Annotated in this window: 48 protein-coding genes (1 of these 48 running past the window's edge); 42 read left to right on the top strand and 6 right to left on the bottom strand. The window is 50.0% G+C overall.

Annotated elements, in window-relative coordinates:
• Positions 1 to 932 carry the 3' portion of an isocitrate/isopropylmalate dehydrogenase family protein gene (locus ABCW45_RS07260; RefSeq protein WP_015554165.1) on the top strand. It extends 67 nt beyond the left edge of the window, so the window shows 932 of its 999 coding nt (coding positions 68–999); the start codon falls outside the window, past its left edge; it ends in the stop codon at positions 930 to 932.
• Between the two features lie 100 nt (positions 933 to 1,032).
• Here the strand turns inward: ABCW45_RS07260 and ABCW45_RS07255 are convergent, their stop codons facing one another.
• Together ABCW45_RS07255 and pyrB are read right to left on the bottom strand one after the other, a co-directional pair.
• Positions 1,033 to 1,455, bottom strand: coding sequence for an aspartate carbamoyltransferase regulatory subunit (locus tag ABCW45_RS07255; protein ID WP_015554166.1), 423 nt, complete (start codon positions 1,453 to 1,455; stop codon positions 1,033 to 1,035).
• On the bottom strand, positions 1,449 to 2,372 hold the full coding sequence (gene pyrB, locus ABCW45_RS07250) for an aspartate carbamoyltransferase (RefSeq protein WP_117469382.1): 924 nt from the start codon (positions 2,370 to 2,372) through the stop codon (positions 1,449 to 1,451). Before pyrB ends, ABCW45_RS07255 begins: the two co-directional genes overlap by 7 nt.
• 202 nt (positions 2,373 to 2,574) lie before the next feature.
• Here pyrB and ABCW45_RS07245 point away from each other — a divergent pair, with 202 nt between their 5' ends.
• The 4 genes from ABCW45_RS07245 to ABCW45_RS07230 all read left to right on the top strand — a co-directional run bounded on the left by ABCW45_RS07245 (position 2,575) and on the right by ABCW45_RS07230 (position 7,997).
• On the top strand, positions 2,575 to 3,615 hold the full coding sequence (locus tag ABCW45_RS07245; RefSeq protein ID WP_117504963.1) for a hypothetical protein: 1,041 nt from the start codon (positions 2,575 to 2,577) through the stop codon (positions 3,613 to 3,615).
• Between the two features lie 232 nt (positions 3,616 to 3,847).
• A complete protein-coding gene (locus ABCW45_RS07240) occupies positions 3,848 to 4,696 on the top strand; it encodes an ABC transporter ATP-binding protein (RefSeq protein WP_117504965.1) in 849 nt (282 codons plus the stop codon).
• 87 nt (positions 4,697 to 4,783) lie between these two features.
• Positions 4,784 to 6,700, top strand: coding sequence for a COG1361 S-layer family protein (locus tag ABCW45_RS07235; RefSeq protein WP_343220554.1), 1,917 nt, complete (start codon positions 4,784 to 4,786; stop codon positions 6,698 to 6,700).
• The gene (locus ABCW45_RS07230; protein WP_118296938.1) at positions 6,687 to 7,997 is read left to right on the top strand and encodes an ABC transporter permease; all 1,311 of its coding nucleotides are present in this window, start codon (positions 6,687 to 6,689) and stop codon (positions 7,995 to 7,997) included. Before ABCW45_RS07235 ends, ABCW45_RS07230 begins: the two co-directional genes overlap by 14 nt.
• A gap of 248 nt (positions 7,998 to 8,245) precedes the next feature.
• Here the strand turns inward: ABCW45_RS07230 and ABCW45_RS07225 are convergent, their stop codons facing one another.
• Both ABCW45_RS07225 and ABCW45_RS07220 read right to left on the bottom strand, forming a co-directional pair.
• Positions 8,246 to 9,973, bottom strand: coding sequence for a carbon starvation CstA family protein (locus ABCW45_RS07225; protein ID WP_343220553.1), 1,728 nt, complete (start codon positions 9,971 to 9,973; stop codon positions 8,246 to 8,248).
• Between the two features lie 210 nt (positions 9,974 to 10,183).
• A complete protein-coding gene (locus tag ABCW45_RS07220; protein ID WP_343220552.1) occupies positions 10,184 to 10,711 on the bottom strand; it encodes a DUF8052 family protein in 528 nt (175 codons plus the stop codon).
• Between the two features lie 289 nt (positions 10,712 to 11,000).
• On the opposite strand from ABCW45_RS07220, the gene sigK reads away from it, so the two are divergent.
• From sigK to ABCW45_RS07100, 24 genes are all read left to right on the top strand, one after another.
• The gene (gene sigK / locus ABCW45_RS07215) at positions 11,001 to 11,642 is read left to right on the top strand and encodes an RNA polymerase sporulation sigma factor SigK (protein WP_343220551.1); all 642 of its coding nucleotides are present in this window, start codon (positions 11,001 to 11,003) and stop codon (positions 11,640 to 11,642) included.
• Positions 11,643 to 11,918: 276 nt separating this feature from the next.
• On the top strand, positions 11,919 to 12,857 hold the full coding sequence (gene argC, locus ABCW45_RS07210) for an N-acetyl-gamma-glutamyl-phosphate reductase (protein WP_343220550.1): 939 nt from the start codon (positions 11,919 to 11,921) through the stop codon (positions 12,855 to 12,857).
• 71 nt (positions 12,858 to 12,928) lie between these two features.
• Entirely contained in the window at positions 12,929 to 13,798 is an 870-nt protein-coding gene (gene argB / locus ABCW45_RS07205) for an acetylglutamate kinase (RefSeq protein WP_117552251.1), read from the top strand.
• A 144-nt stretch (positions 13,799 to 13,942) separates the two neighbouring features.
• On the top strand, positions 13,943 to 15,127 hold the full coding sequence (locus ABCW45_RS07200; RefSeq protein ID WP_343220549.1) for an aspartate aminotransferase family protein: 1,185 nt from the start codon (positions 13,943 to 13,945) through the stop codon (positions 15,125 to 15,127).
• Positions 15,124 to 16,035, top strand: coding sequence for an ornithine carbamoyltransferase (gene argF / locus ABCW45_RS07195; protein WP_117483252.1), 912 nt, complete (start codon positions 15,124 to 15,126; stop codon positions 16,033 to 16,035). The genes ABCW45_RS07200 and argF overlap by 4 nt, the downstream gene beginning before the upstream one ends.
• Positions 16,036 to 16,376: 341 nt before the next feature.
• Positions 16,377 to 17,312 (top strand): alpha/beta fold hydrolase, encoded by a 936-nt coding sequence (locus tag ABCW45_RS07190; protein ID WP_343220548.1) that lies wholly within the window; start codon positions 16,377 to 16,379, stop codon positions 17,310 to 17,312.
• A 500-nt stretch (positions 17,313 to 17,812) separates the two neighbouring features.
• On the top strand, positions 17,813 to 19,348 hold the full coding sequence (locus tag ABCW45_RS07185) for a YifB family Mg chelatase-like AAA ATPase (RefSeq protein ID WP_343220547.1): 1,536 nt from the start codon (positions 17,813 to 17,815) through the stop codon (positions 19,346 to 19,348).
• Positions 19,349 to 19,365: 17 nt separating this feature from the next.
• Complete coding sequence (gene dprA / locus ABCW45_RS07180) at positions 19,366 to 20,472, top strand: DNA-processing protein DprA (RefSeq protein ID WP_117504508.1); 1,107 nt, start codon at positions 19,366 to 19,368, stop codon at positions 20,470 to 20,472.
• 21 nt (positions 20,473 to 20,493) lie between these two features.
• On the top strand, positions 20,494 to 22,590 hold the full coding sequence (gene topA, locus ABCW45_RS07175; protein ID WP_021904113.1) for a type I DNA topoisomerase: 2,097 nt from the start codon (positions 20,494 to 20,496) through the stop codon (positions 22,588 to 22,590).
• A 236-nt stretch (positions 22,591 to 22,826) separates the two neighbouring features.
• The gene (codY, locus tag ABCW45_RS07170) at positions 22,827 to 23,609 is read left to right on the top strand and encodes a GTP-sensing pleiotropic transcriptional regulator CodY (RefSeq protein WP_343220546.1); all 783 of its coding nucleotides are present in this window, start codon (positions 22,827 to 22,829) and stop codon (positions 23,607 to 23,609) included.
• Positions 23,610 to 23,998: 389 nt separating this feature from the next.
• The gene (gene rpsB, locus ABCW45_RS07165) at positions 23,999 to 24,724 is read left to right on the top strand and encodes a 30S ribosomal protein S2 (protein ID WP_147570577.1); all 726 of its coding nucleotides are present in this window, start codon (positions 23,999 to 24,001) and stop codon (positions 24,722 to 24,724) included.
• Between the two features lie 97 nt (positions 24,725 to 24,821).
• On the top strand, positions 24,822 to 25,763 hold the full coding sequence (tsf, locus tag ABCW45_RS07160) for a translation elongation factor Ts (protein WP_117469399.1): 942 nt from the start codon (positions 24,822 to 24,824) through the stop codon (positions 25,761 to 25,763).
• 202 nt (positions 25,764 to 25,965) lie between these two features.
• A complete protein-coding gene (gene nhaC, locus ABCW45_RS07155) occupies positions 25,966 to 27,366 on the top strand; it encodes a Na+/H+ antiporter NhaC (RefSeq protein ID WP_343220544.1) in 1,401 nt (466 codons plus the stop codon).
• Between the two features lie 28 nt (positions 27,367 to 27,394).
• On the top strand, positions 27,395 to 28,273 hold the full coding sequence (locus ABCW45_RS07150) for an MBL fold metallo-hydrolase (protein ID WP_117469620.1): 879 nt from the start codon (positions 27,395 to 27,397) through the stop codon (positions 28,271 to 28,273).
• Positions 28,274 to 28,630: 357 nt separating this feature from the next.
• Positions 28,631 to 28,825: a hypothetical protein gene (locus ABCW45_RS07145; RefSeq protein ID WP_117483249.1), complete on the top strand. Its 195-nt coding sequence runs from the start codon at positions 28,631 to 28,633 to the stop codon at positions 28,823 to 28,825.
• Positions 28,826 to 28,847: 22 nt separating this feature from the next.
• Positions 28,848 to 29,276 carry a GGDEF domain-containing protein gene (locus tag ABCW45_RS07140; RefSeq protein ID WP_343220543.1) on the top strand — a complete coding sequence of 143 codons (429 nt, stop codon included), beginning with the start codon at positions 28,848 to 28,850 and terminating at the stop codon, positions 29,274 to 29,276.
• A gap of 270 nt (positions 29,277 to 29,546) precedes the next feature.
• The gene (locus tag ABCW45_RS07135; RefSeq protein ID WP_117471736.1) at positions 29,547 to 31,187 is read left to right on the top strand and encodes a response regulator transcription factor; all 1,641 of its coding nucleotides are present in this window, start codon (positions 29,547 to 29,549) and stop codon (positions 31,185 to 31,187) included.
• A gap of 20 nt (positions 31,188 to 31,207) precedes the next feature.
• The gene (locus ABCW45_RS07130; protein ID WP_343220542.1) at positions 31,208 to 33,007 is read left to right on the top strand and encodes a cache domain-containing sensor histidine kinase; all 1,800 of its coding nucleotides are present in this window, start codon (positions 31,208 to 31,210) and stop codon (positions 33,005 to 33,007) included.
• Positions 32,997 to 33,968 carry a substrate-binding domain-containing protein gene (locus ABCW45_RS07125; protein WP_117471738.1) on the top strand — a complete coding sequence of 324 codons (972 nt, stop codon included), beginning with the start codon at positions 32,997 to 32,999 and terminating at the stop codon, positions 33,966 to 33,968. Before ABCW45_RS07130 ends, ABCW45_RS07125 begins: the two co-directional genes overlap by 11 nt.
• A gap of 12 nt (positions 33,969 to 33,980) precedes the next feature.
• On the top strand, positions 33,981 to 34,988 hold the full coding sequence (locus ABCW45_RS07120) for a galactose ABC transporter substrate-binding protein (protein WP_117566385.1): 1,008 nt from the start codon (positions 33,981 to 33,983) through the stop codon (positions 34,986 to 34,988).
• Positions 34,989 to 35,223: 235 nt separating this feature from the next.
• Entirely contained in the window at positions 35,224 to 36,351 is a 1,128-nt protein-coding gene (locus tag ABCW45_RS07115; protein WP_117469407.1) for a galactose ABC transporter substrate-binding protein, read from the top strand.
• 109 nt (positions 36,352 to 36,460) lie between these two features.
• Entirely contained in the window at positions 36,461 to 37,993 is a 1,533-nt protein-coding gene (locus ABCW45_RS07110; protein ID WP_117469408.1) for a sugar ABC transporter ATP-binding protein, read from the top strand.
• Positions 37,994 to 38,012: 19 nt separating this feature from the next.
• Positions 38,013 to 39,020 carry a galactose/methyl galactoside ABC transporter permease MglC gene (locus tag ABCW45_RS07105; protein ID WP_117469409.1) on the top strand — a complete coding sequence of 336 codons (1,008 nt, stop codon included), beginning with the start codon at positions 38,013 to 38,015 and terminating at the stop codon, positions 39,018 to 39,020.
• Positions 39,021 to 39,270: 250 nt separating this feature from the next.
• Positions 39,271 to 39,537, top strand: a complete 267-nt coding sequence (locus ABCW45_RS07100) for a hypothetical protein (RefSeq protein ID WP_242992091.1) — start codon at positions 39,271 to 39,273, stop codon at positions 39,535 to 39,537.
• Between the two features lie 196 nt (positions 39,538 to 39,733).
• Here the strand turns inward: ABCW45_RS07100 and ABCW45_RS07095 are convergent, their stop codons facing one another.
• Together ABCW45_RS07095 and ABCW45_RS07090 are read right to left on the bottom strand one after the other, a co-directional pair.
• Entirely contained in the window at positions 39,734 to 42,442 is a 2,709-nt protein-coding gene (locus ABCW45_RS07095) for a heavy metal translocating P-type ATPase (protein ID WP_343220541.1), read from the bottom strand.
• Positions 42,443 to 42,647: 205 nt separating this feature from the next.
• A complete protein-coding gene (locus tag ABCW45_RS07090) occupies positions 42,648 to 43,583 on the bottom strand; it encodes a ketopantoate reductase family protein (RefSeq protein WP_015554201.1) in 936 nt (311 codons plus the stop codon).
• 165 nt (positions 43,584 to 43,748) lie between these two features.
• Between ABCW45_RS07090 and ABCW45_RS07085 the strand changes: the two genes are divergently transcribed.
• The 13 genes from ABCW45_RS07085 to ABCW45_RS07025 all read left to right on the top strand — a co-directional run bounded on the left by ABCW45_RS07085 (position 43,749) and on the right by ABCW45_RS07025 (position 57,383).
• Positions 43,749 to 44,960 (top strand): MFS transporter, encoded by a 1,212-nt coding sequence (locus ABCW45_RS07085; protein WP_117483244.1) that lies wholly within the window; start codon positions 43,749 to 43,751, stop codon positions 44,958 to 44,960.
• A 208-nt stretch (positions 44,961 to 45,168) separates the two neighbouring features.
• On the top strand, positions 45,169 to 46,011 hold the full coding sequence (gene kduI, locus ABCW45_RS07080) for a 5-dehydro-4-deoxy-D-glucuronate isomerase (protein ID WP_117483243.1): 843 nt from the start codon (positions 45,169 to 45,171) through the stop codon (positions 46,009 to 46,011).
• A gap of 55 nt (positions 46,012 to 46,066) precedes the next feature.
• Complete coding sequence (locus ABCW45_RS07075) at positions 46,067 to 46,867, top strand: gluconate 5-dehydrogenase (protein WP_015554204.1); 801 nt, start codon at positions 46,067 to 46,069, stop codon at positions 46,865 to 46,867.
• A 293-nt stretch (positions 46,868 to 47,160) separates the two neighbouring features.
• Positions 47,161 to 47,442: an OadG family protein gene (locus tag ABCW45_RS07070; protein ID WP_015554205.1), complete on the top strand. Its 282-nt coding sequence runs from the start codon at positions 47,161 to 47,163 to the stop codon at positions 47,440 to 47,442.
• A 49-nt stretch (positions 47,443 to 47,491) separates the two neighbouring features.
• Positions 47,492 to 47,938, top strand: coding sequence for an acyl-CoA carboxylase biotin carboxyl carrier protein subunit (locus tag ABCW45_RS07065; protein WP_343220540.1), 447 nt, complete (start codon positions 47,492 to 47,494; stop codon positions 47,936 to 47,938).
• 16 nt (positions 47,939 to 47,954) lie between these two features.
• Positions 47,955 to 49,097: a sodium ion-translocating decarboxylase subunit beta gene (locus ABCW45_RS07060; RefSeq protein WP_117469414.1), complete on the top strand. Its 1,143-nt coding sequence runs from the start codon at positions 47,955 to 47,957 to the stop codon at positions 49,095 to 49,097.
• A 143-nt stretch (positions 49,098 to 49,240) separates the two neighbouring features.
• Positions 49,241 to 50,341 carry a CoA transferase subunit A gene (locus tag ABCW45_RS07055; RefSeq protein WP_343220539.1) on the top strand — a complete coding sequence of 367 codons (1,101 nt, stop codon included), beginning with the start codon at positions 49,241 to 49,243 and terminating at the stop codon, positions 50,339 to 50,341.
• Between the two features lie 21 nt (positions 50,342 to 50,362).
• Positions 50,363 to 51,172 (top strand): glutaconate CoA-transferase subunit B, encoded by an 810-nt coding sequence (gene gctB / locus ABCW45_RS07050; RefSeq protein ID WP_118322396.1) that lies wholly within the window; start codon positions 50,363 to 50,365, stop codon positions 51,170 to 51,172.
• Positions 51,173 to 51,265: 93 nt separating this feature from the next.
• Complete coding sequence (locus tag ABCW45_RS07045) at positions 51,266 to 53,035, top strand: acyl-CoA carboxylase subunit beta (RefSeq protein WP_118529655.1); 1,770 nt, start codon at positions 51,266 to 51,268, stop codon at positions 53,033 to 53,035.
• Positions 53,036 to 53,159: 124 nt separating this feature from the next.
• Positions 53,160 to 53,951, top strand: a complete 792-nt coding sequence (gene hgdC, locus ABCW45_RS07040; RefSeq protein ID WP_021904090.1) for a (R)-2-hydroxyglutaryl-CoA dehydratase activase HgdC — start codon at positions 53,160 to 53,162, stop codon at positions 53,949 to 53,951.
• Between the two features lie 146 nt (positions 53,952 to 54,097).
• Entirely contained in the window at positions 54,098 to 55,540 is a 1,443-nt protein-coding gene (hgdA, locus tag ABCW45_RS07035) for a (R)-2-hydroxyglutaryl-CoA dehydratase subunit alpha (protein ID WP_118728312.1), read from the top strand.
• A 3-nt stretch (positions 55,541 to 55,543) separates the two neighbouring features.
• Positions 55,544 to 56,695 (top strand): (R)-2-hydroxyglutaryl-CoA dehydratase subunit beta, encoded by a 1,152-nt coding sequence (gene hgdB / locus ABCW45_RS07030; RefSeq protein WP_015554212.1) that lies wholly within the window; start codon positions 55,544 to 55,546, stop codon positions 56,693 to 56,695.
• Positions 56,696 to 57,179: 484 nt separating this feature from the next.
• Positions 57,180 to 57,383 carry a hypothetical protein gene (locus ABCW45_RS07025; protein ID WP_147326528.1) on the top strand — a complete coding sequence of 68 codons (204 nt, stop codon included), beginning with the start codon at positions 57,180 to 57,182 and terminating at the stop codon, positions 57,381 to 57,383.
• Positions 57,384 to 57,671 lie beyond the last annotated feature (288 nt).

Below are 57,671 nucleotides of genomic sequence, written 5' to 3'. Positions count from 1 at the left end.
AGATCTTAGAGGCAGCAAAAGCGCCGCTTGAGTATGAGATCTACAATGTCGGCGAGGATGAGTGGAAGAGAAACGGTGCCCTGATTCCGGACGAGGCGTATGCTTCCTTCGAGCGCACAAAAGTTCTCTTAAAGTCCCCGATCACGACCCCGGTTGGAAAGGGATTCCGTTCCTTAAACGTTACCCTTAGAGGCAAGTATGACCTCTACGCGAATATCCGCCCGGTAAAGTCCAATGACGCGGTAAAAACTCCGTTTAAGAACGTGGATATCGTGATCTTCCGTGAGAACACCGAAGGTCTGTATGTCGGAAAAGAAGAACAGATTGATGAGAACACGGTTCACGCGATCAAGATCGTCACCAAGAAAGCATCTGAGCGCATCATCCGCGACGCCTTCGAGTACGCGAAGAAGAACGGCAGAAAGAAAGTTACCTGCGTTCACAAGGCAAACATCCTCAAGATGTCTGACGGCATGTTCCTCGCGATCTTCCGTGAAGTCGCAAAGGATTACCCGGAAATCGAGGCTGATGACAAGATCATCGACAACACCTGCATGCAGCTCGTCATGAACCCGAACCAGTTTGATGTGATGGTAATGCAGAACCTCTACGGCGACATTCTCTCCGACCTTTGCAGCGGTCTGATCGGCGGCCTTGGTCTTGTACCGTCCAGCAACATTGGTGCCGACTACGCAATGTTCGAAGCCGTTCACGGAAGCGCTCCGGATATTGCCGGAAAGCACCTTGCAAATCCGACGGCGTTCCTGTGGTCCGCATGCATGATGCTTGAGTATCTCGGTGAAAATGAGACAGCATCCCGCATCCGAAAAGCAGTGGATGAGGTCCTTGCGGAAGGAAAGCACCTGACAAGAGATCTCCATGGTGAGGCATCTACGGAAGAGTATGTGGATGCTGTGATCGCGAGATTATAATAAAAGAAAGATAGAAAAAAGAGAACCAAAACCCGGCGGATCGCCGGGGATGGTTCTCTTTGCTGCGTTTTACAGCACTTCGCAACCTGCGGAAGCGGAATCAACTGTGCTTCTCATCACAATATCTGCAGCGATATACCTCATGATCCTTATCATCGAGATAGAAAATATGCGGCAGCTCCTGCTCGATGGAGGTGATGCAGCGCGGGTTCTTGCAGTGGATCACGTTCTTTAAGATCTTCGGGAGATGCAGGGTGCGCTTCTCGGCGATCTTGTCGTCGCGGATGATGTTGACGGTGATGTTGTGGTCAATATAGCCGAGGATATCGAGGTCGATGGAGTCTAACGGTCCCTCGATCTTGATGATATCTTTTCTTCCCATCTTGTTGCTCTTTGCGTTCTTGATGATCGCGACTGTGCAGTCTAACTCGCCGAGGCGCAGATAGCGATAGATATCCATGCTCTTGCCCGCCTGGATATGGTCAAGGACAACGCCTTCCTGAATTCCGCTGATATTTAACATGGCTTTTCTACCTCCAGTAATGTCATAATGAGTGCCATACGGACATATACGCCGTTCTGGGCCTGTCTGAAGTAAGCGGCACGCGGGTCATCGTCCACCTCAACAGAGATCTCGTTGACACGCGGGAGCGGGTGAAGCACATACATATCCGGTTTCGCAAGTTTCATCTTATCCTTATCAAGAATGTAACAGTCCTTCATGCGGATGTAGTCTTCCTCGTTGAAGAAACGCTCCTTCTGGACTCTTGTCATGTAGAGGATATCCAGTTCTTCCATCGCGTCATCAAGACTGGTCGTCTCACGGTACTCGATATTTTTGGCATCAAGGACACTCTCCTTGATATAATCCGGTACCTTTAATTCCGGCGGGGAGATCAGGATAAAACGGATTCCCTCGTAGCGGGACAGCGCGTTGATCAGGGAGTGAACGGTACGGCCAAATTTCAGATCTCCGCAGAGTCCGACCGTCATATTGGAGAGTCTGCCCTTTAAAGAACGGATCGTATATAAATCGGTTAAAGTCTGTGTGGGATGCTGGTGACCGCCGTCTCCGGCGTTAATAACAGGAATCGAAGATTTGGTGGCGGCTACATAAGCGGCGCCTTCCTTTGGATGTCTCATCGCGCAGATATCTGCGTAGCAGGAAATAACACGGATTGTATCGGAAACACTTTCGCCCTTGGAAGCGGAACTGGAATCAGCGGAGGAAAATCCGAGAACGGAACCTCCAAGATTTAACATGGCAGCTTCAAAGCTTAAACGGGTTCTTGTGCTGGGCTCATAGAAGAGAGTAGCTAATTTCTTTCCGTCGCATACATGTGCGTATCGGAAACGGTCTTTCTCAATGTCGGCGGCAAGTTCTAAAAGACTTTCCGTCTCCTCAAGAGAAAAGTCAAGAGGATTTAACATGTGTCTCATGATGTTTATAATCTCCTTTCAGGCCTCACGGCGGTCCGCATCGTATGTGACAGCGCTTAGGCATTTTCACTATTATAGCGAATCTGAAACAGAATTTCCACTATTTTTTTAAAGAAAATTGTGTTAAAATATGAAATAGTGAACGCAGAGAAACAAAAGAAAAATAAGTGGACAAATTCTGCAGGGCAGGAAGAACTGCCAGATGAAATTCGTGAAATCCCGTGGAAAAAGGACATTGGAGAAAGTCAGAAATGCAAATGAAAAACTGCGGGAAACGCGCGGTGGAGGAACTATGAGAAAGACGATGGAACAGATCGTTCTGGAAGGGCAGGTCGCGAAATGCCGCTCTATAGAGGAACTTTATGTGTTGTGGGAGCTGATGCAGCAGATGGAGGAAGATCCATTTGGGAACACCTGCTATCCGGAGCTGGATCAGAGAAATTTTCATATCGACGGAATCGCGGATCCGGAACATTATGACGGGACGCTTTACATATTAAAAGAGACAAATATGAGAAAGATGATCCAGAAGGGTGAGACGATGCCGGTGGCATCGGACATCCGCGCGGATTTCCTATCCGGAAAAAGTCCCTCCGGCCGGGTGGAATATCTGGATTATCTCACAAGCATGCAGAAGATCCTGTGGGAGGAAAAAAATCCAGGCGAGGAGTGCAGGCTTCCGGGGAAAAAACTAAGGGAAAAGGCAGCAGTCCTCTATATCAATAAGCGCGGTGGAAAAGGCGCGGCCGACGAAATCAGCATGGACTACGGCCAGTATTATATCGAGTTTATCAAGAAGCAGATCCGTCTCTTAAATCCAAAGACCGTGGTCTGCTGCGGCGAGGATCTCTTCCGCCTGATCGTTATGGAAGTTTTCCAGAATAAAAAGCAGAAAAAGAACCGTGAGATCTATATGAAATGGAAGGATCTGGTCCGGGGAGATGTATTCTTTGCGGACAGGGACTACCGACCGGTGAAGGAAACAAAGAAGGACGAGGCAGAGGTCCGGGTCGTGCGGATGTGGAATCCGTCATATCGGGTAAATAATGGACAGTATGTGTCGTTGGAAGAGTACCTGAAAGAATTTAAGAGGAGACTTTCCGGTGAGGAGGAAAATAAGCAGGGAGAGCAGTGGAATATGGACAGAACGGTTGAAAACCTGCAGCCGGAAACGAACAACGAAGAAAAAGCAGACATAGAAGAGGCAGATGTAAAAGAAACAGATTCAGAAAAAATGGAATAGGACAGGCGCAAAGGGAATTTCTACGGTTTCAGTAAAACCGGAGAGATTCCCTTTTTTCTATGACTGCGGAGAGAATTGACCGTGGGTTCTGCGGATCCGGAAGAACGTAAGAAATTGTAAGAATAATTAAGTAATTTTATATAGTCAGAACACGATGGGAACGATATACTTGAAATATAAAAAGAATCGGCGAAAAAACGCTGTAAAAATTTAAGAAGAAGGGGGCGGACGGATGCAGCAGAAGGAAGATGCGGTAATACAGGTAAAAGATCTGTATAAGGTTTACCGCATGGGCGAGGAGAAGGTTTACGCGTTAAATGGTGTGAGTTTTGAGATCCACCGGGGCGAGTTCTGCGCGATTACCGGACCGTCCGGTTCCGGTAAATCGACGCTTTTAAATATGTTGGCAGGTCTGGAACACCCGACAAAAGGAGAGATCGTGATCGCCGGAAAACATATAGAAAAGTTGAATGAAAAACAGCTTGTGACCTTCCGAAGAGAGCGGGTCGGGTTTATCTTCCAGTCCTACAACCTGATCGGGACGATGGATGCGGTGGAAAATGTGGCTTTGCCGTTATCGTTTCGGGGAATGCCGAGGGCAGCGAGGATCAAGCGGGCGAAACAGTATTTAAAGCTTGTGGGACTTGAGAAATTTATGACCCATATGCCGAACCAGATGTCCGGTGGACAGCAGCAGCGAGTCGGGATCGCAAGGGCTTTGGCGATGAACCCGCAGATCATCTTTGCGGATGAGCCGACAGGAAACCTGGATTCGAAGACAACGATGGAAGTCTTAAAACTCATGCAGAAGGTCGTAAGGGAACAGAAGCAGACGCTTGTGATGGTTACCCACGACAACAATCTGGCGACCTACGCGGACCGGATCTTTAAGATTATCGACGGAAAGATCGTGAGCATCGAGGAGAATCACCACGAGGTGGACCTGGTGCAGTTAGAAGAGTCCATGCAGGCGGCGGCAGAGGCGCAGGCGGAGGGGAAATCTAAGAATCCGGCAGAAGAAGAGCAAATAGAGACAGTTGTGGAAGCAGAAGAACACCGGATAGAGAGAAAGTCAGAATAACAATCAATAAAATTTTGGAATAAACGCAAAAATATGGAAAGCTGGCACAAATAACTAAAATAGAACAGCCAGGAGGAGAGGAACAGTATGAAAATAAAAGGATTACGCTGGATGGCAACATTCCTTGCCGCGTGTATGCTGATGGGCGCAGTCCCGGCAACTGCATTCGCGGCGAAGGAGACAACAGAAGCGGCGGAGACGATCCCACAGGTATATCGGATGGACGATGACAATGATACCGTCCGCCTTGTGATCGGAAAAACGCCGACTTTATATATCGGAAAAAACGGAACCGTTTCCGTGACACTCATGAACATGGAGGACAAAGACTGGATCGAGACGGAGATCTGGATCGCCTCCGAGGATGATTTCCGGAACCATTATTCTGATGAGATCACAAAGACGGAGGACCGTGACAGCGAAGAGAGCAGCATCGTCCAGTCCATGAAGACGATCTATCCCTTTGAGGTGACGGATTCCTTAAACCGCCATTACAAGGTTGGTCATGTAAATAAAAAAGCAAAAAAGACCGTCAACCTGAATGTCAATGTAAAAAAAGGTCTGGAAGAGGGATACTATCCGATCCTGATCTATATCTCGAAGCGCGCTCAGGGCGAGGACGGAATGTCATCCGAGTACGCAAAGACGATCATGGCGTGGATCGAGACAAAGAAGACAACAGGAACCAGTGAGACAAATGAGGACAACTCCGAGCCGGTAGCATTCGCCCTCGGCGAGAATCAGCCCACCCCGTCCGCGAACTATTCCGAGGTCATGAATTTCGATGTAAATGTGAGAAATACCGGTTATAAGACCGCCTACGATGTACGTGTCGATATGGAGCTCTCTGAGGATATCGCGAAGTTTCCGTTCGAGATCAATGACGGAAATTATGACCGGCAGATGGGAAATATGAATCCGGATCAGACGGTGGCGGTTCCATTCAGCATGGCGGTGCGGGAAAAGGCGAAATCTGGCTATTATCCGATCAAGTTTAAGATCCGTTACCGGGAAAATGAGAATGGAAACTTTGCTGCTCCCATTGAGGATACCTTTTATGTGCGGGTCTATGGAAAAGACGAGGATGATTCTCTGGATTCTGAAGCAGGCGAGAACGAAAGAACAAAGGCGCGTATCATCGTCGACAGCTTTGAGACGGATCCTGCGGAGATCTATGCCGGACAGGATTTTACGCTGAAGGTGCGCATGAAAAACGCTTCCAACAGTATTGCTGCAAGCAATATCCTGTTTACCTTCGAGTCGGAAACAGTGAGCGACAGTCCGGTATTTACGACGGTGAACGGTTCAAACTCCGTGGTTGTTAATTCTCTGGCACCGGGAGCATCTGACACGCTGACGATAAAATTTTCCTCAAGTCCCACAGCGGAACAGCGTTCCTATACGATCACGATCAATGAGCAGTATGACAGCCCGGAATTTAAGAATGCGAAGGAAGCTGTAAAGATCGCGGTTGGATTAAAGCAGGAGGCACGGTTAAATACTGGCACCATCGAGGTCATGCCGGATGCTATTTCCGTCGGCGAAGAGTCAAACGTGATGTTCTCCATCAACAACACCGGAAAAGTCATGCTCTATAACGTGAACGCGGTTTTTGAGGCAGACTCTATCCAGAAGAATGAGGCTTATGTCGGAAATATCGAACCTGGAAAAAGCGGAAACGTGGATACGATGATCAACGGAATTGCCCCGACCACGGATGATGGAAAGGTAAAACTCTCCATTACATATGAGGATGAGAACGGAAAAGTCTCCACGGTCGAGAAGGAGATCCAGCTTATGGTAAATGAGGATCAGAGCATGGATGAAAGCAATGTTGACGATACCTGGAACAGTGACGATGTACAGCCGGAACCGTCCACGACGGATAAACTGAAACATCTCGCAATTCCGGTGGGAATCGTGGGAGTGGTCCTTGCAGCTGTGATCCTTGTGGTCATCAGACGCAAAAAGAAGAAAGCGGGAATGGACGATGAGATTCTTTGATCTGCTCATCATGAGCATCAATAACCTGCGCAGACGGAAACTCAGGACGGGACTTACCGTTCTGGGTGTTGTCATCGGCACGGCCTCCATCGTAGTCATGGTCTCTCTCGGAATCGGACTGAAGGAAAATACCGTGGAATCCTACGCTTCCTTCGGAAGTCTCACAAGGATCCAGATCAGTTCCGGATACGGGAACCAGTCCGAGGACGATTACCTCGTGGATGCCACGGTGACGAAGCTTGCGAAGATCCCACATGTGAAGAGTGTGTCCCCGATTCTGGAGACAGATGTGAATCTGAAGCAGGGAGTTTATCAGGGATATTCGAACATTGTGGGAATGCCCAGAGAGGAGCTGGAACAGATTCCGCTGGCGGAGGGAAAACTTCCGGACAAGAATGCGGCGACGCTGGAGTTTATCGTCGGAAATATGGTTTCCGACAACTTTTATAACAGCAAGACCGGAAAGGGAAGCTGGGACGGCGAGGATCTTTCCAAAGTGGATCTTATACACAAGCCGTTTTTTACCATGTTCCAGAATATGGGAAACGGGGATGAAAGCAGCCAGAAAAAGTATATTTTCCCGGCCTGTGCTCTGGTTGATGGGGGCGAGAACGGACTTTCTGAGTATGGATACCAGATCTACACAGATATCGACCTGTTAAAGACCCAGCTGAAAAAGATCTACCGGAAGAATCCGATCCCCGGACAGCCGACAAACAAAAAGGGAAAACCCTACAATTATTTTGTCTACAATATGGTTTACGTGAATGTGGACGATATGGAACATGTGACGGAGGTCCAGAAAGCGATCACAGATATGGGCTACGAGGCCTACAGCAGCATGCAGTGGCTCGAACAGGCCCAGCAGCAGACGGATATGATCCAGGCGGTCCTCGGAGGCATTGGTGCTGTATCGCTGTTTGTGGCAGCGATCGGAATCGCGAACACGATGATGATGTCCATCTACGAGAGAACGAAGGAGATCGGTGTGCTGAAGGTTTTGGGATGTGCGCTTGGAGATATCCGGACGATGTTTTTGATGGAGGCAGGATTTATCGGATTTATGGGAGGCGTTCTGGGACTTGGCTTAAGCTACAGCGTCTCCGCTGCGATCAATAAGTTTCTGGGAGCCAGCTTCTCCAGTATGACGGGTGGTTCTGGAGCAATCTCAAGGATCCCGTTGTGGCTATCTGGATCCGCTGTGGTCTTTGCGGTCCTGATCGGTATGCTGGCCGGACTTTTCCCGGCACTGCGGGCGATGAAATTAAGTCCGTTGGCGGCGATCAGAAATGAATAAGGTAAATGAGTCCTGGGTGCGCTGACACCTTAAAAATCTGACATTTCATCCAGTCCGCAGGCAGGTTGGGGAGCAGCAGAAAAACTCCAAAGTTAAGCCGCGCATGGAAAGGCGGACGGTTGACAGACAACAGAAAAATCGGGATTAAAAGATCCGGTAAAACAAAAGACACGCCATACAGATTTCACTTAAAACCTGTATGACGTGTCTTTTTCAATTCTTAAAATATCTGATCATTTACCCGGCACTTAAGCCTTGGCCGCCTTCTGTCTGGACAGTGTCTGTACACCTTCAATAACAAGGATGATCGCAAGGAAGATCAGAAGGATTCCGAGGATCGTCTGTGCCCACGGACCCCAGTCAGCGCCGCCTGCGGCGATCATGCCGATCTGGTTCTTAACTGTGAGTGCAAGGGAGGTGATCGTAACGATGATCATGAATGCCATCGGGATCAGGAACATCTTGTTGTTTTTGCCCATGTTTCCGAGCCATGTGGCAACGGCTAAGAGGCCGATACCCGCGAGAAGCTGGTTGGCAGCTCCGAACAATCCCCAGATCTTTCCGTATCCGTTCATGCCGAGAAGGATGCCAAGGACAACTGTGAGGATCGTAGCGAAGTACGGATTTACCATAACCTTTTTCCAGCCCTCTTTGATGTCGGCAGCAGTTTCACCCGGCTCAAGCCAGAATTCCTGGAACATGAAACGCGCAAGACGTGTTGCGGTATCAAGAGAAGTAAGACAGAACGCGGAATATGTAAGTACCAGTAAAGAGTTTAAGATGCTGTAGCTTCCCGGGATGATATCGTCGATCATGTGAGCGATACCGCCGCCGAAAATCGCTGTCGCGCCCTTTAATGCCTGATCCGGATGAACCGCATTCCACTTGTAGGCATAGCCGATGGCACAGAGCGTTAAAACTGCGAGAACACACTCTAAGAGCATTCCGCCGTAAGCGATCGGCTTCGCATCAGTCTCTTTATCGAGCTGTTTGGATGTGGTACCGGAAGATACCAGGGAGTGGAAACCGGAGATCGCACCGCAGGCAACTGTTGTAAACAGTACCGGGAACATGTACTGAACGCCGTTTCCGTTGTCAACTGCAAAACTTGTCACAGCCGGGAAGGTGGAATCGAAGGTCGGATGAGCGACGATGACACCAAATGCTGCGACTGCCAACATCGCGTAAAGAAGGAAGGAGCTTAAGTAGTCGCGCGGCTGGAGAAGGATCCATACCGGTGTTACGGAAGCGATGGCGATGTAGAGACCAACGATCCACATCCATGCCTTTGTGGAAAGGTAGATCGGATGGAAGTTCATTCCGATCGCCATGATCAGGACGATCGCAAGAACGCCGAATACGGAAGCGATACTCATCGGCATGTTGCGGCGGTATACACAGAAACCGAATACGATCGCGATCAGGATGAACAGGATAGAGATCATTGCTACAGTTGCCGGTGTCGCGGATTTCGCCATATCAAGAGCGCCGCTCTCATCGTAAACTGCGCCGAATGTGGAAGCAACGATAGAAGCGAATGCCGCTACGACTAAGATCAGCGTCAGGTAAGAGAAGATGATGAAGAGCTGCTTTGCACGTTTGCTCATGTTCGCAGAGATGATCTCTCCGATGGACTGTCCTTTGCTGCGGACAGATGCGAACAGTGCGCCGAAGTCATGGACACCGCCGAAGAAGATGCCGCCGACGAGGATCCATAAGGTAACCGGGAGCCAGCCGAACATGGCTGCGCCGATCGGTCCTGTGATCGGGCCTGCGCCTGCGATGGAGGAAAAGTGGTGTCCCATCAGAACCGGAGCTTTTGCCGGTACATAGTCGACACCGTCTGCCATTGTGTGGGCCGGTGTCTCTGTTTTGCTTTCGCCTACGCCCCACTGCTTGCACAGCCAGCCGCCGTAGCAGACATAGCCGATGCCAAGAATGGCAACGCAGACGATGAGAAGTACTAATGAATTCATTGTTACTATCTCCCTTTCTTTTAAAATATAATAATGTTGGGGTCAAAAGTTTTTGACCCCTTTGATACCGTATTGTTCCGCACTTTGTGCTCTCACAATACTCAAAAACATTCATAATCCGCTCATTTTTCTGCGAAAAATGGCTGCTTATTCATGTTTTTGGCGGGGTCCAAGGTCAAAAAACCTCTTGCAGGCAAGCCTGCATCGGATTTATGACCTTTTCCCCCTGGTATCATATAATACTTTTTTCAAAATTTTCGCAACATGGTGACCGCTTGCGTTTGAAGTGACCTTCCCGTCAGCCACCTCCACCAACGCCGCATGAAAATTCATCCAGCCATGCAGGGAAAAATGAAAACTTTTGTAAATACGGCATTTTTTTAAAGCTTTCCTTGCGTCTTCATCACAGGTATCGCAGATAAAGACTGCCGTAATATAGGAAGCCATATGGCCTGGTCCAACATGGATCCGGCCCATGCCATCCTCGTGGATCTCATTCTTTAAGCTTTCAAAAAGATCCAGCGTCAGGTGCGGAACATTCACGAGATACAGGAATTCCTCATTGTCCGCGGACCACAATTCCGCCTTTTTTGAGATGACATACTGTCCGGAATGCTCAAAAAAATCACAGCGGGCTGTGATCGGGGATTGGTCGCCATTGATCATCATGTGAATATCGTAATAAGGTTCGTAATTCTTTAACAGCCGCTCTATTGCGGATTCTCTCGTGTACTGCATTCCATTTTCCAATCTAATTATTATACAAATATTAAAAATTATAAAAATTTTATAAAATCAATTTATTATACTCCTGTCGACATAAATATGCAAGTTTTTTGCAAAAAACAGGAGTAACAAAACGAAATATTAACAAAAAGATGAGTGCCCGGTGCGGATACGATGAGATACAGGCAAAAAAGACCGCAGATCCAGATCCTGATGTAACGGAAAAACAATCGAAATTGTAAAAGCACCTGAACAGATCCGCCCGCATAAAATAAGGTAATGAAGCTTAAGGCGGCTTTCTTTGAAGACATTTCCGAAACCACTGAGCATACAGGAAGAGCGGGAGTACCTGAAGCGTTACAAAGAGGGCGACCTGGAAGCGAGAGAAGTGCTGATCAACCGGAATCTCCGTCTTGTTGCCCATGTCATAAAGAAGTACCAGCAGACCGGATACGATATGGATGATCTCCTGTCAGTGGGGACCATAGGACTTATAAAGGCAGTAAATACCTTCAATGTGGAGAAAGGATCGCGGCTTGCCACATATGCGGCGAAGTGTGTGGAGAATGAAATCTTAATGATGTTCCGGTCCGGAAAAAAGTTTTCCAGGGAAGTCTCCATCTACGATCCCATCGGCGCGGATAAGGATGGGGAGACCGTGAGCCTCTTGGATATCCTTGAGGCGGGGGACAGGGAAGTCCTTGAGACTGTGATCATCAAGCAGGACGTGAAGATCCTCTACGAGGCGTACAAGGAGAATCTCACGGAGATGGAGCAGACCGTGATCCGCATGAGATATGGATTGTTTGGGACAAAGGAACACACGCAGCGGGAGATCGCGGAAAAGCTCGGAATCTCCCGGTCCTATGTGTCGAGAATCGAAAAACGAGCGGTGGGGCATATGCGGGAGGCATTTTATGAGCTTTCCGGAAAGACCCTGTGATACATTTCGCAGGACCAAAATAAAAGATTGCAATGATATAAAAGCACTTGCCTCAGATGGTGGTAAGTGCTTTTTGAAATTTATAAAAAAATACTTGCATAATTATACATATAGAGTTATAATTATGCAAAATTATTCAAAAAATATTCACGATTTCCATCCGCACCCCGGTTACTGTCCACGCCTTGCGTAAACAGTAACGCACCCCACAAATTCACGGCGGGTGGGAGACGAACCTGGAATCCAGAACAATCTATGAGCGAGAGGAGAACAATTATGAAGCCAAAGGTATACATTGACGGAAAAGAAGGAACCACAGGACTCCAGATCTACGACAGACTTGCATCAAGAGACGACATTGAACTCCTGTTAATTGATGAAACAAAGAGGAAAGACCCGGATGAGAGAAAGAAACTCATCAACGCGGCGGATATCACCTTCCTCTGCCTGCCGGATGCGGCGGCGAAGGAGGCGGTGAGTTTTGTGGAGAAGGATTCCGCGAGGATCATCGACGCTTCCACGGCACACCGCACCGCGCCTGGCTGGGCATACGGGATTCCGGAGCTTTCCGATATGCATAAAGATGCAGTCGTTCATGCAAAATTCACAGCAAATCCGGGCTGCCATGCGTCAGGATTCGTGATCCCGGTCTATCCGCTCGTGGCGTCTGGAATGATCCCGAAGGAGACGCCCCTCACTGTATTTTCCCTCACCGGATACTCTGGAGGCGGAAAGAAGATGATCGCGGAGTACGAGTCCCCGGAGAAGCCGGAACTCTACAACACGCCGAGAATCTACGGTCTGAACCTGAAACACAAACACCTCCCGGAGATGCAGAAGATCTGTGGACTTGATGTTCCTCCGGTGTTCTGCCCGATCGTGGATGACTATTATAAAGGAATGGCAGTCACCGTCATGCTGCAGAACTCCATGTTAAAGGGAAATCCCACAGCGAAAGATATCCACGAGGCGCTGGCTGCCCACTACGACGGAAAGAAGGTCGTAAAAGTCCATCCGTTCGGATATGAGGATCCGATGATCGCCGCCGGAACCATGGCGGGAAAGGACAGCATGGAACTGGTCGTCAATGGACATGAAGGTCAGACGATCATCACGGCGCTGTTTGACAATCTCGGAAAAGGCGCTTCCGGCGCGGCGGTGGAGAACATGAACCTGATGCTGGGACTTGAGGAGACAGCGGGACTGAATTTATAATTCAAGTCGAACGTCCGTGAGACTTGGCGCGTGATTCTATTTGATGCAATCTGAAAAAAAGGAGAAAATTTATGGAAAATCTGAAAGCGGAGACAAGAGCGGGCGTCCTTGTGGAGGCGCTCCCGTATCTTCAGGAATACAATGGAAAGATCGTAGTCGTAAAGTACGGCGGAAACGCCATGATCAACGAGGATTTAAAGCAGGCGGTCATCCGTGACATCGTCCTCTTAAATCTCGTGGGTGTGAAAGTCGTTCTCGTCCACGGCGGCGGTCCGGAGATCGGGGAACTTTTAAAGAAGACCGGAAAAGAGTCCAAATTCATCAAGGGTCTGCGCTATACAGACAAAGAGACGATGGAAGCGGTCCAGATGGTCCTCTGCGGAAAGCTCAATAAGAATCTGGTAACACTCTTAAAAAATGCCGGAGGAAAAGGCGTGGGAATAAGCGGAATGGACGGCGGCCTGTTTGAGGCGGTCAAATTGAACGATCCGGACGGAACGGAATACGGCTATGTGGGTGACATCGTTAAGACAAATCCGCAGATCGTCCTTGATATGCTGGAAAAAGGCTATATCCCGGTAGTTACCTGTGTTGCCGCAGGAATTGACGATACCTGCAACTACAACATCAACGCGGATACAGCGGCTGAGAAGCTTGCCATCGCGTTAAAGGCGAAAAAGCTGATCATGCTCACGGATGTAAGAGGACTTTTGAGAGATCCGTCCGATGAATCCACACTGATCAAACGTCTGAAGGTTTCGGAAGTTCCGTCTCTCGTCAGGGAGGGCATCATCAAGGGCGGCATGATCCCGAAGGTCAACTGCTGCGTGGAGTGTGTCCGTCAGGGCGTGGAGCGCGCGAACATTCAGGATGGCCGTGTGCCGCACTCGATCTTAATCGAGCTGCTTACAAATGAAGGTGTAGGAACCATGTTTTCATAAAAGGCAGACGCAGATCCATGTGAAGATGCAGGTTCCTGTAAGAAAACGTATCCGGCGCGGAATGTGCCAGAGTACACGTTTTTTGCAGAGAGAACGCAGGAAAAAGCGTGGATCTGCCGAATCAGTTGCCACAGGAGGAACGATATGACAGCGGAAGAGATCAAGAAAAAAGATTCAGAATATATCATGCATACATACGGACGGTTCGACATCGTCCTTGACCACGGAAAAGGCGCGACGCTCTGGGATGCGGACGGAAAAAAGCACGTGGATCTGACCTCCGGGATCGGAGTAAACAGCTTAGGCCACGGAAATCCGGCGATCGTAAATGCCGTGACAAAACAGGCGGAAAAGCTCATGCACGCTTCCAACCTTTACTACACGGAGCCCATGGTGAGCGCCGCAGAGAAGCTCGTGACAGCCACAGGGATGGGAAAAATCTTCTTTGCAAACTCCGGTGCGGAGGCGAATGAGGGCGCTATCAAGCTCGCGAGAAAGTATTCCTTCGATAAATACGGTGAGGGAAGAAACACCATTGTGACACTGATCCAGTCCTTCCACGGAAGAACGGTCACAACATTAAAGGCAACTGGACAGGAGAAGTTCCACCAGTACTTCTTCCCGTTCACGGAAGGCTTTGCCTACGCGAAGGCAAACGACCTGGCGGATGTAACCGCAAAGGCAGACAAGACCTGCTGTGCGGTCATGATGGAGATGATCCAGGGAGAGGGCGGCGTTCTGCCGTTAAATAAAGAGTTTGTCCAGGGCGTCGCGAAATTCTGCAAGGAAAACGACATCCTGCTCATCGTGGATGAGGTCCAGACCGGCATCGGAAGATGTGGCAGCCTCTTCGCCTATGAGCAGTACGGAATTGCTCCGGATATCGTGACCATGGCGAAAGGTCTCGGCGGCGGTCTGCCTATCGGCGGCGTGCTGGCTGCGAAGTCCTGCGCGGATGTTATGGGACCGGGAACCCACGGATCCACCTTCGGCGGAAACCCAGTGAGCGCGGCATCTGCGAATGTGGTCCTCGACACGGTGATGAAGCCGGAATTCTTAAAAGAGGTTGAGGAAAAGGGCGCTTACATCAAAGAAAAAGTCCTGGGATTTCACTCCCCGGCAGTGAAGAATGTCCGCGGCATGGGACTCATGTTAGGTATCATCGTGGATCCCGAAAAGCGCACCGGATATGTTGCAAAGCTTATGGAAAAGGGCGTTCTCGTCCTGACAGCCGGAACGGACGCGATCCGTCTGCTGCCGCCGCTTGTTATCACCTATGAAGAGATCGATCAGGCACTTGAGGCCATGAAAGGGGTATTTGAATCATGAAGAACTTATTAAAATTACTGGATCTCAGTACAGAGGAGATCATTGGAATTCTGGATCTGGCAGACCAGTTAAAATATGAAAGAAAGCACAACATTCCTCATGAGCTTTTAAAAGGGCAGACACTGGGAATGATCTTCCAGAAATCCTCCACAAGAACGAGGGTTTCCTTCGAGACAGGAATGTATCAGCTGGGTGGACATGCATTGTTTCTGTCCTCCAGAGATCTGCAGATCGGCCGTGGAGAGCCGGTTCAGGATACTGCCCGCGTGTTGTCAAGATACCTTGACGGTATCATGATCCGTACCTTTGAGCAGAAGGAAGTGGAGAACCTCGCAAAATTTGGTTCCATCCCGGTCATCAACGGCCTGACGGATTTCTGTCATCCGTGTCAGGTCCTTGCGGACCTCATGACGATCCGTGAGAAGTTCGGAAGCTTCTCCGGACTCAAAATGTGCTTCATCGGTGACGGCAACAATATGGCAAACTCCCTGATCGTTGGTGGCTTAAAGGTCGGAATGAACGTGGCGGTCGCGACACCGGACGGATACAAGCCGGACGGAGCTGTCCTTGAATTCACGAAGGGCTACGGCGATAAGTTTGCCTTGGAGACAGATCCGTTTATGGCGGCGTCCGGTGCGGATATTCTGATCACAGATACATGGACTTCGATGGGAGAAGAAGCGGAGAAAGAGGAGAGAAAGAAAATCTTCAAGGACTACCAGATCAACAGACAGCTCCTCGCGGCCGCAAACGCGGGCGCTATGGTCCAGCACTGTCTCCCGGCATACCGCGGACAGGAGATCACCGAGGAAGTCTTCGAGGAACATGCCGACGAGATCTTCAATGAGGCAGAGAACCGCCTGCATGCGCAGAAGGCTGTTATGGTAAAGCTGATGAAGAAAGACTGATCGGACATGACGACTGTCTTGTAATTGAGGTTGGAAGCATTGGAAAGTTAGAAAGTCCCCGCTGGTGTGAGAGCGCCTGCGGGGCTTTTTTGCGCCTGCGCAGAGTGCAGCCCGGTGTGGGTGACCATACAGGATAGCGGAATGCGCCTGACACATTTAATTTCGGTTTAGATAAAGTTTATGAAATTTTAACAGATGTTTCCTAGGGAAAGTTTTGAGTGCGTGTTATACTAGGACTATATTTATAAAACTCTTCGATGAGCACTGATGACAGGCGGAACGGGTATTTGAGTGCCTGTTAGCTAAAATCGAAAATGTTTTATGCACAGGAGGCAGAAATTATGGAGATCCATGAATTTTATATACCATCCAGCAGCGGTCTTGCGAATCTCCACTGTATGGAATGGATTCCAAACGGCGAGGTGAAAGCCGTCGTCCAGATTGCCCATGGAATGATGGAACATGTGGGAAGATACCGGGAGTTTGCGGAATTCCTTGCGGGACACGGGATCTATGTTCTCGGGAATGACCACTTAGGCCACGGAAAGACCGCGGCAGCGGAGGAGGACAGGGGATATTTCGGTGACCATGCGGGCGCTGTCTCCGTGATCCGTGATATGCGCCGTGTGACGGTCCATGCACAGAGAAAATATCCGGGTGTGCCGATTTTCCTTTTGGGGCACAGTATGGGGTCGTTCTTCGCGAGACGATATCTGACCGTCTACAAGGACGGAATCGACGGTGTGATCCTGCTCGGAACCGGAGCACCGAAGGACGCTGAGGTGCGGTTCGGATATATGCTGGCGGACTCTGTCTGTAAGAGGAAAGGGACGAGATACAGGAGCAAAATGCTCTACAACCTGTCCCTTGGAAACTATAACCGGAAATTCAAGCCGACAAAGACGCCTTACGACTGGCTGTCCAGGGATGAGAAGAGAGACCGTGCCTTCGGGGATGACCCGCTGACGAACTTCATCTTCACCGCGGGCGCGTACCGGGATTTCTTCGAGGTGATCTTAAAGACCGCAAAACTCGAAAAAGCAGGCAAAATGTGCACCGACCTCCCGGTCCTGATCCTCTCCGGAAGCAAGGATCCGGTAGGTGAGGAGACAAAAGGTGTGAGGAGAGTCTATGACCGCTATGATAAAGCTGGAGTGGAGGACCTTTCCATCGGCTTTTATGAGGGCGCGAGGCATGAACTTTTAAATGAACTCAACCGCGAACAGGTATCCGGGGATATTCTGGAGTGGATCGAGGAGCATGAGAAGAACAAATAATTCAAGTCGAACATCCGTGAGACTTGGCGCGTGATTCTGGTCAGCAAAGCTGACATATTCCATACAGAATCACTGCGCATCCCCGCGGAGCGTTTATCTCAGCCGGAGACCCAACTCCCACTGAGGCAAATTTGCTATTACTCACCACCTAATGAGGTGGGAGTCTTCTCGACTGAGATAAAAGCGGCAGACTGGCTGCGCTGATCTGCGGGTCAGTCTGCTATAAATTCAATATTTGTAACTATTCAGTACCTTCATAGTTACACGCAAAAATCCATTCCTGATCAGCTTCGCTGATGGGATTTTTGCCTTCCAGCCTATGTTTTCTTACGGTCAGCGCAACAAGTGCGCAGACTTACTGGACAGTTACCAATATTTTTCTTAAATATTCTTAAATACATCTATATTATCAACAATGGTGAAAAATTCACCTGTCAAAAATAGTTCTGAAAAATTCAGCAAAGCAAAAACATCTTAAACATGTTTGGAAAGGAGTCTTTTTGTTCAGTAAAATCAACAGCATATACCTTCGCGGCATGGAGGGAAAGAATGTGACCGTGGAGGCGGACGTCAGCGATGGACTTCCGGGGCTGATCCTCGTAGGTTACCTTGCGTCCGAGGTACGGGAAGGCGGAGACAGGGTGCGGACGGCGATCAAAAATCTCGGACTTTCCCTGCCGCCCAAAAAGATCACGATCAACCTGTCCCCGGCAGATTTTAGAAAGGAAGGGACCGGATTCGACCTCGCGATCGCCGCTGCCATTTTATCCGCCTACGGTGGATTTCGGGCGAAAGATCTCAAAGACGCTGTCTTGTTCGGAGAACTGGGGCTGGACGGGACTGTTCGGGGAATTCCTGGGGTTATGGCACTTACAGACCAGGCACGGGAAAGTGGTTTTAAACGTGTATTTTTACCTGTGGAGAATGTGAATGAAGCATCCGTTATAGGGGGAATGGAACTTTATGGGATCCGGGATCTGAGACATCTCCTGGAGGTGCTTTCGGGAAAGCTTCCTATGCAGGCGGAGTCAACGATAAATATGGACGAATTGCAGAATTCCATGAACCGTTACGAGGTGGATTTTTCAGAACTTTCCGGTCAGCCGCTGCTCAGAAGAGCAGCCGAGGTGGCGGCAGCTGGAAAACATAATCTTTTGATCGTTGGTCCTGCGGGAGCTGGAAAGACCATGCTGGCAAAAAGAATGCCGACGATCATGCCGGGGCTTGATATCGCAGAGAGCATCGAGATCTCAAAAATCTATAGTGTGAGCCATCTCCTGACAGCCAAAGAGCCTTTGATCCGGATACGTCCGTTCCGGGCACCCCATCACACCGTGTCGGTTCAGGCACTGACCGGAGGTGGGAGAAGACCGAAGCCGGGGGAGATATCTCTTGCCACCGGCGGGATTTTGTTCCTTGACGAGTTTCCGGAATTCTCCAGAGCAGCCCTGGAGACGTTGCGTCAGCCTTTGGAGGAACGGGAGGTGACTGTCTCGAGAGTGGAAGCTTCCGTGACATATCCTGCGAATTTCCAGCTCGTTGCGGCCATGAACCCCTGTCCTTGCGGTCATTTCCCCGACCGTTCCCGCTGCCGCTGCACCGAGGGACAAATAACCCGGTATTTACAGAAAGTATCGGGACCAATGTTAGACAGGATCGATATCTGCGTGGAGGCAGCACCGATCACTTACGGAGATATCAAAAGCAGTGGAAATAACGAATCATCCCGTGAAATCCGTGCCCGTGTGGAACAGGCAAGGAAGATCCAGAGAGAACGTTTCGCAGGTGAAAATGTCCGCTGTAACGGTGAAATGTCAGGACGTCATATACGGAAATTCTGCGGGCTCGGACGTGAGGAAGAAAAGTTTATGGAAGAAATTTTTGAAAAGCTCGCCCTTTCGGCCAGAATGCATGACCGAATCCTGAAAGTAGCACGGACAACGGCAGATCTTGCAGAAGAAGAGAAAATCCGGCTTGCGGATCTCTGTGAAGCAGTGTCTTATGTGAAGAGCCGCGATAAATTCTGGGGAAATTAAAAGGAGAATATGAAATTATGACAAGTAATACACTCACCGACCGCGAAGCTCTCTACTGCCTCTGCCACGTTCCCGGTTTCGGCGGCGTAACAATCAGAGGCCTGAAAGACACATTTGGGACCTGCCTGTCTGCCTGGACAGCAAGCCCCCAGGAACTGCGGAAATCAGGAGTCCTCACAGAGCGACGCGCGGAGGTATTCCTTGAGTCGAGAAAATATGAATCCGTATGGCGGAAGGAGTTTGCCGGCCTGGCACAGAAGAACATCCGCGTCATCGCGGAATGCGACCCGGACTATCCGACCCGGTTTCTTCCATATAAAGACCGCCCGGCAGCCCTCTTTGTAAAAGGCAGTCTCCCGGAAAACGAGGTCCCGTCGGTGGCCATCGTGGGCGCGAGAGCCTGCACGGAGTACGGGAAGGAAGCGGCAGGCTTCTACGCCGGGGAACTCGCCAACGCCGGAGTCAACATCATCAGCGGCATGGCAGCCGGCGTGGACGGCTATGCCCACAGAGGCGCCATCGAGCGTGGAAAGCCCACCTACGCAGTCTTGGGCTGCGGGGTAAACGTCTGCTACCCACGGGAAAATTACAAAATTTTCCATGCCATGGAGGAAAACGGCGGCATCCTCTCGGAGTTCGTCCCGGGAACCCGCCCCGCCGCCATGAATTTCCCCATGCGCAACCGGATCATCAGCGCCCTCGCTGATGCGGTTATTATAATAGAAGCGAGGGAGAAGAGCGGATCCCTGATCACGGCGGACTTTGCCCTGGAGCAGGGAAAAGAAGTTTTCGCCCTTCCGGGACGGGCAAATGACCCATTAAGCGGTGGCTGCAACCGCCTGATCCAGGGCGGTGCGAACATGCTTTTAAGCCCCTCGGATGTGCTGGAATTCCTCGGAATGAAATACGAAAGAAAATTAACGATTCATAAATTTTCACAAAATAGGCTTGCCAAGAACGAAAATTTGGTGTATGCTTCGGTTGATTCGCGCCCCAGATATCTGGAAGAGATCGCCGCACTCTGCGGACTCTCCGTGACAGAATGTATGGAAGCCCTTTTAAAGCTGGAGCTTGCGGGACTTGTTTTTGGAACCGGGAATCAATATTATAAAAAAGCGGAATGATTGCAGAAGGATGTGAAGAATATGGCGAACAGTCTTGTGATTGTAGAGTCTCCTGCAAAGGTTAAAACAATTAAAAAATTCCTGGGAAGCACATATGAGGTCGACGCGTCCAACGGACACGTGAGAGATCTTCCGAAGAGCCAGCTCGGAATTGATGTGGAAAATGATTATGAACCGAAATATATTACGATCCGGGGCAAGGGAGATATCCTTGCGAAGCTTCGGAAGGAAGTAAAAAAAGCAGATAAAATTTATCTCGCAACTGACCCTGACCGTGAGGGAGAAGCGATTTCCTGGCATTTGATGAAAGCGTTAAAGCTTGACGAGGTAAAAGATAAAAAAGTATACAGGATCAGCTTCAATGAGATCACGAAAAATGCGGTAAAGGCGTCCTTAAAGGCACCCCGCGATATCGATATGAACCTGGTGGACGCTCAGCAGACGAGGCGTATCCTGGACCGTATTGTTGGCTATAAGATCAGCCCGATCCTCTGGGAGAAGGTTAAGAGAGGCCTTAGCGCTGGCCGTGTCCAGTCTGCGGCCCTCCGCATGATCTGCGACAGGGAAGAGGAGATCTCCGCGTTTATCCCGGAGGAATACTGGAGCCTCGACGCGATGTTAAAAGCTCCGGGTTCAAAGAAACCGGCAGCAGCCCATTTTCATAATGACAAAGATGGAAAAACGGAGATCAAGAGCAAGGCGGAGCTTGACGCTTTACTTGAGTCCTTAAAGGGACAGAAATTTATCGTGACAGATATCAGAAACGGGGAGCGCACGAAGAAACCGCCGCTTCCGTTTACAACGAGTACCCTGCAGCAGGAAGCGTCCAAGGCGTTGAACTTTTCTACCCAGAAGACCATGCGCCTCGCCCAGCAGCTCTACGAGGGCGTTGATGTAAAGGGCCATGGCACCGTCGGTCTCATCACCTACCTGCGTACCGATTCCACCCGTGTGGCTGAGGAAGCAGAGAAGATGGCAAGTGATTTCATCGCTGAAAACTACGGCGAGAATTACCTGTCCCAGGGTGAAAATACAAAGAAGAACAGCGGAAAGATCCAGGATGCCCACGAGGCGATCCGTCCGACAAATCTTTCCTTAACACCTGTAAAGGTAAAAGAATCCCTGGCACGAGACCAGTTCCGCCTCTACCAGCTGATCTGGAAGCGCTTCACGGCGAGCCGCATGTCCGCGGCTGTCTATGAGACAACATCCGTAAAGATCGGAGCGGGCGGAAACGAGTTTACGATGACGGCATCCAGACTGAAGTTCGACGGCTTCATGTCCGTCTATATCGAGGCGGATGAGAAAGAGGAGAAAAACCAGATCCTCTCGAAGCTGGAAAAAGGTGAGGAGCTTGAGCTTGCGGATCTCGTGAGCGCCCAGCACTTTACCCAGCCGCCGGCCCATTACACAGAGGCATCCCTGGTAAAAGCCATGGAGGAACAGGGCATTGGCCGCCCGAGTACCTATGCGCCGACGATCACAACGATCTTAGCCCGCCGTTATGTGGTAAAAGAGAATAAGAACATCTATGTGACCGAGATTGGCGAGGTCGTTAACCGGATCATGAAGCAGTGCTTTCCGAGCATCGTGGACATTGCCTTCACCGCGAACCTGGAGTACCTGTTAGACAGTGTCGGAGAGGGCCTGACTCCGTGGAAGACCATCGTAAGAAACTTCTACCCTGATCTTATGGAAGCGGTGGAAGAGGCGCAGAGAACCTTGGAGACTGTCCATATCGCAGATGAGGAGTCCGATGAGATCTGCGAGCTCTGCGGAAGAAGGATGGTCATCAAATATGGTCCTCATGGAAAATTCCTCGCATGTCCCGGATTCCCGGAATGCCGAAACACAAAGCCGTATTTGGAGAAGACTGGAATCCCGTGCCCGAAGTGTGGAAAAGAAGTTATCATTAAGAAGACGAAAAAGGGAAGAAAGTATTACGGCTGTGAAGCTAACCCGGACTGTGATTTCATGTCCTGGCAGAAACCATCCACTGAGAAGTGCCCGGAGTGCGGCAGCTACATGGTGGAAAAAGGAAACAAACTCGTCTGCGCCAATGAGCAGTGCGGATTTGTGATGCCGATGAAGGAAAATAAGGAAGAAAAAGAAGATTAATATAACGAGATCAAGATCCGGCAGAGCGCCCAGAAGAGGCTCTGCCGGATATTTGCCGTAAACAAATGGTACAATTTCAATGATTCAAACTTTTAAAATGTGATAAGAACTTGACAATTTATTTCGAGTTATCTTAATTATCCGAAAAAGTCTTGAAATTCTGGAAATATCGTGTTACAATTTAATCGATCAAATATTATTCGTACGATATCAGAAAGTAAAGGAGGTTTTCGGAAATGAGTGTTGAATTATTGGATAAGACCAGAAAAATAAACAAACTGCTCCACAACAACAATTCGCACAAGGTCGTATTCAACGACATCTGTAAAGTTTTAAGCGAAATTTTGCTGTCGAACATTCTCGTGATCAGCAAGAAAGGAAAAGTCCTGGGTGTCAGCATCTGTCCTGGTGTTGATGAGATCCATGAGTTGATTGAGGACAAGGTAGGCGGCTATGTCGATAAAATGTTTAACGAACGCCTCTTAAGTGTCCTTTCCACCAAGGAAAATGTAAACCTTGCGACTCTCGGATTCGCTGAAGAGAACGTAAAGAAGTACCAGGCGATCATCGCTCCGATCGATATCGCAGGCGAACGTCTCGGAACCTTGTTTATGTACAAATCCGATGAACAGTATGAAATCGATGATATTATCCTCTGCGAGTACGGCACGACTGTTGTCGGTCTGGAGATGATGCGCTCCGTAAATGAGGAGAACGCCGAGGAGACAAGAAAGGTCCAGATCGTAAAATCTGCGATCAGCACCTTATCCTTCTCCGAGTTAGAGGCGATCACCCATATCTTCGAGGAGCTTGACGGAAACGAGGGAATCCTTGTAGCCAGCAAGATTGCTGACAGAGTCGGAATCACCCGCTCCGTGATCGTAAACGCGCTCCGCAAATTCGAGAGTGCCGGAGTTATCGAGTCCCGTTCTTCCGGTATGAAGGGAACCTATATTAAGGTCTTAAACGATGTGGTATTCGATGAGTTAAAAGCCTTAAAGGCAGTAAATACAAAATAAGACAGGGAGACCTGTGGAAAAGAGGCGCGGCTGGGTGAAAAGCCGCGCCTCTTTTTTTAATATGAATTGTTGTATGACATCAGATAGATCAGGCTGTATCTGGTGCATGAGGGATTTAAGGAGAGAAAAGACTATTAAAAGGTCTATCATATATAGAAGAATCCCTGCCGCCGCATGCCCGAATGACCTTGTTTTTTATGAAATCAAATGTAATGGAAAAAAATCAAAAAAAATAGAAAAAAGTGCTTGCAGTGAAAAATGACTTATGATATAGTGAAAAAGCTGATATTATGCACGTCTGCGGATTCTGCGAGTGGTGCCTGAGAAGCTCAGGTGTTCGTGGAAGTGAGATGCAGGCGGAAGAAAACAACCAAATGGAGGAAAAAAACATGAGCGTAATTTCAATGAAACAGCTTCTGGAAGCCGGCGTACATTTCGGTCACCAGACAAGAAGATGGAACCCGAAAATGGCACCGTACATCTACACAGAGAGAAACGGTATCTACATCATCGACCTTCAGAAATCTGTAGGCAAAGTTGATGAGGCTTACAAGGCAGTTGCTGATATCGCAGCTGAGGGCGGCACAATCCTTTTCGTAGGTACAAAGAAGCAGGCTCAGGACGCTATCAAGACTGAGGCAGAGCGTTGCGGAATGTACTACGTAAACGAGAGATGGCTTGGCGGTATGCTTACAAACTTCAAGACCATCCAGTCCAGAATCGCTAGATTAAAAGCAATCGAGAAGATGTCTGAGGACGGAACATTCGACGTACTTCCGAAGAAGGAAGTTATCGAGTTAAAGAAAGAGTGGGAGAAGCTTGAGAAGAACCTTGGCGGTATCAAGGACATGAAGAAGATCCCGGACGCTATCTTTATCGTAGATCCGAAGAAGGAAAGAATCTGTGTACAGGAAGCTCACACACTTGGAATCACTCTGATCGGTATCGCTGATACAAACTGCGATCCGGAAGAACTCGACTATGTAATTCCGGGTAACGACGACGCTATCAGAGCCGTTAAGCTTATCGTTTCCAAGATGGCAGACGCTGTCATCGAGGCTAAACAGGGCGAGGCTGAGGAAGCAGAAGCAGCTGAGGAGAACGCAGAGGCTTAAGTTGTTATAAGGAATCCAAGGAGGTGCTGTCAGTGGCAGCACCTTCTTCCGAAAAGACACGTTTTGATTCTTTAATATGATTCGGAGGAAATGAAACATGGCAGCAGTTACAGCTAAAATGGTAAAAGATTTAAGAGAAATGACAGGCGCTGGAATGATGGACTGTAAGAAAGCCCTTTCTGCTACAGACGGCGACATGGACAAAGCAGTTGAGTTCTTAAGAGAAAAAGGACTTGCAGGCGCTGAGAAGAAAGCTGGACGTATCGCAGCTGAGGGTATCGTTGACACAGCTATGGCAGCAGATGAGAAGAAAGCTGTTATCGTTGAGGTTAACTCTGAGACAGACTTCGTTGCTAAGAACGCTAAGTTCCAGGCATACGTTGCTCAGGTAGCAGCTCAGGCTCTTACAACAACAGCGACAGATATGGACGCATTTATGGACGAGAAGTGGACAGCAGATGAGAGCCTTACTGTTAAGGAAGCTCTTTCTTCTGAAATCTCCATCATCGGTGAGAACATGAGCATCCGTCGTTTCAAACAGGTTACAGAGGAGAACGGTTTCGTTTCTTCCTATATTCATGCAGGCGGCAGAATCGGTGTTCTTCTTGACGTTCAGACAGATGTTGTAAACGACGCTGTAAAAGAGATGGCAAAGAACGTTTGTATGCAGGTCGCAGCTCTTAACCCGAAGTACACAAACCGCAACGAAGTAAGCGCAGATTACATCGAGCATGAGAAATCCATCCTTATGGCTCAGATCCAGAATGATCCGAAGGAAGCTTCCAAGCCGGAGAAGGTTATCCAGGGTATGATCCAGGGTCGTATCAACAAAGAGATGAAAGAGATCTGTCTCTTAGACCAGGTTTACGTAAAAGCAGAGGACGGCAAGCAGTCCGTAGCTCAGTATGTAGCACAGGTTGCTAAAGAGAACAGCGCTAACATCGAAGTTAAGAGCTTCGTTCGTTTCGAGACTGGTGAAGGTCTTGAGAAGAAAAACGAGGACTTCGCAGCTGAGGTTGCTGCTCAGATGGGTAAATAATTCATAAAGCGAAAATGCAGCTTATATCGAATCATTCATATAAGCTGTTAAAAACAGCCGGAATCCAGTATTTCTGTGGGTTCCGGCTATTTTAATTTGTGTGAGCTCTTGCAATTTTCCTGAATATTCGATATAATAATACAGCACTTTAAAGTTTAATGCTTTAAATTGAAAAATGAGTTTCAGGGGAGAGAAAATTGTTATGAGTGAAGAAAAGAAACTGAATATGCCTCAGTCGCTTCTGCTCCTGCTTCTGATCATCGGATCAGTCGCAGTCTGCATCCGGCTGAAGACGGGAGGACCGATGATCGGACTGTTTTTCAGCTGGATCATCATCTATCTGTTTTGTAAATGGTTAAAGATCAAATATGACCATGTTGTGAGTGGTGCCTACGACGCGATCCGTGTGGTCGTTCCGACACTATGTCTGCTTATGGCGATCGGCGTCATGATCGGTACCTGGCTCCAGAGCGGTACGATCGCCACGATCATCGCAGGCGGTCTGAAACTGATCGATCCAACCTGGCTCCTGCCGTTGACACTTGTATTCTGCGCCGTTTTAAGTCTTGTGACCGGAACATCCTACGGCTCGGTCGGAAGTGCCGGTGTCGCGATGATGGCGATTGGAAATGCGATGGGAATCAATCCTGGAATGGTGGCAGGCGCAGTCATCTGCGGTGCCATGTTCGGGGATAAGTTAAGCCCGCTCTCCGATACGACGAATCTTGCCCCGGCTGTTGCGGGCGCGAAACTCAACGATCACGTGCGGTCCATGTTATGGACAACGCTGCCGACCTTTGTGATCAGCCTGGTCCTGTTTGTCATTCTCGGGATCAGTCAGACCTCCGGTGGTTATGAAGAGGGAAACCTTCTTGTCTACACGGAGGCACTTCAGGGAGAATTTAAACTTGGTCTTGTGACATTGATCCCGGCGGCGGTTATCATTGTCCTGCTCTTATGTAAAGTCAACGCGATCGTATCCCTGGGACTGTCCTCGGTGTGCGCCGGTGCGGTTGCGTTCTTCTGCCAGGGCGTGACGCTCCAGAGCATCATCCGTGTTGCTTACAACGGCTATACGACCCAGATTGAGGAGGCTGTTCTGAAAACGATCTTAAACCGTGGCGGTATGAGCAGCATGCTGCAGTATGTGGCGATCATCTGTTTCGCGGTCGGAATGGGCGGCATGCTGGACAGATTGGGTGTTCTTGACAACATCCTGCGCGCAATCACCGGACGGATCAACAGCGATGGCGGTTTGATCTTCGCGACGCTCCTCGTCGGTTATATCACAAGCCTGATCAGCTGTTCCCAGCCGATGTCCCATGTCCTGACCGGAAACATGATGAAACCGTTGTTTAAGGAGAGAAAGATTGCCCCGGAGATTTTATCGAGAAGCCTGGAGGATGCGGGAACGCTCTCCGGACCGATGATCCCGTGGCATGGGTACTGCGTATACATGGCGGGAACGCTCGGCGTCGCATGGTCTGCGTTCTTCCCATATCTGTTCCTGTTATATCTGACTCCGTTTTTCAGCATCTTTTACGGCTTTACCGGAATCTCGATCCGGCATGTGGAGGATGAAAACGAACAGAAGCAGGGATGAAGCGCGGAAGGAAAAAGGAGAGAGAATCATGATGGAGACAAAACTTGTACTTCTCGGTACCGGAACGCCGAACGCGTGCCCGGATGCCAGCGGTCCGTCATCTGCGGTCGTTGTTGGCGACCGGGCGTACCTCGTTGATTTCGGTCCGGGGGTCGTCCGCCAGGCGGCGAAGGCATACCGGAACGGGATCGACGCGCTTCGCCCGGACAGGCTGGTGACCGCGTTCTGCACACACCTGCACACGGATCACACGGTAGGATACCCGGACCTGATCTTTACCCCATGGGTCCTGGAGCGGAAAGAACCACTCCGGGTATTTGGACCGAAAGGGATCCGGGATATGACAGAGCATTTGCTAAAGGCCTACAAGGTGGATATTGATTTCCGGATCAACGGTTTTGAAAAGGCAAATGAAGTGGGATACCGGGTGGAAACACAGGAAATAAATTCCGGAGTTATCTACCGGGATGACCGTGTGACAGTCGAAGCCTTCCCGGTGAGCCATGGGACGCTTGAGAGCTATGGCTTCAAATTTACGACGCCGGACCGGGTGATCGTGATCAGTGGGGATACCGCGCCGCTTGAGATCGTTGCGGAAAAGGCAAAGGGCTGTGATATTCTTCTCCATGAAGTAGAATACACGGCAGGTCTTGCCGCGAGGGAACCGAAGTGGCAGAAATACCATCGGGAGGTTCACACCCTGAGTGTGGATCTTGCAGAGATCGCGAAGAAGGCAGGACCAAAGCTTCTCGTCACATACCACCGGATCTATCACATGGAGATCCAGGACAACACGGTGGATGTGGGAGCCGAGATGGCGAGAAGAAACGAGGCGATCCTTGAGGAGATACGGAATGCCGGTTACGAAGGTCCTGTGGTGAATGGAATGGACCTGGATGTCTTTTAGAAAACAGGCACTGACGTGCCAAAGATGCGCACTCTTTTTCGTTACAGCCCAATGTCTTAAAAACACCTGACCGCAGCATTGCCAGAAACAGTAGTAAGCAGTATAATGATATTTAATAAAAAACGAAGAGGACAGGCCAAACCACAGTTCAGGCTGGACCGGGACGGGAAAGGGCGCGCAAACCTACCGGAGGGCTGGCTTGACGATTATATGCTTCCACAGTATAATTATACGTAACAGCGTTGTCGCCGGAAGGCGGCGTGCCCGTTTAGTATCTGAAAGAGAGGAACCTGATATGCCGGATCTCTATTTTTTTCTTTGACGGTTATCAATTGTTTTGTCCTTGGGTTCATGTGTATGATCGTCAATTTCAGTGAAGCGCTGTTTCCGAGACAGAGAAGGACTTTTCTGCTGACCTTCATCCTGATCGGCGTGATCTCAGTCCTTGAGCTGGTTACCGTGATCGTGGATGGGACTCCGGTAAGACTCCGCCCGGTCAATATCATGGCAAAGTACCCTGATCTCAGTGCTCTATTACCTCTACTGCAATGAAATGTGAAACCAGCTGGATGGATTGACGGGACTCTTAAGCCAGAAGAGCTATCTGAACCGGACACTGAACCTCCAGCCGGAGGATAAGATGCTGATCGTCCTCGACCTCGACAATTTTAAGTACATCAACGATACATACGGTCATCAGGCGGGGGACCAGTGCCTGAAGGTGATCGCGGAATGTCTGAAAAAGGCGTATTCCCGCTATGGAAACTGTTACCGGATTGGCGGAGATGAGTTCTGCGTCCTGTTCAGGAAACCGGAGAAGGAAAAATACTGCAGGGAGAAATTTTACTGGATCATAGAAAAACAGAAAAAATCGCTGCATATGCTCCCAGGTGCCTCATACGGCAGTGCCCTGATCGAGGAGCAGGAGAGCATTTCCGACACAAAAGCGCGCGCGGACGCGAATATGTATGCGAATAAAAAAGCACGGAAACAGGCAAGGTGACCGGGGCGGATGAAAAGGATGGAATACATGCAGGACCTTGTTGCGTTGAATAGAAAGAAAAGGACAGGAGGGGGCAGGCGCTCTGTAATCTTTGGAGCCGTTATGCTCCTTCTCTGCACTCCGGGTCTGGCAGGCTGTCAGAATGGGGAAACGGCGGTTTCCGAAAAGGAGCGATCAAGGCGGGCATGAACGGTCATATCGCAAAACTGACCGATGAGGCGGTCATCCGGAAGCATCTGGAACAGATCTTTTAAAAGATAGGAGCAGGAAATGGACTTATACAGAATTATCCTTGTGGATGACGAGGAGGAAGTGCGTAAGAGCATTATCCGCAAGATCGACTGGCAGGCGGTTGGATTTACCGTTGTCGGGGACGCGGAGAATGGGGAGGACGCGTTGGAGAAGATCGAAGCCTTAGAGCCGGACGTGGTCCTCACGGATATCCGGATGCCATACATGGACGGGCTGACGCTTGCGGAGAAGATCCGCCAGAGGTATCCATCGATGAAGATCGTCATTTTTTCCGGATATGATGATTTCGATTATGCGAAGCGCGCGATCAAGCTGAATGTGACGGAGTATATTTTAAAGCCCGTGAATGTGGAGGAGCTGACGGCGATCCTGAGGAGGATCCAGGAGAGCCTCGACGAGGAGATCGAGCAGAAGCGCGATGTGAGCCTTCTGCGGGAAAACTACAGACGCAGCCTGCCGATCCTGCGCGAGCAGTTCCTAAAGGATCTTGTGAGCCACCAGATGGACGGGAAAACGGTCAATGACCGCCTGGAACAGTACGATATCCCACTTGCGGGAGCGAAAAAGTGGATCTCCATTGCGGTGAAAGCGGAAATTTCCGAAGTGTCAGGGGAGCTGATCCTTCCGCTCCACGAGGAGCGGGAGCTGATCCCGATCTCTGTGATGCAGATCCTTGAGGAGAACCTGAAACCGTACTGCAGATTCTCCCTGTTCTCGTTCTCCGGGGCGGCTGACGCGGAGATCGCCGGGATCGTGGCGATCGATGAGAACAACTCCCAGACCAGCATGATCGACATCTTAAGCGATATCTGCAAGGAGATCCGGAAGATCTTGATGATCCCGGTAACGATCGGGATCGGGCACAGCCGGACGGAGCTCGGTCTGATCTGTGAGTCCTTCCGGTCAGCGCTCGATGCCTTGGGCTACTGCGCAATTGTCGGGAGCGGCAGTACGATCTACATCAACGATGTGGAGCCGGTGAACACCGGAAAGCTCCAGTTTACCGCGGAGGACGAGTCTGCCCTCATCCAGGCGGTAAAATTCGGTCCGGAGGAGAAGATAAGGTCCGTGGTATCCGGGATCATCGGAAGGATGTCTGACGCGAAGGTCCATGCGCGGCAGTACCAGACCTACATGTTCAGCACCGCGAACTGTCTGGTCCAGCTCATCCAGCAGTACGACCTGGAGATGGGAGTGCTTTTTGGGGATACCGGGATGGGGACGGACCCGTTTATGATGATCCGGCAGGTGATGAACCGGGAGAAGTTCTCAAAATGGCTTCTTGAGGCGGCACTCAGGATCAACGGGGCGATGGACCAGGAGCGTGACAATACGACGCGCCAGAGCATGGAGCGCGCGAAGCGGTATATCATGGAGAATTACCAGGATCCGGACTTGTCTGTGGAGCAGGTCTGCCGGACGCTGCACATGAGTCCCGCCTATTTTTCGACGATGTTCAAAAAAGCGACGGGGCAGACCTATATCGGTTACCTGACGGATGTGCGTCTCAATAAGGCTGTGGAGCTGTTGAATAAGACGGATGACAAGACCTATGTGATCGCGGCAAAGGTCGGCTACCAGGAACAGAATTATTTCAGCTACGTATTTAAGAAAAAATTCGGCGTTTCACCGACGAAATTCAGAGGAAGCCGGTCGTAGGGCCGGCGGGGGAGAGGGGTATGAAACCGGAAAATGAGGGCAGCTTTTTCAAACGGACCAGCATCCGCTATATGATCTTCGTCTACTTTACGGTGACAGCCCTGGCGGCGAGCATCTTTATCGGACTGTCCCTGTACAGCCGGATGTCAAAGCAGATGTCGGATACGATGCAGGAGGAGAACCAGATCCTGATCGACCAGCTGAACCGGTCTGTGGATGTGTGGCTCCGCGGAATCATGAAGCTTTCGGACACCACATACTACGGGATCGTAAAAAACACGGATCTGAGGAATGAGAGTGTCAACAAAGAGATGACGCTTCTCTACGACAACAACAAGGATAATGTCGAGAATATCGCCCTGTTTTCCAGAGACGGAGAGCTTTTGGAGGCCGTTCCCGCCACGAGACTCAGGACGGGGGCAGATCCGGCAGCGGAACCGTGGTTTGAGGCGGCGCTGAAAAAGACGGAGAATCTTCACTTCTCAGTCCCGCATGTCCAGCGGGTGTTCGACGCGGGGGAGAACCAGTACCGTTGGGTGATCTCGGCGGCGCGCGCGGTGGAGATCACGGAGGGCTCGTCCACGGAGCAGGGCGTTCTCCTCATCGACATCCGCTATGACAGCCTGGAACAGCTGTTTGACGGGATTACCCTGGGAAACGGCGGCTATGTCTATCTTCTCGGCGCGGACGGGGAGCTGATCTACCATCCGCAGTCCCAGCTGATCTACTCAGGGCTCGAGGATGAGAACCTTGAGGCGGCAGCGGAATACAGGGACGGGATCCATCGGGAGGAATATAAAGGAAAGGGGCGTGCCGTGACGGTCAAGACGGTCGGCTATACCGGCTGGAAGATCGTCGGGGCGGCGGCACTCGGCGGCGCATCCTTAAACGCGTTGAAGACAAGGATCCTGATCGTGTTTATTGTTGCCTTTGTCGTATTCATCCTCGCGGTCATCAATGCTTACATTTCTACGAGGATTACGACGCCGATCGAAAAACTGGAGCGTTCTGTGAACGGGATTGAGGCGGGCAATCTGGAAACGGAAGTCTATGTGGGCGGTTCCTATGAGATCCGTCACCTCGGCACCTCCATCCGGAACATGACGACCCAGATCCGGCATCTGATGGATGACATCGTGGCGGAGCATGAATCCAAACGGAAAAATGAATTTGATGTTTTACAGTCGCAGATCAACCCGCATTTCCTTTACAACACCCTCGATATCATCGTCTGGATGATCGAGAATGAGAAACAGGCGGACGCGGTGAAGGTCGTGACGGCGCTCGCCAGATTTTTCCGGATCAGCTTAAGCCGTGGGAAGAGCATTATTCCCGTCCGGGATGAGCTGGAACATGTGAGAAACTATCTGATGATCCAGCACATGCGGTTTAAGAATCGTTTTACTTATGAGATTGAGGCGGATGAGGATGTCATGGAACTCGCGAGCGTGAAGCTGATCCTTCAGCCGCTCGTGGAGAATGCGGTCTATCACGGAATGGAGTTTATGGACGGCGATGGGGAGATCCGGATCCGGGTGTACCGGGACGGGGAGGATCTTTATATGAAGGTCTCCGACAACGGACTCGGGATGACGAAGGAACAGGTGGAAGGCATGTTCATGGATAAGCCGCATGTGAAGTCCGGAAGTGGCTCCGGGATTGGGGTGCGGAACGTCAATGAGCGGATCCGGCTGTATTTTGGACAGGAATACGGTCTGTCCATCGAATCCGAGCTCGATGAGGGGACGGTCGTGACGATCCACATGCGGGCGGTGTCTTACGCTGAGACTGCAGAGGGGGAAAAGATCCATGTCAAATAGAGAAAAAATCAGCTGGTGTGCCGGCGTCCTTCTCCTTGTGATGCTCTATCTGCTGTCGTCCACGGATCTGATCATCAAGGAAAAAAAGAGGGAGATCTGCCGGATCTCCGTCATCATAGACAACGTGAATGACAACTATTATGGGAGCTTCCGCGCGGGCATGGATATGGCGGAGAAGAAGTATCAGGCGGATGTCAATTTCATCACGCTGTACGCGGAAAACGATGAGGAACAGCAGGAAGAACTGATCGTCCGTGAAATAAAGGACGGAGCGAATGCGATCATCCTTGCACCGGTCCGCGAGGATCTCGCGGTCATGAAGCTCGATGAGATCTCGCCAGGCTGCCCGGTGATCTTTCTTGGTCCCACGGCGATCAACAGCTCGGTGGCGTGCTCCATCTCTGTGGACCGCTACGAGATGGGACGGACGCTTGGGGAGAAGATTGCGGAGAGCGAGGATCCGGCTGTGCCGGTATGCCTGTTCTCCGAGGGAATGGAGTACACGGGGAACCTTGACGCGTATGACGGGATCCGCTCTGTGCTGGACCCCGCCGGTTTTACCGTACGTCTGATCGAGAAAAAGTCAGAGGACACATACCGCAAGGCTATCGAGGAAACGGTATATCCGGAGAGCGGTGATTTTATGGCGGTCGGCATGGATGTTGGTGCCTTATCCGAACTTGCGGATATCCTGGAGGGCAGCAGTGTGTACCGGGAACATGTGACGGCTCTTTACGGGATCGGGAGTACGACGGCGCTCTTAAACCAGCTCGACCGGGGGATCGTCAAGGGTCTGATGGCATGGAACCGGTTCGACGAGGGTTATTTAAGTGTTGAAAAGGCGGTTCAGGCAGCTGGGGGAGAGTGGAAGGAAAAACGGATCACATTGACACCGGAGTATATCGACGGGGAGATCTTAAGGAGTGGGATCTTCGAAAAGATGCTATATCCGATGGAATAGGGGGAGGCAGGTATGAAAAAGGGAAATGTTCTGATCCTTGCCATTGCGGCGACGGCGCTTCTCGGGGGAAGCGCCTGGCTGTACGCGAAAAAGACCGGAGGGCATGAGGAAAAAAAGACGTCCCTGCGGATCGGTGTCCTGTTATACCGCGGGGATGACACGTTCATCGGCACTCTCCGGAATTCCATGGAGCAGGCGGCGAAGGAATATGAAAAAGAGACCGGGGTCCGCGTGACGCTGGATGTCCGGGACGCGAAGAGAAATCAGCTCACGCAGAACAGCCAGGCGGAGCGTATGATCGATCTTGGCTGCGACGTGCTCTGCGTCAATATGGTGGACCGTTCCGCCGCGTCCGGCGTGATCGATCAGGCCATGGAGTCGGATATTCCCATTGTCTTTTTCAACCGGGAGCCGGTCGCGGAGGACATGAACCGCTGGGAGAAACTGTACTATGTGGGAGCGGACGCAAAGGAGTCCGCGGTGCTGGAGGGGCAGATCCTCGTGGACGCCTACCAGAAGAATCCGTCAACCCTTGACCGGAACGGGGACGGGGTTGTTTCTTATGTCCTCCTTGAGGGGGAGACGAACCACCAGGATTCCCTGATCCGCACGGAGTGGTCCATCGAGACTCTGAAGGACGGCGGTGTTCCGATCGAGAAGATCACAGGCGGGATCGCAAACTGGGAGAGAAACCAGGCCTCCGCCCTCATGGAACAGTGGCTTTCGGATTATGGGAATAAAATCGAGCTTGTGCTCTGCAACAATGATGACATGGCTATTGGTGCGATTGATGCCATCGAGCGGGCGGGGATCGTCGCCGGGACGATCAAGCTTGTCGGGATCGACGGGACACCGGCCGGTCAGGAGGCGTTCCGCGAGGGAAAACTCTTTGGGACGGTTGAGTCCAGCAAGGATATCTACGCGAAGAGAATCTTCGATACGGCGGAGGAGCTCGCAATGGGAAAAGAGGTGACCCAGGAAAAATATTTCTGGTGTCCCCAGCATATCATTGCTAACTGACATCATTTTTTACAGGCATGCGCCGCCTCGCGCATGCCTGTACTGTTATATTTAAGCTGATTTCTGCCATGATATGACAAAAAATTGTGGTTTTTTTACAGGAATCAAAGAATTTTAATAATTTATCATAAAAAATAGTATGGAAAAATGCACAAAGGCAGGCTATAATGAATTCATCGTTAAGGAAAAATGCCTAAACGGTCAAAATTATTTTTTGAATGGGAGGATTCAAAACATGAGAATGACAAAGAAAGTAACAGCAATGGCACTGGCTTCCATGATGGCCCTGTCTTTAGCAGGATGCGGAGGAAGCTCTTCCACAACAGCAACAACAGCAGCAGCTACTGAGGCAGCAAAAGAGACAACAGCAGCAGCTACCGAGGCAGCAAAAGAAGCTGCAACAACAGCTGCAGCCGCAGCAGCAACCACAGATGTAGCAGACAAGAAAGTCGGCATCAGCATCTACAAGTTCGATGATAACTTCATGACTCTTTACAGAACAGAGTTAGTTCGCTACTTAACAGAGGACCTTGGATTCAAGGCTGAGAACGTAGTCGTTCAGGATGGTAAGGGCGATCAGGCAGAGCAGACAAACCAGATCCAGAACTTCATCACACAGAAATATGACGTTCTGATCTTAAACCTTGTACAGGCTTCTTCCGCACCGGAGATCACAGATATGTGTAAAGAAGCTGGTATCCCGGTTGTTTACATCAACCGTGAGCCGGACGCAGCAGAAGAAGAGAGATGGGAATCTGAAGGTCTTAACGCTACATACGTAGGATGTGACGCAAGACAGTCCGGTACATACCAGGGCGAAGAGATCCTTGAGACTGCAAACAAGGGCGATATCAACGGCGACGGCAAAGTTTCCTACATCATGATCCAGGGTGACCCGGAGAACGTAGATGCTCAGTACAGAACAGAGTTCTCTGTTAAGGCTCTTACAGACGCAGGAATGGAAGTTGAGGAGCTCTTAAAACAGCGTGGTGACTGGGATCAGGCTAGGGCTCAGCAGATCGCACAGGACGCTTTAAACCAGTACGGCGACAAGATCGAAGTAATCTTCTGCAACAACGATGCAATGGCACTTGGTGCATTACAGGCAATCGAAGCAGCAGGACGTAAAGTTAACGAGGATATCTACCTTGTAGGCGTTGACGCTCTGACAGAGGCTGTTCAGAACGTAATCGACGGCAAGCAGACAGGTACTGTATTCAACAACCACTTCGCACAGGCTCAGGCAGCAAGCGATATCGCTGTTAAGTTCTTAAGCGGTGAGAAGGTTGACGCAGTCAACATGGTTAACTACGAGAAGGTTACTCAGGATAACGCTCAGGAAATCCTTGATATGTTAAAGTAATTGATACTGTAACAAATGAGAACCGGGTGTGTTGTCTAACACATCCGGTTCGTTGATTAAAATATGCCACCCGGAAATGCGGGGGAGTGTAACTGAAAGGAGTTTTGGGATGGCAGAACAGTACAGACTCGAAATGAGAGGAGTCAAAAAAACTTTCCCGGGCGTAAAAGCGCTTGACGGAGTTAACTTACGGGTTCGCCCCGGAACGGTCCACGCACTGATGGGAGAGAACGGTGCCGGAAAATCGACACTGATGAAATGTCTTTTCGGAATCTATAAAATGGATGAAGGCGAGGTCTATATCGACGGCGTCAAGACGGAGATCGCAAACCCGGATGACGCGCTGAAAAAAGGACTTGCCATGGTTCATCAGGAGCTTCAGCCAATTCCGGAGCGCTCCATCGCTGAGAATATGTATCTTGGACGGTATCCGATGAAAAACTACGGACCGGTCAAGGTCGTTGATCATGCGACGATGAACAAAGAAGCTGAGAAATGGCTTCGGGATGTAAAGATGGATTTTGACCCGAAAGCAAAACTCGGCACCTTATCAATCGGACAGATGCAGTCAGTAGAGATCGCAAAAGCGGTCAGCCAGAGTGCAAACCTTGTAATTCTGGATGAGCCGACCTCCTCACTGACTGATAACGAGGTAGAAGCATTATTCCGGATCATCAGAGACCTGAAATCCAGAGGTGTTTCTATGATATATATCAGCCACAAGATGGCTGAGATCCGCCAGATCTCCGACGATATCACGATCATGCGCGACGGTACATACGTTGGAACCTGGGCGATCGAGGATATCTCCGATGAGGAGATCGTAAAACAGATGGTTGGACGTGAATTAAATAACGTCTATCCGCCGAAGGATGATTACCGGACGGATGAGACGGTCTTAAAGGTCAGCCACCTGACAAGTATTCTGCCGAATTCCTTCAAGGACTGCTCTTTTGAATTAAAGAAAGGTGAGATCCTGGGCTTTGGCGGACTGGTAGGAGCGCAGAGAACCGAGCTTATGGAAGCGATCTTTGGAATGCGCCACATTGAGAGCGGTACCGTGGAGATCCTCGGAAAAGAGACTCACATCAAGAGACCGCAGGATGCGATCAACAGCTCCGTCGGAATGATCACAGAGGATCGACGCGGAAACGGTATCTTCGGATGCCTGAGCATCGATGACAATACTGCGATCGCTTCCTACAAGAATTACACCCATATGGGTAAGATCAACAAAAAAGAAGTCGATGCGGTCGTAAAGGACAGCATTGCGAAATTAAAGATCAAGACACCGAGCGGAAAGACGCTGATCCAGTCTCTCTCCGGTGGCAACCAGCAGAAAGTAATTATCGCAAGATGGCTTGCAAACAATCCTGATATCCTGATCATGGATGAGCCGACCCGTGGTATCGACGTCGGAGCCAAATACGAGATTTATCAGATCATGATCGATCTCGTAAAACAGGGCAAATCCATCATTATGATCTCGTCGGAAATGCCGGAGTTGATCGGTATGTCCAACCGAATCATCGTAATGTGCAACGGTCACATCACCGGTGAGGTGGAAGGAGAAGACGCAACTCAGGAGAAGATCATGTCCTTTGCCACAAAATTCACTTTAAGCGGCAAGGAAAACAAGTAGATTACAGGGAGGTTCAGTCATGACAGCGAAAAAAGTAAGTGCAAAAGATTTCCTTATCAATAATGGAATCATCGTCGTTCTTTTATTACTTGCAGTATTTACTGCGATCAAGCAGCCTACATTCTTTTCACGCGGCAACTTAATCAACATCGCATTAAACGTAGCTCCGCGATTCATCATCGCCTGCGGTGTATCCGGATGTTTAATTACAAAAGGTACAGACCTTTCCGCAGGACGTATGGTTGGTCTTTCTGCCTGCTTAGCAGGTACCTTACTTCAGAAGCCGGATTACAGCGGCAAGTTCTTCCAGAACCTTCCGGATTTCGGAAATGCCTGGGGCTTATGGGTTCTCGCGGTTCTTCTGATCTGTGTGGCAATTTGCTGTATCTTTGGTTTCATCAATGGCATCGTAATTTCTTACTTACAGGTTCCGGCCTTCATCGGAACACTTGGTATGCAGCTTATCGTTTACGGTGTCTGCCTTGTTTACACAAACGCGACTCCGATCGGTGGTTATCATAACGCATACACAGCAGTAGCAAAAGGAAAACTCTTTGGCGCGATCCCGTTCCTGTTCCTGATCGCCCTTGCGGTTGGTCTTGTTATGTGGTTCATCTATAACATGACTCCTCATGGAAAGTATATGTATGCGATCGGCGGCAACGAGCAGTCCGCAGAGGTTTCCGGTGTAAACACTAAGAAGACAAAGATCATCATCTACATGACAGCAGCAGCGCTCTACGCACTGGGCGGTTTCCTTGTAGGCGCAAAATCCGGTGGTTCCTCCGTCAACATGGGTCAGGGCTGGGAGCTTGAGGCGATCGCAGCCTGCACCATCGGCGGTGTATCCGTAAACGGTGGTATCGGACGTATCTCTGGTGTTCTTATCGGTGTTCTTGTATTCGAGATCTTAAAGACCTGCTTACAGTACCTTGGTGTTGATACAAACTACCAGTACATCGCACAGGGTATCGTTATCGTAGTTGCGATTGCGCTTGATATCAGAAAGTACATTGCAAAGAAGTAATAGACTGACTGTTTCGGTACAGTTAAAAAACGGGCGGAGGACGAGTTCCAACGCCCGTTTTTGCACACTCGCGCGAAGATGCAGATTGTTGGAAACGGCCGTGCGAGACGCTCGGGTGTACCGCGGCACATTTTTGCGTACATCATGTATCAGAAAGAAAATACCGATGGCTGGTTTTAGCAGCCTGCCTCATGGAAAGAAAGCCGGAGCGGTTTGATAAAACCTGCACCGGGAGAGTGGAGGTGAAGGAATGGAAGAAGAGATTGAGAAGGTCAGCGGAATCGGAACAGTGACCGAAGCCGCAGAAAAGGCTGTGGAGGCCTTTGGTGAGAAGACTTTAGAAGAACTCACTGAAGAGAATAAACGGCTGCAGGAGGAAAATGAGCGCCTGAAGAACAGATCCATAAAAGAACGGATGTACGATAAGATCAATGTGTCGGTGCGGACCATTGATATCTTTATCGGGTGCATGTGCGTATTGTTTGTGGCTGTTGTGGTGATGGGGATGCTGAAGTAAGAGAGTGAAGCGCTGACAGAGATCATGCCCGCCGCAGCCTAAACATTCAACGACAGGAAAAGATCCTGATGCCAGAAACTGAAACTATCGAAGTGGATAACAAAAAAGCTCTGGAGAACGATATGAGAAAGGTTCTCCAGGGCTTTTCTTTGTCTTGTCTGCTGATTCCCTAAAGAGGAAAATTACAGCAGGAGTCTTATTTCTTATAAAGAATTCTGATGGAATTCAGCACGCAGAGGATCGCAACGCCGGTGTCGGCGAATACCGCGAGCCACATGGAGGCGATTCCCATGAGACCTAAGATCATGACAAGAGCTTTTACCGCAAGGGCGAATACCACATTCTGGTTGGAGATCGCGCCTGTGCTTCTCGCGATCTTGATGGCTTCCGGAATGGCATCCATGCTTGATGTCATGAAGACGACGTCGGCGGCCTCGATGGCTGCGTCAGCACCGCTTCCCATAGCTGCGCCCACATCAGCGCCTGCAAGCACCGGTGCGTCGTTGATTCCGTCACCGACGAACATTGCGCTTCCGTTCTCCGCGCGGAGCTTCTGCAAGATCTCGAGCTTATCAGCCGGGAGAAGCTTTGCGTATACATTGTCGATTCCGACCTCGGCGGCTACCGCCTCAGCGGCTGCCTCGCCGTCGCCGGTGAGCATAGCGGAGCGGATCCCCATGGATTTTAAGGATTTGATGGCATCCTTTGCCTCCGGCTTGATCGTATCGGCGATCTGGATCGTTCCTGCAAGCTTTCCGTTTACCGATATATAGACGGTGGTGACAGCGCCGTTCTCATCGTAAGCGCCGCAGTCCACGTTGAACTCGGTGAGAAGCTTTCTGTTTCCGCAGAGTACTTCGCCCTGGGAGAGCTTTGCATGGATGCCTTTGCCGGAGATCTCCTCGATCTCAGCGGGCTTTTCGATCACAAGTTTCTGATCCTTTGCAGCAGAGACGATGCTGATTCCAATCGGATGAGTAGATGCGGTCTCGCATGCTGCCGCGATCTGAAGGATTTCCTGCTCGGAAGCTGTGCCTGCCGGAAGGATCGTCTGAACCACGAAGTTTCCTTTTGTGATGGTTCCTGTCTTATCCATGACAACCGTTTTTACAGCTTTCAGGTTTTCAAGTGCGATTCCGCCTTTAAAGAGGATTCCTTTCTTGGAACCTGCGCCGATCCCGGAGAAGAATGCCAGCGGAACGCTTAAAACAAGGGCGCACGGGCAGCTGATTACGAGGAAGGTAAGAGCTGTGTAGATCCAGTGGGACCAGTTTCCTGTAATTAAGGACGGAATGATCGCTGTCGCAGCCGCCAGGGCAACGACGAACGGGGTGTAAATCCGTGCAAATTTCGTGATGAAGCGCTCGGCCTGCGGCTTGCTGGCTGCGGCGTTCTCTACGGAATCGAGAATCCTTGTGACCATGGACTCGGAAAGTTCCTTTTCGACTCTCATCTTTAAGAGACCGGAAGTATTGACACAGCCGGATGTCAGCTGGCTTCCGACCTTTACCGATACCGGGACCGGTTCACCTGTGATCGGTGACGTATCGATCCGGCTCTCGCCCTCTACGACAACGCCGTCAAGCGGAATGCGGTCGCCGGGACGGATCTCTACGATATTGCCGACAACGGCGGAACCGGCCGGAACCTCGCGGACAGTACCGTTTTCGTCAAGAAGAACGGTCTCCGGACGAAGATCAACGGCTTCCATGATCTGACTGCGGCTCTTTTCAACCGCGCGGTGTTCGAATCCTTCACCGACCCGGTAGAAGAGCATAACGCCGACCGCCTCCCCAAACTGGCCGACACAGAAAGCACCGATGGTCGCGATGCTCATCAAAAAGTTTTCGTCCATCACGTGGCCGGTCTTCATGTTTTTCAGGGCTGTTAAGAGAACTTCCCGTCCAAGGATCAGGTAGGCGATCACAAAGCATATGGCGGAGATCTGCGGCATGGAGTGGGAGAGAAGCTCTCCGACGATGAAGAGCAAGCCTCCGGCGATCAGCTCCGGAAGATCATGGGCATGCTTGTCGTCACGGTTTGCATCTGCCGGTTTTCCTTCCTCGCGGACCTCGATGATGGTGCCTGGTTCGATCTTGTCTGCAATCTCCTGCATCTTCGGGAGCAGCTTTGTTCCTTCAGAAGAGTAGACACGGAGCTGTCTCGTCGCGAAAGTCAAAATACAGTCATCGACTTCCGGGAGCTCCTGGATTTTTTTCTCGATCTTTGCGGAGCAGTTTGCGCAGTCGATGTTTTTCATTACATAGACGGTGCAGATCGCTTTCGGATTCTTTGGGCGGACCTCAATGACGGTGCCGGGCTCGATCTGATCAGCAATCTCCTGCATCTTCGGGAGCAACTTTGTTCCCACGGAAGAGTAGACCCGGAGCTGTCTCGTCGCGAAAGTCAAAATACAGTCATCGACTTCCGGGAGCTCCTGGATCTTTTTCTCGATCTTTGCGGAGCAGTTCGCGCAGTCGATGTTTTTCATCACGTAGACCACACAGGTGGATTTCGGTGCCGGACCGTGGTGGTGTTCGGCGTGCTCGTGATGATGATCGTGTTCGGAGCAGCAGCCATCGTCATCGTCGTGATGATGGTGATGTTCACAGCCGCAGTGCTCTTCATGTTCGTCATCATCATGACCTTCGTGGTGATGGTGCCCACAGCCGCAGTGTTCTTCATGCTCGTCATCATGCTCCTCATGATGGTGATGGTGTCCGCAGTCGCAGTGATCTTCATGCCCGTCATCATCATCGTCCTCATGATGGTGATGGTGTCCGCAGCCGCAGTGTTCTTCGTGCCCGTCATCATGCTCATCGTGATGGTGATGGTGTCCGCAGCAGCAAACCTCTTCGTCCTCGTGGTCTGCTGATTTCTGCTTGGATTTTTCTAATTCCTCCATAGAGTAGACCTCCTCAGAATTATAATTTTTAATTATCATATTAACATATGAACCATCGTTCATATGTTAAATATAGTACAGCTCCATGGGAAATGCAAGACTGTTTTTTAATATTAGGAAAAGAATTAAGAAAATAAGGTGGGAGAGCAGAAAAAAGCTGCCTGGCGATATGCCGCAGGCAGCTTTGGCTATGTACATATAGATATTAGATTTCCTTAAACATCCGCGCCTCGATCAGATGGATTCCGTGAAGGAAACACTCGCAGACCGGAGTCTCAACGCCAAGCTCTTTTCCGAGGCGGACAACCGTTCCGGCGAACATATCGACTTCCGTGCGTTTTCCGACCTCAAGATCCTGAAGCGTGGACGGCTTATTTTCATAAGGAAGACGTCCGAGCGTGTGCTCCTGACGGTCGATCTCATTCTGACCGATATCAATGCCCAACTTATTTGCAATGCGGATCACTTCCCACATGGCCTTGTGGCGGAAGAAATTGGCGTCATCGTTCTTCTGGAATGCTCCGAAGGGAACGCCGAACATGGCGCATGTCATATTCTCGGCAACGTTGCACATGAACTTGAACCAGATTCCTTTTAACATATCTGCATCGATCTTGTAGTCGATCCCACAGAGATCAAAAAGACTCTTCACAGCGAGAACATTCCCGGAATAGTGTTCCGGATCATTCTTAAGATCGCCGAAGTGGATCAGACCCTTATGCGGATCGAACTCCGTCTTTCCGTCCTTCATGACAATGCTGATCCGCATATAGGAGTACAGCAGATGTTCGCTGCCGTAGACGGCGGCGATCTGTTTTTCGCTCTCCACACCATTTAATACGGAGAGGATGATCGTATCTTTGCCAACCTGATTTTTAATATCCCTGATCGCCTGCTCCAGGTCATATCCCTTTACCGCAATGATAACGAGATCTGCCGGATCCCCCTCGACATCAGGTGTGATGATCGGAAAACGGTAATTGATCGTATTGACTGTTACCCCTTTTCGCTCCAGACGCTCTTTTCTTGCGCCGTCTGCAAGGATCCGGAAATCAGCCCCCAGCTTTTCTGAGATACGCGGTGCGAAAAATACCCCCATCGCACCGAGACCGATCAACGTCACCTTCTTTATGTCCTTCATAACTCCCTTTTCCTCCTTAAAAGTAAAACAAGCTGCGTTCCTTCTATTGTATAGTAAGACCGTTGGGGTGTCAACGAAAACAACCTTGTCTTTAGGGATAAAAGATGATATGATGGAAAAGTATGGAGAAAAATTAACAAATATGTGTGGGGGAGAGAATACTGGATGGAAATCACAAAAGAAGATAAACGGTCGGTGATCGACCACTGTTATCTGACCTATTTTATCAGCGGAATGGTCATCCTGATCTTCGGTGTCATTCTGCCAAACCTGATCGAGGAGAGAAATTTAAGCTTTACCGCGGCCGGCGGACTGCTTTCCTTTCTGGCGATCGGAAATTTATGTTCAAGCCTGGTATATCCGGTATTCTGTGGGATGATGTCCCAGAAGACGGCGGTAGTCGTACTGGCGGTCCCCTATCCGGTGTGCCTCTTCCTGTTTACAATGGGACTTCCGGTCCCGGTGCTTTATGTGATGATCTTCCTGATCGGAATCACGAAGGGCATGATCACGATCATCAACAATCATGCGATCCGTCAGGTGACGGGAAGTTCCAATCAATATCTGAATCTGCTTCATATGTGGTATGCGGTGGGGGCTTTCCTGTCCCCATTCGTTACGATGCTCCTCATGGGAGCGGGTATGAACTGGAAGACGATCCTTCGCCTCCTTGCAGTCCTCACGGTTCTCATCGTTCTTTCCTACGCCACAATGGATTACAGAAAGATCGAAAAAGAGGTGGAGAAGAAGGCGGGAGAGGAGAACGGCGGATCGTCGATGACAAAAGAAAAATTCTGGTTTTTAAAGAACACGGGATTCCTTCTGGCGGTTGGGGCATTGTTCTTCTATATGGGCCTTGAAAACTCCGTAAACGGATGGTTTGTTACTTATTTAAAAAGTACCGGCTTTATGTCCACAAGTCTTGCGACTGTGATGGTATCCGTGACCTGGATCATGATCATGATCGGAAGGATCGTCATTGCGTCCATCTCAAAGAGCGTGCCGCCGGCAAAGATTCTGGCAGTGATCTCCGCACTCCAGTTTGTCTCGGTATTGATCCTTGTCTTCGCGGATCATACCACAATGGCAGTGGCGGCCCTGATCCTTTTAGGACTTGGAATGGCGGGGGCGTTTCCGACAACTACGGCCTTTACCGGCGATCTCATGGGAAATTCCCCACTTGGAATGTCAGTGTTTACAGGGATCGGTTCCCTCGGCGGGATCCTTACCCCGCAGGTCATTGGAGTCCTTGCGGATAAGCTTGGATTCCAGGCGGCGATCCTGTTTTTAGTGCTGGACGCATTCCTGCTGGCACTTTTTGGAGCCGGGGCTCTGAGATATGCCACTAATCAGAAAATTCAAGTCGAACGTCCGTGAGACCTGGCGCTTGATTCTGGTCAGTAAAGCTGACATATCACTGTGCATCCTCGCGGAGCATTTATCTCAGTCAGAGACCTGACTCCCGCTGAGACAAATTTACTATTACTCACCACCTAAAAGAGGTGGGAGTCTTCTCGACTGAGATAAAAAAGTCAACCGGGATGGCATAAAAACCGTCCTGAATATAAATAAGGGGTAAAAACATATGGATATTCGTTATTCCGCAAATCAAAGAGACGTAAAACGCTACACAACCGAAGAACTTCGGGATGAGTTCCTGATTCAGGATCTCTACCATCCGGATGAGGTGGTATCCGTATACTCCCACGTGGACCGCATGGTGACATTGGGATGTATGCCGGTGAAAGAACATGTCTCCATTGAAAAGGGGATCGACTGCTGGAAAAATTTCGGTACCCACTATTTCCTTGAGCGCCGCGAGATCGGAATCTTCAATATCGGAGGTGCCGGATCCATCACAGCGGACGGAATGGAGTACCGCCTTGGCTATAAAGACTGCCTGTACATCACAAAAGGCACAAAGGAAGTGATCTTTTCCAGTGACAGTGAGGAGACTCCGGCAAAATTTTACATGGTGAGTGCGCCGGCCCACACGTCCTACGAGACAAAGCTGATCACCTTGAAGGATGCCGCAAAGCGCCCGCTGGGTGATGCCAATACTTCCAATAAGAGAGTCATCAACCAGTTCATTCATCCGGATGTGCTGAAAACATGCCAGCTTTCCATGGGAATGACAGCACTGGAGCCGGGCAGTGTCTGGAACAGCATGCCGTGCCACACCCATGAGCGCCGCATGGAGATCTACATGTACTTTGAAGTCCCGGAGAATCAGGTGGTCATGCACTTTATGGGTGAACCGACTGAGACGAGACACATCGTCATGAAAAATGAAGAAGCTGTGATCAGCCCGTCCTGGAGCATCCACTGCGGAGCAGGAACCTCCAACTACACCTTTATCTGGGCTATGGGCGGAGAGAATCAGGAGTTCGACGATATGGACAACATCGCTCCGATGGATTTAAAGTAAGATATCGCAGAGGCCGATAAAAAACTGATATAAAATAGGAAAGGTAAGGATCAAAATGGATAAGAAGAACATGTTTTCTCTGGAAGGAAAGATTGCTCTCGTAACAGGAGGTGCCCACGGAATCGGCTTTGCCATCGCGGAGAGCTATGCAGAAGCAGGAGCAACGGTTGTATTTAACTGCAGCAGCGAGGCGTCCTTAGAGCGCGGACTTGCCGCATACAAAGAGAAAGGGATCGATGCTCACGGTTATGTCTGCGATGTTACGGACGAGGAAGCGGTAAAGAAAATGATCGCGGATATCGAGGAGAAGATCGGAACGGTCGATATTCTTGTAAACAATGCGGGAATGATCAAAAGAATTCCGATGCATGAGATGAGCGCGGATGAGTTCCGCAAGGTTGTCGATGTTGACCTGAATGCTCCGTTCATCATGGCAAAGGCTGTCCTTCCGGGCATGATGAAAAAGAAAGCCGGAAAGATCATCAACATCTGCTCCATGATGTCTGAACTCGGAAGAGAGACCGTATCCGCATACGCAGCGGCAAAGGGAGGTTTGAAGATGCTCACAAAGAACATCGCCTCCGAGTACGGCGAGTACAACATCCAGTGCAACGGCATCGGACCGGGCTACATCGCCACATCCCAGACAGCTCCGTTAAGAGAACGTCAGGCTGACGGCTCCCGTCATCCGTTCGACCAGTTTATCATTGCGAAGACACCGGCAGCAAGATGGGGCACCGTGGAAGACCTCAAGGGACCGGCAGTGTTCCTCGCGTCCGAGGCTTCTGACTTTGTAAATGGACACATCCTCTATGTGGACGGAGGCATCCTCGCTTATATCGGAAAACAGCCGTAAAGGAAGAAACAGATTTTGCCATATAAAGACATAAGCACTGCTTGTCTTTATGTGACCTGAAATTAGTATATTTGATAAATTTTTTCGGACGGCTTTGTTGACATTTTTGCAGAAAGCTGATATACTCAAATTACGATATTGTGAAAAATGCATAGAAACAGGCGCAAGACGGGTACATTTTTGAGATGTGCCCGTATGCGTTGAGGAAAATGTGGAATGCATTCCACAATACGAAATAACTAACCAACAAAAGTTTCTTAAGTGAAACGAAACGAAGGAGGTGCGGTAAGTATATGTGGACAGGCGGTATGACCTTTGCGGATTCGATCATCATTTCACTTGTTGGACTGTTAGTCGTATTCTCGGCACTTGCAGTGCTCGCAATCGCGGTTATCATTATCTCTAAGGTCATCGGTACATTATTTAAGGAGAGTGCGCCAAAGGCAGCTGCGGCAGTTGCAGCACCGGCTCCGGCTATCGATGAGGAATCCTATGCAGTGCTTCTCGCGGCAGTCAGTGAGGAAGCAAGATTGTCTGGAGAGCAGTTCCGTGTAACAAGTATCAAAGAACTGTAAAAAACAAAAAACCTAAAACGCAGAAAAAGGAAAGGATGTAGTAAATAACATGAAATACGTTGCAACATTAAACGGAAAAAAGTATGAAGTTGAGATCGAGAGAGTAGACGAGTACAGACCGCTTGACAGAGGCGCACAGGCTAGCGCACCGGCTCCGATCCTCGCAGCAGCACCGGCTCCGAAGGCAGCTCCGGCACCGGCAGCAGCACCGGCTCCGGCACCGGCACCGGCTCCGGTTCCAGCACCGGCAGCAGCTCCGGCAGCAGCTCCGGCAGCAGCAGGCGGACAGACAGTAGAGGCTCCGATGCCAGGTAAGATCCTTGACATCAAAGTTAAAGTTGGTGACGCAGTTGGTTATGGTCAGTGTGTAATCGTTATGGAAGCAATGAAGATGGAGACAGAGATCGTAGCTCCGGCAGCAGGAACTGTTGCATCCATCAACGTAAGCACAGGCGATTCCGTTGAGACAGGTGCAGTTCTGGTTACCTTAAACTAAGCAGGAGGTGCCACACGTGAATATACTTTCAGTTTTCGCGGAGCTGCTCGCCCAGTCAGGTTTTGCCGCAATCACCTGGCAGCAGTGCGTAATGCTCCTTGTATCCTTCGTTTTATTATATCTTGCAATCAAGAAGCAGTTTGAACCGCTCCTTCTGCTCCCGATCGCATTCGGTATGTTCCTTGCGAACCTTCCGCTTGCAGGTCTTATGAATGAGGCAGATCACTGGTATCAGTCCGGTGTGTTAAGAATTATGTACATGGGCGTTAAGTCCAGCTTATTCCCGTGCCTGATCTTCATGGCAGTCGGCGCGATGACAGACTTCGGTCCGTTGATCGCGAACCCGGTCAGCCTTCTTCTCGGTGCAGCCGCTCAGTTCGGTATCTATGTTGCATTTACACTCGCAAATGCAACCGGACTTTTCACACCGGGTGAGTGTGCAGCGATCGGTATCATCGGCGGTGCTGATGGCCCGACCGCGATCTATATCGCAAATAACCTGGCTCCGGATCTTGTAGCTCCGATCGCCGTAGCCGCGTATTCCTACATGGCTCTGATCCCGCTGATCCAGCCGCCGATCATGAAGCTTCTTACAACAAAGAAAGAGCGTCAGATCGTTATGAAGCAGTTAAGAAAAGTCAGCAAAGTCGAGAAGGTTGTATTCCCGGTATTCGTTGTTCTGTTCTGCTCCCTGCTTCTTCCGTCCGTAGCACCGCTTCTTGGTATGCTGATGCTCGGTAACCTGTTCCGTGAGTCCGGTGTTACCGGAAGACTTTCCGATACCGCACAGAACGCACTCTGCAACATCGTTACGATCATGCTCGGCACAACCGTAGGCGCTACAGCAAACGGAGAGATCTTCCTCCGTGTCCAGACACTGGCTATCATTGCAATGGGTCTTCTTGCTTTCGCGTTTGCGACAGTCGGAGGTATCCTGCTTGGTAAAGTCCTGTGTGCGATCACAGGCGGCAAGATCAACCCACTGATCGGTTCTGCAGGTGTATCTGCCGTTCCGATGGCAGCTCGTGTATCCCAGACGGTTGGTGCTAAGGAAAATCCGACCAACTTCCTTCTGATGCACGCTATGGGTCCGAACGTGGCAGGTGTTATCGGTTCTGCAGTAGCAGCCGGTTACTTCATGCTGATGTTCAAGGCCTGATCGAACCCCTTCGAAACGGAACCAGAAGTTGAAATTCATTCCGTATCGTGGTATATTTTTACAGGAATTAAAAGCAGTTCAGGCCTGTCTGAGGAGAACAGGCAGGCCTTTTAACTGCAAATATAAATAAAGGAGGCTTTATTGTGGCTAATAAAGTTATGTCATTACACGATGCCGTAGAGAAGTATGTACATGATAACGATGTACTCTGCCTCGGCGGATTTACAACAAACCGTAAACCGTACGCTGCTGTTTACGAGATCCTTCGTCAGGGTAAAACTGGTTTTGTAGGCTGGTCCGGTCCGGCAGGCGGAGACTGGGACTCCTTAATCGGTGAGGGTCGTGTAAGAGCTTACATCAACTGCTACACAGCAAACTCTGGTTATACAAACGTTGCACGTCGTTTCCGTGCCGCAATCGAGAAAGGTGAGCTTACATATGAGGACTACTCCCAGGACGTTCTTATGTTACAGCTTCACGCAGCTTCCCTTGGTCTTCCGTACCTCCCGGTAAGAATGATGCAGGGCTCCGGTCTTGTTAAATTCTGGGGTATCAGCGAAGAGAAGAGAAAAACAATGGAAGGCGTTGACAACTTAAAGTGCGTAGATATCGAGAACCCGTTTGAGCCGGGCGAGAAGCTTCTTGCTGTTCCGGTTCCGAAGCTTGACTGCGCGATCATCCATGTACAGCAGGCATCTCCGGATGGAACCTGTATCATCGAGGGTGATGAGTTCCACGATGTTGATATCGCAATCGCTGCAAAGCGTACGATCGTTACCTGCGAGGAGATCGTAAGTGATGAATATATCCGCCGTGATCCGACAAAGACAAGAATCTTCGGCGAGTGCGTAGACGCTGTTGTTCGTGCTCCGTACGGTGCATGGCCGGCACAGTGCTATGGCTACTATGATGATGATGATAAGGGACTTAAGGAGTACGATAAGGCTTCCAAGTACCTTGATGCTGAGGATGCTAAGGCACAGCTCGCAAAGGCTGCTGCAAAGGCTGAGAAGGCTGCTGCTGCTAAACCGGAAGACGAGAAGCTTGCAAAGGCTGCAGAAGTTGCAAAACAGGCTGCAGAGGATGCTGCTAACGGCACAAAGATTCCGGAGACCTTCAAGGATTACCTCCAGAAATATGTATACGGCTGCAAGGATCAGGATGATCTTCTTAATGTCCTTGGCGGCGCTCGCCTCATGAACCTTAAGAATGAGCCGCATCTTGGCTATTCTACCAGACACTAATTGAGGGAGGGAAATTCAAAAATGGCTGATTATACAAAGTATACAAAGCAGGAAATGCAGGCTTATGCCATCGCAAAAAATATTAAAGAAAATCAGATCGTTATCGTTGGTACCGGTCTTCCGTTAATCGGCGCTTCTCTTGCGAAGCGTGTGGTTTGCCCGAGCTGCCACCCGATCGTAGAGAGCGGACTTATGGACTGCTCACCGGTAGAGGTACCGCGTTCCGTAGGTGATAACCGTTTCATGGCTCACTGTGCAGTACAGTGGCCGAACGTTCGCTTCGTAGGTTTCGAGGCTAACGAGTGGCTTCATGACGCTGACCGTATGATCGCTTTCATCGGCGGCGCTCAGATCGACCCGTACGGTAACGTAAACTCCACATGTATCTTCGGTAAGGGCGACTACGTTCAGCCGACAACCCGTTTCACAGGTTCCGGCGGAGCTAACGGTATCGCTACATTCTGCAACACCATCATCATGATGCAGCACCAGAAGAGAAGATTCATGGAGCATGTTGATTACATCACAAGCTGTGGCTGGATGGACGGCCCTGGCGGACGTGAGAGAGCAGGTCTTCCGGGCAACCGCGGACCGCAGATGGTAGTTACAGATCTTGGTATCATGAAGTTCGACGAAGAGACCAAGAGAATGTACCTTGCTTACTACTATCCATTCTCCTCTCCGGAAATGGTTCAGGAGAACACAGGTTTCGAGATCGATACTTCCAGAGCACAGCTTATGGAAGGTCCGGATCCGGAGATCATTCGCGTTATTCGTGAAGAGATCGACCCAGGTCAGGCTTTCATTAAAGTTCCGAAGGAAACAAAGTAATCGAAACGATCATTTAAAATATAATCATGCCGCGGTCAGTGACTGGCAAAAACCGCTGACCGCAGCGATCGCGTATATATAAGGAGGAAGAACATGGGTTACTTTTCCATGCCGAAATATTTCCAGGAAATGCCTACTGTTGGTAAAGAGCTGGTAAATGTAAATGACGAGAACGCAAAAGAGATCAAAGCCGTAGAGGCTGACATCCATGAGTCCATCGAGAAAGCTCTTGCAGCTGGTATCACAACAGAAGAGAAGTTAAACGAGCGCGGACAGCTCTCCGCAATGCAGCGTATCAACGCTCTCATTGATGAGGGAACATGGTGCCCGTTAAACAGCCTTTACAACCCGGAAGGCAACAAGTTCGGTACAACAAACATTCTTAACGGACTTGGCCGTGTAAACGGAAAATGGGTTTACATCATCGCTTCCGATAACAAGAAGATGGCCGGCGCATGGGTACCGGGACAGGCAGACAACCTTCTGCGTGCTTCCGATGCAGCTAAGATGCTCCACCTTCCGCTCGTATATCTGTTAAACTGCTCCGGCGTTGAGTTCCCGAACCAGGATAAGGTTTACCCGAACAGACGCGGCGGCGGTACACCGTTCTTCCGCAATGCTGAGTTAAACCAGCTTGGTGTTCCGGTTATCGTAGGTATCTACGGAACAAACCCGGCAGGCGGCGGATACCACAGCATTTCCCCGACAATCCTTATCGCACACAGCCAGGCAAACATGGCAGTAGGCGGCGCTGGTATTCTTTCCGGTATGAACCCGAAGGGGTATATTGACGAAGAGTCTGCTGAGCAGATCATCGCAGCACAGATCGAAAACGGCAAGAAGCACGTTCCGGCTCCGGGTTCCGTTCCGGTTCACTACGATGAGACTGGTTTCTTCCGTGAAGTATATGAGAACGATTACGGCGTAATCGAGGGTATCAAGAAGTACGTTAGCTACCTTCCGGCATACAACCTCGAGTTCTTCCGTGTTGATGATCCGAAGGCACCGGCTCTTCCGGCTGAGGACCTTTACAGCATCATCCCGATGAACCAGAAGCGTCCGTACGATATCTACGATGTAATCGGCCGTCTCTTCGACGGCAGTGAGTTCGCTGAGTACAAGAACGGTTACGGCCCGGAGGTTGTAACAGGTCTTGCTAAAGTAAACGGACTTCTCGTTGGTGTTGTAGCAAACGTTCAGGGTCTCCTTATGAACTATCCGGAGTACAAACAGAACTCTGTTGGTATCGGCGGAAAGTTATATCGTCAGGGCCTGATCAAGATGAACGAGTTCGTAACACTTTGCGCTCGTGACAGAATCCCGCTGATCTGGTTACAGGATACAACTGGTATCGATGTAGGTGATGACGCTGAGAAGGCTGAGCTTCTTGGTCTTGGTCAGTCTCTGATCTACTCCATCCAGAACTCCAAGCTTCCGTCCTTAGAGGTTACACTTCGTAAGGCATCCGCAGCTGCTCACTACGTACTTGGCGGACCGCAGGGCAACGATACAAACGTATTCTCCCTTGCAACAGGCGCTTCTGAGTACTATGTAATGCCGGGTGAGACAGCAGCAAACGCTATGTACTCCAGAAAACTTGTTAAGGCTAAGAAGGCCGGCGAGGATCTCCAGCCGATCATCGACAAGATGAACGACATGATCCAGATGTACCACGACAAGTCCCGTCCGAAATACTGCACAATCAAGGGTATGGCTGACGAGATCGTTGATCTTACAGAGATCCGTCCGTACATCCAGGCATTCACAGAGTCTGCTTACCAGAATCCGGAGTCTATCTGCCCGTTCCATCAGATGGTAACACCGCGTGCGATCCGTGAGTGGAACACATTTAAAAAAGCTTGATTCTGACTGAAGGATAGAGTAAAATGATACGTATCCAGGCCAGGGGAGTACTTTCTCTGGCCTGGATATACTGGTATAACAAAGCCAGTTTCATTTTACATTTTCAGTATACCCGGAGGTTATTATGAGTGCAATTTACACCCTGGGAATTGACGTTGGATCCACGGCTTCCAAATGCATTATGCTTAAGGATGGCCAGGAGATCGTAGCGAAATCCCTGATCGATGTAGGTGCAGGTACCAGCGGCCCCCAGCGCGCGATCGATGCAGTGCTGGAAAACGCAGGCATGAAAAAAGAGGATGTGGCATTTACCTTGGCAACAGGATACGGCCGTAACTCTTTAATGAATTTTGCAGACAAACAGATGAGTGAGTTATCCTGCCACGCAAGGGGAGCTTACTTCCTGTTCCCTGACGTTCACACCGTCATTGATATCGGCGGTCAGGACGTTAAGGTCCTTCATATTGACAACGGTGCAATGACCAACTTCCAGATGAACGACAAATGCGCTGCAGGAACCGGAAGATTCCTCGACGTAATGGCGGGCGTTCTCGAAGTAAAGGTCCAGGATCTTGGTCATCTTGATTCCCTCTCCAAGAAGAGAGTCGAGATCAGTTCCACATGTACCGTATTTGCGGAGAGTGAGGTTATCAGCCAGCTGTCGATGGGAACCGATAAGTGCGATATTATCGCAGGAATCCACCGCTCCGTGGCTCACCGTGTCACTGGACTCGCCCATAGGATCGGAGTTGTTCCGGCACTCGTCATGACTGGCGGTGTCGCTCAGAACGAGGGTGTAGTCAAAGCTCTTCAGAATGAGCTTGGATGTGAGATCCACAGATCTCCTCTGACACAGTATAACGGTGCGCTTGGTGCAGCCTTATATGCATATCAGGCAGCAAGCCGCCGCGCATAAAACAGTTTGACGTTTATCGTCCATGTGAATCTGCATGGATCTGTTAAACAGAAGTAGGTTATGCAATTTTATGGCTGAAAAACAGCTGTGGGCCTGTCCCGCAGCCGCGGTCGGTCATGATTGATAAGAAATGGAGGATATTTATTATGGCAAAGCAGGTTAGCCCTGGTGTTCTTGCGCTGCGTAAAGTCGTAGATGACGTTCATAAAGACGCGCGCGAAGCCAAAAAGAGAGGCGAGTTAGTTGGTTGGTCTTCTTCCAAATTCCCGTGCGAGCTCGCAGCAGCATTTGATTTAAACGTTATGTACCCGGAGAACCAGGCAGCTGGTATCGCAGCAAACCGTTACGGTGAGCTTATGTGTCAGGCAGCTGAGGATCTTGGTTACGACAACGATATCTGCGGATACGCACGTATCAGCCTTGCTTACGCAGCCGGTGTCCGTGTAGCGCGTAAGTTTGACCCGGAGACAGGTGAGTACATCATCGATCCGAGCACAGGTAAGCCGTTAAAGGACGCAGACGGAAACATAGTGATCGATGAGGCAACAGGCAAGCCGAAAAAAGATCCGAAGACTCAGACTCCGTATCTTGAGCTTGTAAACCTTCTTGAGCTTGAAAAGCTTCCGGATGGACCGGATAAAGAGCGCCGTATTGCAGCGATCTCCCCGATCCGTCAGATGCAGATCCCGCAGCCGGATTTCGTTCTCTGCTGCAACAACATCTGTAACTGTATGACAAAGTGGTATGAGAACATCGCCCGTATGTGCAACGTTCCGCTTATCATGATCGATATCCCGTACAACAACACTGTTGAAGTTGCTGATCAGAACGTTCGCTATGTTCGCGGACAGTTCGATAAGGCAATCAAGCAGTTAGAGGAGCTTACAGGCAAGAAGTTCGACGAGAAGAAGTTCGAGCATGCATGTGAGAACGCAAACCGTACAGCAAAAGCATGGTTAAAAGTCTGTGATTACTTACAGTACAAACCGGCTCCGTACAGTGGTTTCGACCTGTTCAACCATATGGCTGACGTCGTAACTGCACGTGCAAGAGTTGAGGCTGCTGAGGCATTCGAGCAGTTAGCAAAAGACCTTGACGAGACGATCGCTAAGGGTGAGACAACAACTCCGTTCCCGGAGAAATACCGTGTAATGTTCGAGGGTATTCCGTGCTGGCCGAAGCTTCCGGCTCTGTTCAAACCGTTAAAGGCTAACGGCGTGAACGTAACAGCAGTTGTATATGCACCGGCATTCGGTTTCGTATACAATGGTCTGGATGAGATGGCTCGTGCTTACTATAAAGCACCGAACTCTGTATGTATCGAGCAGGGTGTTGCATGGCGTGAAGGCATCTGCCGCGACAACAAGGTAGATGGCGTTCTCGTTCACTACAACAGAAGCTGTAAGCCGTGGTCCGGTTACATGGCAGAGATGCAGCGCCGCTTCACAAAGGATCTTGGTATTCCGTGCGCAGGATTCGATGGTGACCAGGCTGACCCGCGTAACTTCAATGCCGCTCAGTACGAGACACGAGTACAGGGTCTTGTAGAGGCTATGGAAGCAAACATCCAGGCAAAGGAGGCTAAATAGACCATGAGTATCAACGCATTATTTGACGAATTTAAGGTAAAAGCTGCAACTCCGAAACAGCAGCTTGCTGAATATAAAGCACAGGGCAAGAAGGTTATTGGCGTTCTCCCGTACTACGCTCCGGAAGAGCTTGTATACGCTGCAGGCATGGTTCCGATGGGAATCTGGGGCTCCAACAACAAGACGATCAGCCGTGCAAAAGAGTATTGTGCAACCTTCTACTGCACGATCGCTCAGCTCGCACTTGAGATGCTCCTTGACGGAACTATGGATCAGTTAGACGGAATCATCACACCAACAATCTGTGATACATTACGTCCGATGAGCCAGAACTTCCGTGTTGCTATGGGCGACAAGATGAAAGTTATCTTCCTTGCTCATCCGCAGAACCGTTTCGAAGAGTTCGGACTTAAGTTCTGTGAGGAGGAGTACGCAAACGTTAAGGCTGACCTCGAGGAAGTATGTGGTCACGAGATCACCAACGATGCGATCCTTGACGCAATCAAGGTTTACAACAAGAGCCGTGCAGCCCGCCGTGAGTTCGTAAAACTCGCTAACGAGCACTGCGACGTTGTAACTCCTACAAAGCGTTCTGCAGTATTAAAGGCATTCTTCTTCATGGAGAAACCGGAATATACAGCAAAACTCGAAGAGTTAAACAAAGAGCTTGCAGCTCTTCCGGTATGTGACTGGAAGGGAACAAAGGTTGTTACATCCGGTATCATCGTAGACAACCCGAAGCTTCTTGAGATCTTCGAGAATAACAACATCGCGATCGCAGCTGATGATGTTGCTCATGAGAGCCGTTCCTTCCGTACAGATGTTCCGGAGGACGAGCAGGATGCTCTCAGAGCTCTTGCAAAACAGTTTGCAAACATGGACTACGATATCCTTCTTTACGATCCGCAGTCTTCCAAGAACCGCCGTGGCGAGTTCGTAGCTGACATGGTTAAGAAGAGCGGCGCTCAGGGGCTTGTACTCTTCATGCAGCAGTTCTGCGATCCGGAGGAGATGGAGTATCCGTACCTCAAGAAAGCTCTCGACAACGCAGGTATCCCGCACATCAAACTTGGTGTTGACCAGCAGATGAGAGACTTCGGACAGGCTGCAACTGCTATCGAGGCATTTGCGGATGTTCTTGAGATGAGAAAGTAAATAAAACTTTGAATTGCACTGACCTGGTGATAGAATTGTGTTGAAAGCTTGCTTTCATAAGCAATTCTATTGCCGGGGCAGTATAAGGACGAAGTCCGAAGCTTTTTGGGCGCCGTAAGGCGGACAAGAAGATGCAATTCGCAGCGATATATAGGGGCAGGCGTTCCTGTTTCTCAGTGTTCACGCGGAGTCAGGCGAAAAACCGTCGTACCGAACATGATTTCCTTTCGGGGAGATCGTGGAGGTGCGGCGGTTTTTTTGTTGTGGGAAGATGGTGCTTCATAATGGCTCCGGGTACGCGCAGGACCGTCTCCGGCCCCGGATACTGGTGGATTCCAGAGACGGTTCCTCTAAGCTCCCGGAAGAATGCTAAGGGCGGAGAGCAGGGGACACAACTCGCCTGCGGCTCAAACAAGTGTCCCCTGTTCTCCAACGCATTCTCCCGGGAGCCAAGAGGAAGCCATGCCTCTGGAATCAGGCACCCGTGTCCGGAGGCGGTCCTGCGCTGGGGGATGGGAGATATGGAAAAGAGAAAAAAGAGGTTCCGTGTTGGGGGATAGAGGAAGGCAAGCCTGCAGATATAAATTTAAGTAAAGGACACTATCGGAAAATACTAAAATGTGGTATATTAGCTTGTAAAGATAATTATCGCGGCATAATATATGATTCTGAGAAAAAAGAATATTAATGCAAAATAAATGGAAAATTCAGAGAAAATGGTGTGTACAACTGTACAGATAAACATAAGTTTGAGCGGGAGATGGAATCACGGGCAACACAAACTGGAATTACGTTATTGCTGCTGTGGAAGAGATGAATTTTACAAAGGCCGCAAAGCGACTGTATGAATATTCCGTTGCGGCGAAGCCGTCTGTCCGGAAAAATGGAAACCACCTGTCCGGATAGGCGGAAACCGCTTTAGGTTATTGCTATGTGCGGCGAAGCCGCCTGTATGTTATTGTGCCTGAGATGGATC

This window comes from Pilosibacter fragilis (genome assembly GCF_032490495.1).
Taxonomy (GTDB): domain Bacteria; phylum Bacillota; class Clostridia; order Lachnospirales; family Lachnospiraceae; genus Pilosibacter; species Pilosibacter fragilis.
The sequence above is the reverse complement of the archived record's forward strand: the minus strand, read 5'-3'. Positions and strand labels throughout refer to the sequence as shown.

What these genes read in the sequence shown, in the direction of transcription:
- gctB (WP_118322396.1), top strand. Translation starts at nt 50,363, where the DNA reads ATGGCTGATTATACAAAGTATACAAAGCAGGAAATGCAGGCTTATGCC.
- ABCW45_RS07255 (WP_015554166.1), bottom strand. Translation starts at nt 1,455, where the DNA reads ATGTTAAATATCAGCGGAATTCAGGAAGGCGTTGTCCTTGACCATATC.
- ABCW45_RS07225 (WP_343220553.1), bottom strand. Translation starts at nt 9,973, where the DNA reads ATGAATTCATTAGTACTTCTCATCGTCTGCGTTGCCATTCTTGGCATC.
- ABCW45_RS07125 (WP_117471738.1), top strand. Translation starts at nt 32,997, where the DNA reads ATGTCAAATAGAGAAAAAATCAGCTGGTGTGCCGGCGTCCTTCTCCTT.
- argB (WP_117552251.1), top strand. Translation starts at nt 12,929, where the DNA reads ATGGAAAATCTGAAAGCGGAGACAAGAGCGGGCGTCCTTGTGGAGGCG.
- nhaC (WP_343220544.1), top strand. Translation starts at nt 25,966, where the DNA reads ATGAGTGAAGAAAAGAAACTGAATATGCCTCAGTCGCTTCTGCTCCTG.
- ABCW45_RS07220 (WP_343220552.1), bottom strand. Translation starts at nt 10,711, where the DNA reads ATGCAGTACACGAGAGAATCCGCAATAGAGCGGCTGTTAAAGAATTAC.
- ABCW45_RS07110 (WP_117469408.1), top strand. Translation starts at nt 36,461, where the DNA reads ATGGCAGAACAGTACAGACTCGAAATGAGAGGAGTCAAAAAAACTTTC.
- ABCW45_RS07200 (WP_343220549.1), top strand. Translation starts at nt 13,943, where the DNA reads ATGACAGCGGAAGAGATCAAGAAAAAAGATTCAGAATATATCATGCAT.
- codY (WP_343220546.1), top strand. Translation starts at nt 22,827, where the DNA reads ATGAGTGTTGAATTATTGGATAAGACCAGAAAAATAAACAAACTGCTC.
- ABCW45_RS07115 (WP_117469407.1), top strand. Translation starts at nt 35,224, where the DNA reads ATGAGAATGACAAAGAAAGTAACAGCAATGGCACTGGCTTCCATGATG.
- ABCW45_RS07230 (WP_118296938.1), top strand. Translation starts at nt 6,687, where the DNA reads ATGAGATTCTTTGATCTGCTCATCATGAGCATCAATAACCTGCGCAGA.
- ABCW45_RS07095 (WP_343220541.1), bottom strand. Translation starts at nt 42,442, where the DNA reads ATGGAGGAATTAGAAAAATCCAAGCAGAAATCAGCAGACCACGAGGAC.
- ABCW45_RS07135 (WP_117471736.1), top strand. Translation starts at nt 29,547, where the DNA reads ATGGACTTATACAGAATTATCCTTGTGGATGACGAGGAGGAAGTGCGT.
- argF (WP_117483252.1), top strand. Translation starts at nt 15,124, where the DNA reads ATGAAGAACTTATTAAAATTACTGGATCTCAGTACAGAGGAGATCATT.
- rpsB (WP_147570577.1), top strand. Translation starts at nt 23,999, where the DNA reads ATGAGCGTAATTTCAATGAAACAGCTTCTGGAAGCCGGCGTACATTTC.
- ABCW45_RS07235 (WP_343220554.1), top strand. Translation starts at nt 4,784, where the DNA reads ATGAAAATAAAAGGATTACGCTGGATGGCAACATTCCTTGCCGCGTGT.
- pyrB (WP_117469382.1), bottom strand. Translation starts at nt 2,372, where the DNA reads ATGAGACACATGTTAAATCCTCTTGACTTTTCTCTTGAGGAGACGGAA.
- ABCW45_RS07090 (WP_015554201.1), bottom strand. Translation starts at nt 43,583, where the DNA reads ATGAAGGACATAAAGAAGGTGACGTTGATCGGTCTCGGTGCGATGGGG.
- ABCW45_RS07130 (WP_343220542.1), top strand. Translation starts at nt 31,208, where the DNA reads ATGAAACCGGAAAATGAGGGCAGCTTTTTCAAACGGACCAGCATCCGC.
- ABCW45_RS07045 (WP_118529655.1), top strand. Translation starts at nt 51,266, where the DNA reads ATGGGTTACTTTTCCATGCCGAAATATTTCCAGGAAATGCCTACTGTT.
- ABCW45_RS07075 (WP_015554204.1), top strand. Translation starts at nt 46,067, where the DNA reads ATGGATAAGAAGAACATGTTTTCTCTGGAAGGAAAGATTGCTCTCGTA.
- ABCW45_RS07240 (WP_117504965.1), top strand. Translation starts at nt 3,848, where the DNA reads ATGCAGCAGAAGGAAGATGCGGTAATACAGGTAAAAGATCTGTATAAG.
- ABCW45_RS07245 (WP_117504963.1), top strand. Translation starts at nt 2,575, where the DNA reads ATGAAATTCGTGAAATCCCGTGGAAAAAGGACATTGGAGAAAGTCAGA.
- ABCW45_RS07150 (WP_117469620.1), top strand. Translation starts at nt 27,395, where the DNA reads ATGATGGAGACAAAACTTGTACTTCTCGGTACCGGAACGCCGAACGCG.
- topA (WP_021904113.1), top strand. Translation starts at nt 20,494, where the DNA reads ATGGCGAACAGTCTTGTGATTGTAGAGTCTCCTGCAAAGGTTAAAACA.
- kduI (WP_117483243.1), top strand. Translation starts at nt 45,169, where the DNA reads ATGGATATTCGTTATTCCGCAAATCAAAGAGACGTAAAACGCTACACA.
- hgdB (WP_015554212.1), top strand. Translation starts at nt 55,544, where the DNA reads ATGAGTATCAACGCATTATTTGACGAATTTAAGGTAAAAGCTGCAACT.
- ABCW45_RS07105 (WP_117469409.1), top strand. Translation starts at nt 38,013, where the DNA reads ATGACAGCGAAAAAAGTAAGTGCAAAAGATTTCCTTATCAATAATGGA.
- ABCW45_RS07120 (WP_117566385.1), top strand. Translation starts at nt 33,981, where the DNA reads ATGAAAAAGGGAAATGTTCTGATCCTTGCCATTGCGGCGACGGCGCTT.
- ABCW45_RS07065 (WP_343220540.1), top strand. Translation starts at nt 47,492, where the DNA reads ATGAAATACGTTGCAACATTAAACGGAAAAAAGTATGAAGTTGAGATC.
- dprA (WP_117504508.1), top strand. Translation starts at nt 19,366, where the DNA reads ATGACAAGTAATACACTCACCGACCGCGAAGCTCTCTACTGCCTCTGC.
- argC (WP_343220550.1), top strand. Translation starts at nt 11,919, where the DNA reads ATGAAGCCAAAGGTATACATTGACGGAAAAGAAGGAACCACAGGACTC.
- ABCW45_RS07190 (WP_343220548.1), top strand. Translation starts at nt 16,377, where the DNA reads ATGGAGATCCATGAATTTTATATACCATCCAGCAGCGGTCTTGCGAAT.
- hgdC (WP_021904090.1), top strand. Translation starts at nt 53,160, where the DNA reads ATGAGTGCAATTTACACCCTGGGAATTGACGTTGGATCCACGGCTTCC.
- ABCW45_RS07085 (WP_117483244.1), top strand. Translation starts at nt 43,749, where the DNA reads ATGGAAATCACAAAAGAAGATAAACGGTCGGTGATCGACCACTGTTAT.
- hgdA (WP_118728312.1), top strand. Translation starts at nt 54,098, where the DNA reads ATGGCAAAGCAGGTTAGCCCTGGTGTTCTTGCGCTGCGTAAAGTCGTA.
- ABCW45_RS07070 (WP_015554205.1), top strand. Translation starts at nt 47,161, where the DNA reads ATGTGGACAGGCGGTATGACCTTTGCGGATTCGATCATCATTTCACTT.
- tsf (WP_117469399.1), top strand. Translation starts at nt 24,822, where the DNA reads ATGGCAGCAGTTACAGCTAAAATGGTAAAAGATTTAAGAGAAATGACA.
- ABCW45_RS07145 (WP_117483249.1), top strand. Translation starts at nt 28,631, where the DNA reads ATGATCGTCAATTTCAGTGAAGCGCTGTTTCCGAGACAGAGAAGGACT.
- ABCW45_RS07100 (WP_242992091.1), top strand. Translation starts at nt 39,271, where the DNA reads ATGGAAGAAGAGATTGAGAAGGTCAGCGGAATCGGAACAGTGACCGAA.